The organism is Bacillus sp. H1a (genome assembly GCF_000633475.1).
Taxonomy (GTDB): Bacteria; Bacillota; Bacilli; order Bacillales; family Bacillaceae_G; genus Bacillus_A; species Bacillus_A paramycoides.
In genome coordinates this window covers 1-56,115 of record NZ_AYMH01000040.1, presented here as the reverse complement: position 1 = coordinate 56,115, position 56,115 = coordinate 1, and the positions used below count along the sequence as shown (strand labels likewise).

Genomic DNA, 56,115 nt, shown 5'->3' with positions numbered 1-56,115 from the left:
ATTGCAGATTTAAAGAGTGTCATCCAACAAATCATACAACAAGAAAAAATGGCTAGAGAATTAATTGTACAAAATTCAAGTATTGAGCTTGAAGATAAAGTATATCGTTCTTACGGCATACTAGCTAACAGTCGTTTAATTCAATCTGCGGAAGCAGCCACTTGCTTATCAGATGTACGACTTGGTATTGACCTAGGATATATACAAGGTATATCGAGAAATATTTTGACTGAATTAATGGTTCTTACTCAGCCAGGCATTTTACAACAATATGCAGGAGGACCTTTAGGACCAGAAGAAAGAGATTATCGAAGAGCAACCTTAATCCGTGAGCGATTACGTATTGAACAAAACTAAGCGCAAGTAGGAGGCGATTTCTATGATGTTTGGAAGATTTACAGAACGAGCACAGAAAGTATTAGCTTTATCTCAAGAGGAAGCAATTCGCATTGGGCATAATAATATTGGAACAGAACATATTTTACTTGGGCTTGTACGCGAAGGTGAAGGAATTGCAGCAAAAGCGTTAATTGCTCTTGGATTAAGTCCAGAGAAAGTTCAAAAAGAGGTAGAAGCATTAATTGGACGTGGAACGGAAGCTTCTCAAACAGTACATTACACACCTCGTGCTAAAAAAGTTATTGAGTTGTCTATGGACGAAGCTCGTAAATTGGGCCATTCCTACGTTGGAACAGAACATATTTTACTTGGTTTAATCCGTGAAGGTGAAGGTGTAGCAGCACGTGTTTTAAATAATTTAGGTGTAAGCCTAAATAAAGCAAGACAACAAGTGTTACAACTCCTTGGAAGTAATGAAGCTAGTTCAGGTCATCAAGGTGGTTCATCAACAAATGCGAATACACCTACACTTGACAGTTTAGCACGTGATTTAACAGTTGTTGCACGTGAAAGCAGACTAGATCCTGTTATTGGACGTAGTAAAGAAATTCAGCGCGTAATTGAAGTGTTAAGTCGTAGAACAAAAAACAATCCAGTGTTAATTGGAGAGCCTGGTGTAGGTAAAACGGCAATTGCAGAAGGGTTAGCGCAACAAATTGTAAATAATGAAGTTCCTGAAACGTTAAGAGATAAGCGTGTTATGACATTAGATATGGGTACAGTTGTTGCTGGTACAAAATATCGTGGTGAATTTGAGGATCGTTTAAAGAAAGTGATGGATGAGATTCGCCAAGCTGGTAACATTATTCTATTTATTGATGAGCTTCATACGTTAATTGGTGCAGGAGGGGCGGAAGGTGCAATTGATGCATCGAATATTTTAAAACCATCTTTAGCACGTGGTGAATTACAATGTATTGGTGCAACAACTTTAGATGAGTATCGCAAATATATTGAAAAAGATGCGGCATTAGAAAGACGTTTCCAACCAATTCATGTTGATGAACCAAACTTAGAAGAATCAATTCAAATTTTAAAAGGTTTACGTGACCGTTATGAGGCGCATCACCGCGTATCTATTACAGACGACGCAATAGATGCGGCTGTAAAACTTTCAGATCGTTACATTACAGACCGTTTCTTACCTGATAAAGCAATCGATTTAATTGATGAGGCTGCATCAAAAGTGCGCTTACGTTCTTATACAACACCGCCAAACTTAAAAGAGCTTGAAGTGAAGCTTGAGGAAATTCGAAAAGAAAAAGATGCAGCTGTACAAAGCCAAGAATTTGAAAAAGCTGCTTCCTTACGTGATATGGAACAACGTTTACGTGAAAAGTTAGAAGATACAAAGCGTCAGTGGAAAGAGCAACAAGGAAAAGAAAACTCAGAAGTAACAGTAGAAGATATTGCAAATGTCGTTTCCACATGGACACGTATTCCGGTTTCTAAACTTGCACAAACAGAGACGGATAAATTATTAAACTTAGAATCAATTTTACACGATCGTTTAATTGGGCAGGAAGAAGCAGTCGTAGCTGTGGCAAAAGCTGTTCGTCGTGCGAGAGCGGGATTAAAAGACCCGAAACGCCCAATTGGCTCATTTATTTTCTTAGGGCCGACTGGTGTAGGTAAAACGGAACTAGCAAGGGCATTAGCGGAATCTATGTTCGGTGATGAGGATGCAATGATCCGCATCGATATGTCTGAGTACATGGAGAAGCATTCTACTTCTCGTTTAGTTGGATCTCCTCCAGGATATGTTGGATATGAAGAAGGTGGACAATTAACAGAGAAAGTTCGTCGTAAGCCATATTCAGTTGTCCTATTAGATGAAGTAGAGAAAGCTCACCCTGATGTGTTTAATATTTTACTACAAGTATTAGAAGATGGTCGTTTAACAGATTCTAAAGGGCGTACAGTTGATTTCCGTAATACAATTGTTATTATGACGTCTAATGTTGGTGCAGAGGCGTTAAAACGTAATAAACATCTTGGATTTAACGTACAAGATGAGAGTCGCGATTATTCAGATATGAAAGGTAAAGTAATGGATGAACTGAAAAAGGCGTTTCGTCCAGAATTCTTAAACCGTATTGATGAAATTATCGTGTTCCATATGCTTGAGAAAAAACATATTCAAGAGATTGTAACACTTATGGTGAATCAGTTAGTGAATCGCTTAAAAGAACAAGAAATTGAATTGCACTTAACAGAAGGAGCAATTTCAGCAATTGCTGATAAAGGATTTGATCGTGAGTACGGTGCTCGTCCGCTTCGTAGAGCAATTCAGAAACATGTAGAAGATAGACTATCAGAAGAGCTTTTAAAAGGTGCTATTGAGAAAGGACAAAAAGTTATCTTTGATGTAGAAGGAGAATCATTTGTCATTCATAGTGCGGAAAAGGTAAAATAAGTATAGACAAACAAAGAGGGCTACGCGATAGCCCTCTTTCTTGTACGAGAAGGATAAACGTTTATAGATGAAAGTGAAGTGAACTATAAAAAGATATGGCTAAAAAGAAAACAAAATTTACATGTCAAGAATGTGGTTATCAGTCACCAAAATATATGGGGAAATGTCCTGGATGTGGTCAATGGAATACGCTTGTTGAAGAGATGGAACCAGTTGTATCATCAAGGCGCCTTAATTATGCAAATGCAATTCAATCAGAAGTAACAAAACCAAGACGCCTAACAGAAGTAGAAACAAAGTCTGAGGCGCGTATTGAAACGAAATTTCAGGAGTTTAACCGTGTACTTGGTGGCGGCATTGTAGATGGATCTTTAGTACTCATTGGTGGAGACCCTGGGATTGGGAAATCAACATTGCTATTACAGATTTCATCGCAATTAGCAGATTCTTCATATGATGTACTATATATATCGGGTGAGGAGTCGGCAAAGCAGATAAAACTTCGTGCAGATCGTTTGCATGTAAAGGGTAGTAATTTATTCGTTGTATCAGAGACTGACTTACAGCGAATTGCAGCACATATTGAAGAGATGAATCCAGCTTTTGTTGTTATTGACTCTATTCAAACGATACATTTACCCGAAGTGACGTCAGCTCCTGGAAGTGTGGCACAAGTACGTGAATGTACAGCAGAACTAATGAAACTTGCAAAGACAAAGGGGATCCCTATTTTTATCGTCGGACATGTGACAAAAGAGGGTGCAATTGCAGGACCGCGTATGTTAGAACATATGGTTGATGCAGTTCTTTACTTTGAAGGAGATCGCCACCATACATATCGTATTTTGCGGGCTGTTAAGAACCGTTTTGGTTCCACGAATGAAATGGGTATCTTTGAAATGAAGGAACTCGGTCTTGCGGAAGTCTTAAACCCTTCTGAAATTTTCCTTGAGGAAAGGCCGGTTGGAGTCGCAGGATCCACAGTGGTTGCTTCAATGGAAGGAACAAGACCGGTTTTAGTAGAAATACAAGCATTAATCTCCCCTACTAGTTTTGGAAATCCTCGAAGAATGGCGACGGGAATTGATCATAACCGCGTTTCACTTATTATGGCAGTACTAGAAAAAAGAACAGGTTTATTGTTGCAAAATCAAGATGCGTATTTAAAAGTCGCAGGTGGTTTGAAATTAGATGAACCAGCAATTGATTTAGCTGTCGCATTAAGTATCGCTTCAAGTTTCAGGGATAAATCTACTGCACCAACTGACGCGGTAATAGGAGAAGTAGGACTAACTGGAGAAATAAGAAGAGTATCAAGAATTGAACAACGTGTACAAGAAGCAGCGAAATTAGGATTTCAACGTGCTATTATTCCTAGAAAAAATTTAGGGGGATGGACAATTCCGGATGGGATTGAGGTAGTGGGTGTTTCTAATTTAGGAGAAGCGCTTCGTTTGACATTAGGAGGCTAGGCTATGGAGGAAAACAAGCAACGTGTCAAAAGTATGATTAACATTCTACAGCTCGTTGCCCCAGGAACACCACTGCGCGAAGGGATAGATAACGTACTTCGTGCGCAAACAGGGGGACTAATTGTTCTTGGGTATAATGAGCAGATTAAAAGTATTGTTGATGGAGGGTTTCACATTAATTGTGCATTCTCACCTGCTAGTTTATATGAATTAGCAAAAATGGATGGGGCACTTATTTTAAATGAAACTGGGAGTAAAATTTTAATTGCAAATGCACAATTAGTTCCAGAATCAGCCATTGATTCTATTGAAACAGGTATGCGTCACCGAACGGCAGAGCGTGTAGCCAAGCAGACGGGCAGCCTTGTTGTGGCTATTTCACAAAGACGTAACGTAATTACACTATATCAAGGGAGCTTACGTTATACACTAAAGGATATAGGTGTTATTTTAACGAAGGCAAATCAAGCTATTCAAACGTTAGAAAAATATAAAGCTGTATGGAATGATGGTATTACGAATTTGGGCATTCTAGAATTTGAAGAGGTCGTTACAATGTCTGAGGTCGTTCATGTTTTACATAGTGTTGAAATGGTACTGCGTATTAAAAATGAAATATTGAGCTATATTCATGAGTTAGGAACAGAAGGAAGGTTAATTCGTTTACAGCTTACAGAATTACTAGCCGACTTAGAAGCAGAGGCAGCGTTATTAATTAAAGACTATTATCAAGAAAAAACGCAAGATCACCATCAAATTTTGAAAAAGTTACAAGATCTTGCAAATACACAACTTCTAGAGGATAGCGATTTAGTTAAATTGCTTGGCTATCCAGGACAAACGAGCTTAGAAGCAAGCGTGACACCAAGAGGATACCGAATCACAAGTAAAATTTCTCGTGTTCCACCACTTATCATTGAAAATTTAATTAATCGATTTAAAACGTTACAAGGTGTCTGTCGTGCAACTATTAATGAATTGGACGATGTGGAAGGAATTGGAGAAGTCAGGGCGAAGAAAATACGAGAAGGTTTAAAAAGAATTCAAGAGCATCTCTACATGAGTAGACACAATTAAGAATATTACATTGATTCCATAATATAACGACACTAGAACACTTTTGGTATATGATATGGTATATTGGTAAATAAAACTATTTACAAAAAAACACATCCGCTTTTGCATTCGGCGTTTTGATTAGCGAAACAATGGTTAATAATGAGTAGGAGGTGGTTGGATGTTAAAACGGATCGTACAGCTCTTCTTTTTAGTAATCGGGGGAGCATTAGGGATTTTCTTTATCCCAAAAGTTATTAATGTATTGGACATCGGTGCTGTTCCATGGCTCGAGGGATCGTATGTTCGTGCGATTATTGGTGCAATTATTTTATTTTTAACAACATTTTGGCTTGTAGATTATATTGTCCAACTTATTAAGCATATCGAAGAAGCCCTTGTAAAGGCACCTGTAGCAGATGTTTTATTTGGTACATTAGGATTGATCTCTGGTCTTATTGTTGCATATTTAATTTTAATACCAATTCGTGAATTCACGATTCCAGTCATTAGTACAGTATTACAAGTGTTCTTTACCCTTTTACTTGGTTATTTAGGATTCCAAGTAGGGTTTAAAAAGAGAAATGAATTGTTAGGATTATTTACATTACCCCAACGCGGAGGTAAGAAGAAAAACAATAGTGAGAACGAAGAGGCAGAGGTAGAAAAATCTACAGCTCATTGGAAAATTCTCGATACGAGTGTAATTATTGATGGACGTATTGCTGATATTTGCCAAACGAAGTTTTTAGAAGGAACAATTGTGATTCCACAATTCGTATTAGAAGAGCTACAGCATATTGCCGATTCTTCTGATGCGTTAAAGCGTAATCGTGGCCGAAGAGGATTAGACATTTTAAATCGTATTCAAAAAGAGATGCCAATTCCGGTAGAAATTTATGAAGGCGATTTTGAGGATATCCAAGAAGTGGATAGCAAGCTTGTAAAGTTAGCGAAAGTCACTGGTGGAACTGTTGTAACAAATGATTTCAACTTAAACAAAGTTTCTGAATTACAAGGAGTAACAGTGTTAAACATTAACGATTTAGCAAATGCAATTAAACCAGTTGTACTCCCTGGCGAAGAACTAAGTGTTTATGTTGTGAAAGATGGTAAAGAGCAAAATCAGGGTGTTGCATACTTAGATGATGGCACGATGATTGTAGTAGAAGATGGTAGAGAATATGTTGGTTCGCAACTCAATGTACTTGTTACGAGTGTGTTGCAAACATCCGCTGGTCGTATGATTTTCGCAAAACGTAAATTATTAGAAAAAGCATTATAAGTAGAGGATTATTAATATGTATACATTAATTATTCCAGCAGCGGGTCAAGGAAAACGAATGGGTGCTGGCAAAAATAAGTTGTTCTTACTTATAAATGAAGTACCGATCATTGTACATACATTACGTGCTTTTGAAAAAGATAAAGCGTGTAAAAGTATTATTATGGCAATTAACGAAGAGGAACGTCCATATTTTGAGGAGTTAATGCAGAAGTACCCGGTTGAAAAACAGGTGCAATTTATTCAAGGCGGGGTTGAAAGACAAGATAGCGTATATAATGCGCTTCATCATGTGAGCGGAGTTGGATATGTTCTTGTACACGATGGTGCGCGCCCGTTCGTAACGAATAAAATGGTTCAAGATGTATTAACTTCGGCAGAAAAACATGGTGCTTCCATTTGTGCGGTACCAGTGAAGGATACAGTTAAGAAAGTAGAACAGAATGTTGTTGTTGAAACGATAGAACGTTCTCTGCTTAAAGCTGTTCAAACACCGCAAGGATTCTCTGTTCCTCTTTTATTAGAAGCTCATAGAAGTGCAAAACAGAGTTGTTTCCTTGGTACAGATGATGCAAGTCTCGTAGAACGTATCGGAAAGCAAGTAGGTGTAGTAGATGGGAGTTACTATAATATTAAAGTGACAACCCCAGAGGATTTATTAATTGCTGAAAGTTTCCTTCATGTTCAGAAGAAATAGAAGTGATGGTATCATAGTAAAGAAAAGCTCGGCAACGGCCGGGCTTTTCTTTATAGGGATAGCGATATAATATAGAGGCATAAAGCTCAGTAGTTTAGCTTGAGGAGGATGTAAAGAATGTTTCGAATTGGACAAGGTTTTGATGTACATGAATTTGCGGAAGGTAGACCGTTAATTATCGGTGGAATTACAATTCCTCATGAGAAAGGATTAATTGGTCACTCGGATGCTGACGTATTGTTACATACGATTGCTGACGCATGTTTAGGAGCAATTGCAGCAGGGGATATTGGCAAGCATTTTCCTGATACCGATCCTGCCTTTAAAGATGCAGATTCAGCTGTATTGTTACAAAAGGTTTGGGAATTTGTGCGTGAACAAGGTTACGAGCTAGGGAACCTTGATTGTACAATTATTGCACAAAAGCCAAAAATGGCACCGCATATTGAAAGCATGCGTAAACGTATTAGTGAACTATTAGAAACGTCTATTGATAATATTAATGTAAAGGCAACAACAACAGAAAAATTAGGATTTACAGGTAGAGAAGAAGGAATTGCTTCTCAAGCGGTTGTTTTATTACAGAAAAAATAATGGTTTTTAATTCGTAAGATGGATAATCACATTTTTTTGGTGTACAATTATAGAATGTGTTGACATTAAGATTGGAAGGTGTACCAATTATGGAAAAGCAAGTGAGAGTGCGCTATGCGCCAAGTCCAACAGGACACTTACATATCGGAAATGCGCGTACGGCATTATTTAATTATTTATTTGCTCGTCATCAAGACGGCAAGTTTATTATTCGTATTGAAGATACTGATGTGAAACGTAATGTTGCTGGTGGAGAAGAAAGCCAATTAAAATATTTGAGATGGCTCGGTATGGACTGGGATGAAGGTGTTGATGTTGGTGGTGAATTTGGACCATATCGTCAAACAGAGCGTTTAGATATTTATAAAAAATTATATCTAGATTTATTAGAGCGTGGTTTAGCTTACAAATGTTATATGACAGAAGAAGAGCTAGAGGCAGAGCGTGAAGGTCAAATCGCTCGTGGTGAAACACCACGTTATGCAGGAAACCACCGTGATTTAACTGAGGAGCAAACTAAAGGATTTGAGGCTGAAGGCCGTATTCCAAGTATTCGCTTCCGTGTACCAGCTAATCGCGACTACACGTTTAAAGATATTGTAAAAGACGAAGTGGCATTCCATTCAAATGATTTTGGCGATTTCGTTATCGTGAAAAAAGATGGTATTCCAACTTATAACTTTGCGGTAGCAGTAGATGATCACTTAATGGAAATTACACACGTACTTCGTGGTGATGATCATATTTCAAACACGCCAAAACAAATGATGATTTACGAAGCTTTCGGTTGGGATATCCCACAATTCGGTCATATGACTTTAATTGTAAATGAAAGCCGTAAAAAGTTAAGTAAGCGTGATGAATCTATTATTCAATTTATTGAGCAATATAAAGAGCTTGGATATCTTCCAGAAGCAATCTTTAACTTTATTGCACTACTAGGTTGGTCGCCGGTAGGAGAAGAAGAAATCTTCTCTCAAGATGAGTTTATCAAAATGTTTGATGCAGCTCGTTTATCAAAATCACCTGCATTATTTGATTCTCAAAAACTAAAATGGATGAACAACCAATATATGAAAAAGCAAGAATTAGATACGGTTGTTGAACTAAGCTTACCGCATTTAGTGAAGGCTGGTCGCGTAGGTGAAAACTTAAGCGAACAAGAACAAGCTTGGGTTCGTGATGTAATTGCTTTATATCATGACCAAATGAGCTTTGGAGCTGAAATTGTAGAGCTTTCTGAAATGTTCTTTAAAGATCATGTTGATCATGAAGAAGAAGGACAAGAAGTATTGAAAGGTGAGCAAGTGCCTGAAGTACTTCGTGCATTTGCCGATCAATTAGAAGCTCTAGAAGTGCTGGAGCCAGCAGCAGTTAAAGCTTCTATTAAAGCGGTTCAAAAAGAAACAGGACATAAAGGTAAAAACTTATTTATGCCAATCCGTGTTGCTACTACTGGACAAACGCATGGTCCAGAACTTCCTAATGCGATTGCTCTTCTTGGAAAAGAAAAAGTTTTAAATCGCATCCAAAAAGTAATTGGTTAACATTTTCTAGGTTTAGAAATATAATAAGTATACTTAAAACCTAATAAGGAAAAGCGACGAGAAGGAGAAGTAGAAAATCAGGCTTTTTACAGAGAGAACCACCTTTAGGCTGGAAGTGGTTTATAAGCGGATTTTTGAAATGCCCCTTCGAGTCTTCTGTTGAACAGCGAATTATTTCGCGGGACGTCTTTGGACGCAAAGTAAACAGAAGCGGTGTAAACCGTTATCATGGATGAGTTTGAGGCTTTCTTTAGCCTAAACAGAGTGGAACCGCGCTTATAAGGCGTCTCTGTCGATATGACAGAGGCGTCTTTTTTTATACCAAAATAGGGTATGAGTATAAGTTTTATCTCCTTGTATAAAGATTTAGGGGGAAGTGGGGAGTTAAGGGAGTTAGTTCACTCGAAAAAAGCAGCCCATAAAGGGGAGGGAACATCGATGTTTAAGAGGCTTCGGGAAGATATTGGAGTCGTTTTTGAACAGGATCCAGCGGCACGAAGTTATTTCGAAGTCATTTTAACTTACTCTGGATTACATGCAGTTTGGTCCCATCGAATTGCACATGCTTTTTATAAAAGGAATTTTTTCTTTATTGCACGCTGGATTTCACAAGTTAGTCGTTTTTTTACTGGCATTGAGATCCATCCGGGAGCAACTATTGGTCGTCGTTTTTTCATTGATCATGGAATGGGAGTTGTGATTGGAGAAACGTGTGAAATTGGTGATAATGTAACAATTTATCAAGGTGTTACATTAGGTGGTACCGGTAAAGAAAAAGGAAAGAGGCATCCTACAATTCAGGATAATGTATTAATTGCAACAGGGGCTAAAGTATTAGGTTCGATTACGGTTGGAGAGAACTCTAAAATTGGAGCAGGATCTGTCGTATTAAAAGAAGTCCCTGCGCATTCTACAGTTGTAGGCATACCTGGCCGAGTCGTTATTCAAAATGGAGTAAAGATTGGTCAAGAATTAAATCATTCTGATCTTCCGGACCCAATTTTTGATAAATTAAAGGTTATGGAAGCAGAACTTGATAAATTGAGAAAGCAACTCGAAGTAAAGGTAGAAAGGAAGGATAAAAATGACTATTCACATTTATAATACGTTAACGCGTCAAAAAGAAGAGTTTATTCCACTAGAAGAAAATAAGGTAAAGATGTATGTGTGCGGACCTACAGTTTATAACTACATTCACATTGGGAATGCAAGACCACCTATGGTATTTGATACGGTACGCCGTTACTTAGAATATAAAGGATATGATGTGCAGTATGTATCTAACTTTACTGACGTGGATGATAAATTAATTAAGGCTGCAAATGAATTAGGCGAAGATGTACCAACAATTGCAGATCGTTTTGTTGAAGCTTACTTTGAAGATGTAACGGCACTGGGTTGCAAACATGCGACGGTTCATCCGCGTGTAACGGAAAATATGGATATCATTATTGAATTTATTCAAGAACTTGTGAATAAAGGGTATGCATATGAATCAGAAGGTGATGTGTACTTTAGAACGAAAGAATTCGAGGGTTACGGCAAATTATCGCATCAACCAATCGCAGACTTACGTCACGGTGCACGTATTGAAGTAGGAGAAAAGAAACAAGACCCTCTTGACTTTGCTTTATGGAAGGCTGCGAAAGAAGGAGAAATCTTCTGGGAAAGCCCATGGGGGAAAGGACGCCCAGGATGGCATATTGAATGCTCAGCGATGGCGCGTAAATATTTGGGGGATACAATTGATATTCATGCTGGTGGTCAAGACTTGGCATTTCCTCATCATGAAAATGAAATTGCGCAGTCTGAGGCATTGACTGGAAAAACATTTGCACGTTACTGGATGCATAATGGATATATTAATATTGATAATGAGAAAATGTCTAAGTCACTTGGAAACTTCATTTTAGTTCACGATATCATTAAGCAATATGATCCGCAGTTAATTAGATTCTTTATGTTATCAGTACATTACCGTCATCCGATTAACTTTAGTGAAGAGTTATTACAAAGTACGAATAATGGGCTAGAAAGAATTAAAACAGCTTACGGTAATTTAAAGCATCGTATGGAAAGTAGTACAGATTTAACAGAGCATAATGAGAAATGGTTAGCTGAAATGGAAAAATTCCAGGCTGCATTTGAAGAAGCAATGGATGATGATTTCAATACGGCTAATGCGATTACTGAATTATATAATGTAGCAAATCACGCAAATCAATATTTATTAGAAGAACATACTTCTAAAGTTGTAATTGGAGCATACGTGAAACAACTTGAAACATTATTTGATATTTTAGGATTAGAATTAGCGCAAGAAGAGTTACTTGATGAAGAAATTGAGGCGCTTATCCAAAAGCGTATTGAAGCTCGTAAAAATCGTGATTTCGCATTATCCGATCAAATTCGCGATGATTTAAAAGAACGTAATATTATTTTAGAAGATACCGCTCAAGGTACAAGATGGAAAAGAGGATAAAAATGATTGATGCAAAGCAATTGAACAGCTTAGCGTTAGCATATATGGGTGATGCGGTATATGAACAATATATCCGCTATCACCTCCTTCAAAAAGGAACAGTTCGCCCTAATCAATTACATCGTTTAGGGACGAGCTTTGTTTCGGCAAAAGCACAGGCGAAAGTTGTTTATCATTTATTAGAGACGGCATTTTTGACAGAGGAAGAAGAGGCGGTACTAAGAAGAGGGCGCAATGCGAATTCGGGTACTGTTCCGAAGAATACGGATGTACAAACATACCGATATAGTACAGCTTTGGAAGCTCTAATCGGTTATCATCACTTATTAAATAATCGTGAAAGATTAGACGAAATTGTATATAAGGCAATTGCTGTTTTAGAAGAAAAGGAAGGGGGCACATCATCATGAGTAGTGAATATATTATCGGACGTAACCCTGTAATTGAAGCGTTACGATCAGGAAGAGATATTAATAAAATTTGGATCGCAGAAGGTGCTGCCAAAGGACAAGTACAAATTGTACTAGCACTAGCGAAAGAAAATAAGATTATTTTACAACATGCACCAAAAAAGAAGTTAGATCAATTAGTTGAGGGGAACCATCAAGGTGTAATTGCTCAAGTGGCTGCATATCAATATGCTGAGCTAGAAGATCTATTTAAAGTAGCGGAGAAGCGTAACGAAGAGCCGTTCTTCTTAATTTTAGATGAAATTGAAGATCCGCATAACCTAGGTTCTATTATGCGTACAGCTGATGCGACGGGAGCTCATGGAATTATTATTCCGAAAAGAAGAGCAGTGGGACTTACAGCGTCAGTTGCGAAAGCATCGACTGGGGCAATTGAATATATTCCTGTTGCACGCGTAACAAATTTATCTCGTACAATTGATGAGTTAAAAGAGCGTGGACTTTGGATTGCTGGTACAGATGCTAAAGGGAAAACGGATTACCGTAATTTAGATGGTAAAATGCCAATCGGATTAGTAATCGGTAGTGAAGGGAAAGGTATGAGTCGTATTATTGGTGAAAAGTGTGATTTCCTAATTACTTTACCGATGGTTGGTAAAGTTACATCCTTAAATGCTTCAGTAGCCGCAAGTTTGTTAATGTATGAGGTATATCGTAAACGTCACGAAATTGGTAAATAAAAAATGAACGATATTTTAATCGTTGACGGTTACAACATTATCGGAGCTTGGGGAGACTTGAAAAAACTGCGGGATGTAGATTTACAATCATCAAGAGACGCGCTTATTGATAAGATGGCGGATTATCAAGGTTATACAGGTACAAAAGTAATGATTGTCTTTGATGCCTATACAGTCCATGGTATTGAAAAGAAGATGAAACAATCGCGGGTGGAAGTAATATTCACGAGAAAAAATCAAACTGCAGATGAAAAGATAGAACAACTTGCGATTGAACTTAGAAGTATAAATACACAAATATACGTTGCAACTTCAGATTATACGGAGCAATGGGTTGTATTTGCGCAAGGTGCACTTCGGAAATCTGCGCGTGAATTAGAGTTAGAAGTGCAAGCGATGGAGCAGCAAGTAAGAAGGCGTACAAAAGACACGAAAGACAAGCAACCCGCCATGAGAAAGATATTTAGTAAAGATATTACAGAAAAATTAGAAAAATTAAGAAGAGGAGAGCGTTGAAGCATTGACGCTCTTTATCTTTTTACTGTATAATATTGCTAAATATATAGCGGTCGGAGGGATCAAGGTGGAAGCAGGCTTCGTAAGTGTAGGCGACGTTACATTTCGTGATTTAGAGGATGAGGCAATCGTTGAGTTAGTTCGAAAAGGTAATACTGACGCTCTAGAATATTTAATTCACAAATATAAGAACTTTGTTCGTGCGAAATCAAGATCTTATTTCTTAGTGGGTGCCGATCGAGAAGATATTGTTCAAGAAGGTATGATTGGATTGTTTAAGGCGATTCGTGATTATAAAGAGGACAAGCTGTCTTCGTTCAAAGCATTTGCTGAACTGTGTATCACTCGACAAATTATTACCGCTATTAAAACAGCAACAAGGCAAAAACATATTCCATTAAATTCGTATGTGTCATTAGATAAACCGATTTACGATGAGGAATCTGATCGAACGCTATTAGATGTTATTTCGGAAGCAAAAGTGACTGATCCTGAAGAAATGATTATTAGTCAGGAAGAATATACAGACATAGAATCTAAAATATCTGAATTATTAAGCGATTTAGAAAGAAAAGTACTTTCTTTATACTTAGATGGCCGTTCCTATCAAGAGATTTCAGAACAGTTAAACAGACATGTGAAATCCATTGATAACGCATTACAGCGTGTGAAAAGGAAATTGGAAAGATATATGGAGATGAGAGAGAGTACAACTTTAAATTCGTAGTAAATACCGCAGGTGTAAAATAATTCACCTGTTTTCTTTTTGTAGAGAGAGTGGAAGTCATGACATTGACATTATCTTTTGTTGTATGATACATTTTTAGGGACATAATGTTACAAGGTTGGTGTAACTAATGAGGAAAAAAGTTGTACTCTCATGTGAAGAGTGTAAAAATCGAAACTACTCTACGATGAAAGATACGAGCTCAGTAGAGCGACTTGAGATAAAGAAGTTTTGTAAAACATGCAATAAGCATACAGTTCACAAGGAAACAAAATAAATAATTGAAATAATACACTGGAGGTCCCGCAGATGCGTTTAACGAACTTTTTCGGCGATGTAGGTCGCGAAATGAAAAAAGTAAGTTGGCCTAAAAAAGATGAATTACTCCGCTCAACAGCGACTGTTATCGCTACAGTTGTCTTCTTTGCGATTTTCTTCGCAGTAGTTGATATGGGCATTTCTTCTTTAATTCGGTTAATTCTTGGTTAATTCTTGAATAAGAAGCACTTATCCATGATATAATGTTATTTATAAGAACTGTGTAAAAGCCCGGTGAACGGGTTTTTTCATTTGCGCAAAAAAATGTACGTCAGGGAGGGAAGGACGCTCGTCCTAAATGAATGGAAAAAAGTTGGTATGTTGTCCATACTTATTCTGGATATGAAAATAAAGTAAAAGCAAACCTAGAGAAACGTGTAGAATCAATGGGTATGCAAGATAAAATTTTCCGTGTTGTTGTCCCGGAAGAAGTAGAAGTAGAAATGAAAAACGGTAAAGAAAAATTAATGAAAAGAAAAGTGTTCCCAGGTTACGTATTAGTAGAACTAATCATGACTGATGACTCTTGGTATGTTGTTCGTAATACACCGGGTGTAACAGGTTTTGTCGGTTCTTCGGGTTCTGGATCTAAACCATCTCCTCTATTAGAAGAGGAAGTTGTTACCATCATGAAGCATATGGGAATGGACAACGAAGTGGTTGATTTCGACTTTGAACTTCATGAGACAGTACGTGTAAATGAAGGACCATTCGCAGATTATACAGGTGCTATTGAAGAAATTGATGTGGAGAAGAAGAAAGTTAGTGTGCTTGTAGACATGTTTGGTCGCGAGACTCCAGTTGAACTTGACTTCCATCAAATTGAAAAATTATAAAATGAAACTTGAAATGAATTGTAAAAAGTGATAATATCTTTTAAGTCAGTACGTCTTCGTTATCGGAGACGTTTTTTGAAAGATTTTATCGTTACAGATAAAATATGACGTGGGAGGGCAAATCACTGTCCAATTGACCACATCACGGACTTAAGGAGGTGTGTCTCGTGGCTAAAAAGGTAATTAAAATGGTAAAACTTCAAATTCCTGCAGGTAAAGCTAACCCAGCTCCACCAGTTGGTCCAGCATTAGGACAAGCAGGTGTTAACATCATGGGCTTCTGTAAAGAGTTCAACGCTCGTACAGCAGATCAAGCTGGTCTTATCATCCCTGTTGAAATTACGGTATTTGAGGACCGTTCATTCACTTTCATTACTAAAACTCCTCCTGCTGCTGTTCTTCTTAAGAAAGTAGCTGGTATCGAGTCTGGTTCTGGTGAACCAAACCGTAATAAAGTGGCAACTGTTAAGCGTGATAAAGTACGCGAAATCGCTGAAACTAAAATGCCTGACCTAAACGCTGCTAGTGTAGAAGCTGCAATGCGTATGGTTGAAGGTACTGCACGCAGTATGGGCATCGTTATCGAAGACTAATTCGATTTGTTTTTAAAAAAAGGTTGCGGGTCTGGAATTCCAATTCGCAACCTTTATTATCGTAAATGATTATCGTTTTTTAAATAAAAGGATGGCGCGCATCCTCAGGGTATCCCTGGAAAAAAGGCGTAAACGTGGGAGGTTATTCCGCTAAAACCACATTCGAGGAGGAAATAAAAATGGCTAAAAGAGGTAAAAAGTACGTAGAAGCTGCGAAGCTTGTTGATCGTGCAGCTGCTTACTCTGCAACAGAAGCAGTAGAATTAGTAAAGAAAACAAACACAGCTAAATTTGATGCAACTGTAGAAGCTGCATTCCGTTTAGGTGTTGACCCTAAGAAAGCTGACCAACAAATTCGTGGTGCAGTTGTTCTTCCGCACGGTACTGGTAAAGTACAACGTGTATTAGTATTCGCTAAAGGCGAAAAAGCAAAAGAAGCTGAAGCTGCTGGCGCTGAATTCGTAGGCGATACTGATTACATCGGTAAAATCCAACAAGGTTGGTTCGATTTCGATGTAGTAGTAGCAACTCCTGACATGATGGGTGAAGTTGGTAAACTTGGTCGCGTATTAGGACCTAAAGGTTTAATGCCAAACCCTAAAACTGGAACAGTTACTTTCGATGTAACTAAAGCTGTTAACGAAATCAAAGCTGGTAAAGTTGAATACCGCGTTGATAAAGCTGGTAACATCCACGTTCCAATCGGTAAAGTATCTTTCGAAGATGCTAAACTAGTAGAAAACTTCAAAACAATTGCTGACACGCTACAAAAAGCTAAGCCAGCTGCTGCAAAAGGTACTTACATGAAGAACGCAACTGTTGCTTCTACAATGGGACCTGGCGTACGCGTAGATGTTTCTACACTTGCGTAAAAATTGGAAGTTGACTTCATAAAGAAGTTTTAATATAATCATTTATGTTGTGAATTTAAATAGTGTACCGTAGACAGTAGGTGTCGATTCGACTTAATTTCCTACCTAGGTGTTAATATACGAAGCGGAATCTTTATTCTGTGACTATATGCCTCCATGTCTACAAGTTGGGCATGGAGGTTTTTAGTGCACTTTCGGTACATCTTCTATATAATCTACAGGAGGTGTAATAACATGAGCAAAGTAATCGAAACTAAACAACAAGTTGTAACTGAAATCGCTGAAAAACTTCGCGAAAGTAAATCTACAATCGTTGTTGACTACCGTGGTTTAACAGTTTCTGAAGTAACAGAATTACGTAAAAACTTACGTGAAGCTGGCGTTGAGTTCAAAGTTTACAAAAACTCTTTAACTCGTCGTGCTGCAGAGTCTGCTGAAATGGCTGAGTTAAACGAATTCTTAACAGGACCAAACGCAATCGCGTTCAGTAACGAGGATGTAGTTGCTCCTGCGAAAGTATTAAACGACTTCGCTACAAAACATGAAGCTTTAGAAATTAAAGCTGGTGTAATTGAAGGTAAACTTGTAACACTTGATGAGGTTAAAGCTATTGCTACTCTTCCATCACGTGAAGGCTTACTTTCTATGCTTCTTAGCGTTCTTCAAGCTCCAATCCGTAACCTTGCACTTGCTACTAAAGCAGTTGCAGATCAAAAGGAAGAGCAAGGCGCTTAATTTTTTAAAAGATAATTACTTGTTATCTATAAAACAATACAAACCTATTTAAGGGAGGATATTTACAATGACTAAAGAACAAATCATTGAAGCAGTTAAATCTATGACTGTATTAGAACTTAACGACTTAGTAAAAGCTATCGAGGAAGAATTCGGCGTAACTGCTGCTGCTCCTGTAGCTGTAGCTGGTGGCGCTGGTGAAGCTGCTGCTGAGAAAACTGAGTTTGACGTAGTACTTGCAAGTGCTGGCGCTCAAAAAATCAAAGTTATCAAAGCTGTACGTGAAATCACTGGTCTTGGCTTAAAAGAAGCTAAAGAATTAGTTGACAACACTCCAAAAGCAATCAAAGAAGGCGTTTCTAAAGAGGAAGCTGAAGAAATGAAAGCTAAACTTGAAGAAGTTGGCGCTGCTGTAGAAGTTAAGTAATTAACTTTTGATGCTTAAAAAAAGCTCGCTCTCATGCGAGCTTTTTTTTTAACTGTAAAGAAAAGAGGTGGCCATATGGCAGACCATTATTTTTCTAACGACCCTACGAGTAAAAGTGATCGTAAACGATGGGAATTTACACTTCGTGGATCTCAATTCACTTTTGTATCTGACCATGGGGTGTTCTCGAAAAACGAGGTGGACTTTGGTTCCCGTCTTTTAATTGAAGCGTTTCAAATGCCAGATATTAAAGGTGATATATTAGATGTAGGTTGTGGATACGGTCCGATTGGTTTGTCGTTAGCGAAAGAGTTTCAAGGTTGTGACGTTCACATGGTGGATGTGAACGAAAGAGCACTTGGGCTTGCAAAAGAAAATGCCGCTAATAACAGAATCGAGAATGTACGTATTTTTCAAAGTAGCGTCTATGAAAATGTAGATGGCAAGTATGCTGCTATTCTATCTAATCCTCCAATTCGTGCGGGTAAAGATACCGTGCATGAGATTTTAGAAAAGGCTGTGGAGTATTTAGTTCCAGGTGGAGAGCTGTGGATTGTTATTCAAAAGAAGCAAGGTGCACCATCTGCGCTGAAAAAACTAGAGGAAGTATTTTCTGAAGTTGAAGTTGTAGAAAAGAAAAAAGGATATTATATCATAAAATCAAAAAAACGTTGACGGTTATTTTTGGCTATGTTAACATTATACAATGCCAATATATGATTTTCTGCGTTGAGAAAGATGTATATTTTTGTTTCTCTTGGAAAAGATAGTAAAATCAGCAGATTATGAAACAGAATGATGGTTTTCTTATAGAAGCCATTTTTCTTTTTGAGCAGGTAGAAAGACTCAACGTATCTATCTTTAAGAGAAAAAGACTACGCTATTAGCAGTAGTTGTATTTATTTGTGATTTTGCACAAATTTTTTTGTGCATTTATAATACTCATGATTTGAGGGGTGAAGCAGTTGACAGGTCAACTAGTTCAATACGGACGCCACCGCCAACGAAGAAGTTATGCCCGTATTAGTGAAGTATTAGAGTTACCAAATCTTATCGAAATTCAAACCTCTTCTTATCAGTGGTTTCTTGATGAGGGTTTGCGAGAAATGTTCCAAGACATTTCTCCGATTGAAGACTTTACGGGAAATCTATCGCTTGAATTTATCGACTACAGCTTAGGTGAACCTAAATACTCTGTAGACGAATGCAAAGAGCGTGATGTGACGTATGCAGCACCACTTCGTGTAAAAGTGCGTCTAATCAACAAGGAAACTGGTGAAGTAAAAGAACAAGATGTGTTCATGGGAGATTTCCCACTCATGACAGAGACTGGAACATTCGTAATTAACGGTGCAGAACGTGTTATCGTTTCCCAGTTAGTTCGCTCTCCAAGCGTATACTATAGTGGCAAAGTGGATAAAAACGGAAAACGTGGTTTTACTGCTACTGTAATTCCAAACCGCGGAGCTTGGTTAGAGTATGAAACAGATGCTAAGGATGTTGTATATGTGCGTATTGACCGTACGCGTAAACTTCCTGTAACTGTTTTGTTACGCGCATTAGGGTTTGGCTCTGATCAAGAAATCACCGAGCTTTTAGGTGATAACGAATACTTAAGCAACACATTAGAAAAAGACAATACAGATAGCACAGAAAAAGCATTGCTTGAAATTTATGAGCGTCTACGTCCTGGTGAACCACCAACAGTAGAAAATGCAAAGAGCTTACTTGTGTCTCGTTTCTTCGATCCAAAGCGCTACGATTTAGCAAATGTAGGTCGCTATAAGATCAACAAAAAGTTACACATGAAAAACAGATTGTTTAACCAACGTTTAGCTGAAACATTAGTGGATCCAGAAACTGGTGAAATTTTAGCGGCAGAAGGAACAGTCTTAGATCGTCGTACACTGGATCGCATTTTACCTTACTTAGAGAAAAACATTGGATTCAAAACAGCGAAACCAATGGGTGGAGTGGTAGAAGGCGATGTTGAGCTGCAATCTATTAAGATTTATGCTCCAGAATCAGAAGGTGAACGTACTATTAACGTAATTGGGAATGCAAATATTACTCGTGATGTAAAACATATCACACCAGGTGATATTCTTGCTTCTATTAGTTACTTCTTCAACTTACTATACAAAGTAGGGGATACAGATGATATCGACCATTTAGGAAATCGTCGTCTGCGTTCTGTAGGAGAACTATTACAAAACCAATTCCGTATCGGTCTTTCTCGTATGGAACGTGTTGTTCGTGAGAGAATGTCGATTCAAGATACAAATGCAATTACACCACAGGCATTAATCAATATTCGTCCTGTTATTGCATCTATTAAAGAGTTCTTCGGAAGTTCTCAGTTATCTCAGTTCATGGATCAAACAAACCCATTAGCAGAGTTAACTCACAAACGAAGACTATCTGCATTAGGACCTGGTGGTTTAACGCGTGAGCGCGCAGGCTTTGAAGTGCGTGACGTTCACTACTCTCACTACGGTCGTATGTGTCCAATTGAAACACCAGAGGGACCAAACATCGGTTTGATTAACTCATTATCTTCGTTCGCGAAAGTAAATGAGTTTGGTTTCATTGAAACACCATACCGTCGTGTTGACCCAGAAACTGGTCTTGTAACAGGGCATGTTGATTATTTAACAGCAGATGAAGAAGATAATTATGTTGTAGCCCAAGCGAATATGAAATTATCTGCAGAAGGGGAATTCCTTGATGAAGATATCGTAGCTCGTTTCCGTGGTGAAAACATTGTCACAAATAAAGAACGCATCGACTACATGGATGTATCTCCAAAACAAGTAGTGTCGGCAGCGACAGCTTGTATTCCGTTCTTAGAAAACGATGACTCTAACCGCGCACTTATGGGAGCGAACATGCAACGTCAGGCGGTTCCGTTAATGAATCCGGAATCTCCGATTGTAGGTACTGGTATGGAGTACGTATCAGCAAAAGACTCAGGTGCTGCAGTAATCTGTAAACATCCTGGTGTTGTTGAACGCGTAGAAGCACGTGAAGTTTGGGTACGTCGCTATGTAGAAGTTGACGGTCAAACAGTAAAAGGCGACTTAGATCGCTACAAAATGCAGAAATTCATTCGTTCTAACCAAGGAACTTGCTACAACCAACGTCCAATCGTAAGTGTTGGAAATCAAGTTGTGAAAGGTGAAATCCTTGCGGATGGTCCTTCTATGGAATTAGGTGAACTAGCACTTGGACGTAACGTGCTTGTTGGCTTCATGACATGGGACGGTTATAACTACGAGGATGCGATCATTATGAGTGAGCGCCTTGTAAAAGATGATGTGTACACTTCTATTCATATTGAAGAATATGAATCAGAAGCTCGTGATACGAAGCTTGGACCAGAAGAAATTACACGTGACATTCCAAACGTTGGGGAAGATGCACTACGCAACCTTGACGAGCGCGGTATCATTCGCGTTGGTGCGGAAGTAAAAGATGGAGACTTACTTGTTGGTAAAGTAACACCTAAAGGTGTAACAGAGTTAACAGCTGAAGAACGTCTATTACACGCTATCTTTGGAGAAAAAGCACGTGAAGTACGTGATACATCACTACGTGTACCACACGGTGGTGGCGGTATTATCTTAGACGTAAAAGTGTTCAACCGTGAAGATGGCGATGAATTGCCACCAGGCGTGAATCAACTTGTACGTGCATATATCGTTCAAAAACGTAAAATTTCTGAAGGTGACAAGATGGCCGGACGTCACGGTAACAAAGGTGTTATCTCTCGTATTTTACCAGAAGAAGATATGCCTTACTTACCAGATGGTACGCCAATCGATATCATGTTAAACCCATTAGGGGTACCATCTCGTATGAATATCGGTCAGGTATTAGAGCTTCATCTTGGTATGGCAGCAAGATACCTTGGTATTCATATTGCAACACCAGTATTCGATGGTGCTCGTGAGGAAGATGTATGGGGCACAATTGAAGAAGCTGGTATGGCAAATGACGCGAAAACAATCCTGTATGACGGACGTACTGGTGAACCATTCGATAACCGCGTATCTGTTGGTGTCATGTATATGATCAAACTTGCGCACATGGTTGACGATAAACTTCATGCTCGTTCTACTGGACCATACTCACTTGTAACGCAGCAGCCTCTTGGAGGTAAAGCTCAGTTCGGTGGACAGCGTTTCGGTGAGATGGAGGTTTGGGCACTTGAAGCTTACGGTGCTGCTTATACTCTTCAAGAAATCTTAACAGTGAAGTCTGATGATGTTGTTGGACGTGTTAAGACGTATGAAGCAATTGTTAAAGGCGAAAATGTTCCAGAACCAGGCGTTCCTGAATCATTCAAAGTATTGATTAAAGAACTGCAAAGTTTAGGTATGGACGTTAAAATGATGTCTAGCGACGATACAGAAATTGAAATGCGTGATACGGAAGATGACGATGATCATCAATCAGCAGATAAATTGAATGTCGAAGTTGAGACAACTAAGGAATAATTGGGATAACCTGTAGACTAAAAGGGAGGTAGGCCCCTTGATAGATGTAAATAACTTTGAATATATGAAGATTGGACTTGCTTCACCTGACAAGATTCGTTCTTGGTCATACGGTGAAGTTAAGAAACCAGAAACAATTAACTATCGTACGTTAAAGCCTGAAAAAGATGGCTTGTTCTGTGAGCGTATTTTCGGACCACAAAAGGACTGGGAATGTCATTGCGGAAAATATAAACGTGTACGTTATAAAGGTGTAGTTTGTGATCGATGTGGCGTTGAAGTAACGCGTGCAAAAGTTCGTCGTGAACGTATGGGTCATATCGAATTAGCTGCTCCTGTATCTCATATTTGGTATTTCAAAGGTATCCCGAGCCGCATGGGACTTGTCTTAGACATGTCCCCTCGCGCGCTTGAAGAAGTAATTTATTTCGCTTCTTATGTTGTAACAGAAAGTGGAGATACACCACTTGATAAGAAGCAATTACTTTCTGAAAAAGAATACCGTGCATATCGTGATCGATATGGTAGCACATTCCACGCTGCTATGGGTGCAGAAGCGATTAAAAAGCTACTGCAAGACATCGATTTAGATAAAGAAGTAGACTTCTTAAAAGAAGAATTAAAAACAGCACAAGGACAACGCCGTACTCGTGCTATTAAACGTCTAGAAGTATTAGAAGCATTCCGTAACTCTGGAAATCACCCATCTTGGATGATCTTAGATGTTCTTCCAGTTATCCCGCCAGAACTACGCCCAATGGTACAGTTAGATGGTGGACGTTTTGCTACTTCTGACTTAAACGACTTATATCGTCGTGTAATTAACCGTAACAATCGTTTAAAACGTCTATTGGACTTAGGTGCACCAAGCATCATCGTTCAAAACGAAAAACGTATGCTACAAGAAGCTGTAGACGCATTAATCGATAATGGTCGTCGTGGCCGTCCAGTTACTGGACCAGGTAACCGTCCATTAAAATCACTATCTCACATGCTTAAAGGTAAACAAGGACGTTTCCGTCAAAACTTATTAGGTAAACGTGTTGACTACTCTGGCCGTTCTGTAATCGTTGTAGGACCGAACTTAAAGATGTACCAATGTGGATTACCGAAAGAAATGGCGCTTGAATTGTTTAAGCCTTTCGTTATGAAAGAGTTAGTTGGAAAAGGATTAGCACACAACATTAAGAGTGCTAAACGTAAAATCGAGCGTGTACAACCTGAAGTTTGGGACGTTTTAGAATCTGTGATCAAAGAGCATCCAGTACTTCTAAACCGCGCACCAACACTTCACCGTCTTGGTATCCAGGCGTTTGAACCTACATTAGTAGAAGGTCGCGCAATCCGTCTTCACCCACTTGTATGTACTGCATACAACGCGGACTTTGACGGTGACCAAATGGCGGTTCACGTTCCGTTATCATCAGAGGCACAAGCAGAAGCTCGTATTCTTATGTTAGCGGCACAAAACATCTTGAACCCGAAAGACGGTAAACCAGTTGTTACTCCATCTCAGGATATGGTATTAGGTAACTACTACTTAACGCTTGAGCGTGAAGGTGCAATCGGTGAAGGTATGGTCTTCAAAGATGCAAACGAAGCATTACTTGCATACCAAAATGGATATGTGCATCTGCATACACGTGTGGCAGTAGCTGCAAGTGCAGTAAACAATGCAACATTTACTGAAGAGCAAAAAAGTATGCTTCTATTAACAACAGTTGGTAAATTAATATTTAACGAAATCTTACCAGAGTCGTTCCCTTATATTAATGAACCGACAAACTCAAACCTTGAAAAAGAAACACCAGCGGAATATTTCGTTGAAAAAGGTGCGAACATTAAAGAAATTATTGCTAGTCGCGAAGAAGTGGCGCCATTTAGCAAGAAGATCCTTGGTAACATCATTGCGGAAGTATTCAAGCGTTTCAAGATTACAGAAACGTCTCGCATGCTTGACCGTATGAAAAACTTAGGATTTAAATACTCTACAAAAGCTGGTATTACAGTTGGGGTATCTGACATTCTTGTATTAGGTGAAAAAGATGAAATTCTCCACGAAGCACAAGCAAAAGTAGATAATGTAATTAAACAATTCCGTCGCGGTTTAATCACGGAAGAAGAACGTTACGATCGTGTTATCTCTATTTGGAGTAATGCAAAAGATGTTATCCAAGGAAAACTGATGAAATCCTTGAATAAACGCAACCCAATCTTCATGATGAGTGATTCCGGTGCCCGTGGTAACGCATCGAACTTTACTCAGCTTGCTGGTATGCGTGGTCTGATGGCCAATCCATCTGGTCGTATCATTGAGCTTCCGATCAAATCAAGTTTCCGTGAAGGTTTAACAGTACTTGAGTACTTCATCTCTACGCATGGTGCACGTAAAGGTCTTGCCGATACAGCACTTAAAACTGCCGATTCTGGTTACTTAACACGTCGTCTTGTAGACGTTGCACAAGATGTAATCGTTCGTGAAGATGATTGTGGAACAGATCGCGGTTTACTAATTGGTGCGATTAAAGAGGGTAATGAAGTTATTGAGTCACTATATGATCGTCTTGTTGGACGTTTTGCAAGAAAAACTGTAAAACATCCTGAAACAGGTGAAGTATTAGTTAGTGAAAACCAATTAATTACTGAAGATATCGCTCATATCGTTGAAAATTCGGGTGTTGAAACTGTAAACATTCGTTCAGCATTTACGTGTAATACTCGCCACGGTGTATGTAAGAAGTGTTACGGTCGTAACTTAGCAACTGGTACAGATGTAGAAGTAGGAGAGGCGGTAGGTATTATCGCAGCTCAATCTATCGGTGAGCCAGGTACACAGTTAACGATGCGTACGTTCCATACAGGTGGGGTTGCCGGAGATGATATCACACAAGGTTTACCTCGTATCCAAGAGATCTTCGAAGCTCGTAATCCGAAAGGTCAGGCAGTTATCAGTGAAATCGACGGTGTTATCGCAGCGATCAACGATGTTAAAGATCGCCAAGAAGTAGTTGTACAGGGTGAAGTTGAAGCTCGTACGTATGCTATTCCTTACGGTGCTCGTCTGAAAGTAACTCCAGGACAGCCAATTAGCCATGGTAAAGAGTTAACAGAAGGTTCTATTGATCCGAAAGAATTACTAAAAGTAACGGACATTACAGCAGTACAAGAATACTTATTACGTGAAGTTCAAAAAGTATACCGTATGCAAGGGGTAGAAATTGGTGACAAACACGTAGAAGTAATGGTACGTCAAATGCTACGTAAAGTTCGTGTAAGCGATGCGGGTGAAACAGATGTATTACCAGGAACATTACTAGATATCCATCAGTTTACTGATGCGAATGCGAAGGTGTTACTGAAAGGTAAACAACCAGCAACAGCTAGACCGGTTCTACTTGGTATTACTAAAGCTTCACTTGAAACTGATTCGTTCTTATCTGCAGCATCGTTCCAAGAGACAACTCGTGTTCTAACAGATGCAGCAATTAAGGGTAAACGCGATGAGCTTCTAGGATTGAAAGAGAATGTTATTATCGGTAAGCTTGTTCCTGCTGGAACAGGTATGAATCGTTATCGCAAAGTGGATCTTGTAAAAACAACACAAGATAACATGAATGTAGAAAACGATGAAGTTTATGTGGAACAGTAAAATTTTCCGTCGTAAATTTTGTATAAAAACAGCTAATCCTAGTTGACATTGTATGAGTCAAAATGTTACTATAATCAAGGTTGCTCCTGAACGATGCTTTGGAGGATATTTATATGTCTTATCAAAAAGTGTCAAATGCTGAAAGTGTAGTCGTTGGTCATAAACGTACATTGGAAGCGATCAAAAATGGTATAGTTAAAGAAGTTGTCATTGCGGAAGATGCTGATGTGAGGTTAACTCATGTTATCATTCGTACTGCCTTGCAACATAACATACCCATAACCAAAGTTGAATCAGTTCGTAAACTTGGAAAAGTTTCGGGGATTCAAGTGGGAGCTTCAGCAATAGGAATAATAAGTTAAAACTGTTTTTGTGAGGAGAGAGCATTTGCTCTCCCTTGCAAAAACTTTGTTTTCAACTAATAATGAACCACCTGGATATGTGGTCATACAAACATGCGAAGGGAGGATAATCAAATGCCTACTATTAACCAATTAGTGAGAAATGGTCGTACTGATAAAGTATGGAAATCTAAATCACCTGCGTTAAACAAAGGTTTTAACTCTTTAAAGAAAAAATCAACTGATATCTCTGCACCTCAAAAACGTGGTGTATGTACTCGTGTTGGTACAATGACTCCAAAGAAACCGAACTCAGCGTTACGTAAATACGCTCGTGTACGTTTAACAAATGGTATTGAAGTTACAGCTTACATCCCAGGTATCGGTCATAACCTACAAGAGCATAGCGTAGTATTAATTCGCGGTGGTCGAGTAAAGGATTTACCAGGGGTACGTTACCACATCGTTCGTGGTGCGCTTGATACAGCTGGTGTTGACAAACGTATGCAAGGACGTTCTAAATATGGTACTAAGCGACCAAAACCTGCTAAAAAATAATAAACTTATAATGAAAGGAGGAACTCAATATGCCTCGTAAAGGACCTGTTGCGAAACGTGACGTGTTACCAGATCCAATGTACAATTCTAAACTTGTAACACGCCTAATCAACAAAATGATGGTTGACGGTAAAAAAGGTAAATCTCAAACAATTCTTTATAACGCTTTCGATATCGTTCGTGAACGTTCAGATAAAGAACCTATGGAAGTATTCGAGCAAGCTCTTAAGAACATCATGCCTGTTCTTGAAGTACGCGCTCGTCGTGTTGGTGGTGCTAACTACCAAGTTCCAGTTGAGGTTCGTCCAGAACGCCGTACAACTTTAGGTCTTCGCTGGTTAGTAAACTATGCTCGTCTTCGTGGTGAAAAAACTATGGAAGAGCGTCTAGCTTACGAAATCTTAGATGCAGCTAACAACGCTGGTGCATCTGTTAAGAAACGTGAAGATACTCATAAAATGGCAGAAGCTAACAAAGCATTTGCTCATTACCGTTGGTAGGATTCAACGTAAAATAAATGTAAGCATAAACCGCTTTATTTGTCGCTTATGGAAGTGTGGAGAGGGAGAATGCCTCTCCCTTTCGTTGGGCGCTCGTTTTACATAATGAGGGTACTGGACACTGGCATATGTAACAATATAAAGTGGCTTTTTTGCTACTTAAAATAAAATAATCCAATCCATATATGGAAGGAGCAAGACACCAAATGACAAGAGAGTTCTCTTTAGAAAACACTCGTAATATTGGTATCATGGCTCACATCGATGCTGGTAAAACAACAGCAACTGAGCGTATTCTGTATTACACAGGACGTATTCATAAAATCGGTGAAACTCATGAAGGTGCATCTCAGATGGACTGGATGGAGCAAGAGCAAGAACGTGGTATCACAATTACTTCTGCTGCAACTACAGCACAATGGAAGGGTCACCGTGTAAATATCATTGACACTCCAGGACACGTAGATTTCACAGTAGAAGTAGAACGTTCTTTACGCGTACTTGATGGCGCGGTAGCAGTACTTGATGCACAATCTGGTGTAGAACCACAAACAGAAACTGTTTGGCGTCAGGCTACTACTTATGGCGTACCTCGTATCGTATTCGTTAACAAAATGGATAAGATCGGTGCAGATTTCTTATACTCTGTAGGAACAATCCACGATCGTTTACAAGCAAACGCACATCCAATTCAGTTACCAATCGGTGCTGAAGACGAGTTCAATGGTATCATTGACCTTGTTGAAGAGTGTGCTTACATGTACAGTAACGATTTAGGAACAGACATCGAGCGTGTTGAAATTCCTGAAGAGCACAAAGAACTAGCTGAAGAATACCGTGGAAAACTTATTGAAGCGGTAGCTGAGCTTGATGAAGAAATGATGATGAAGTACCTAGAAGGTGAAGAAATCACTGTAGAAGAGCTTAAAGCTGGTATCCGTAAGGCTACAACTTCTGTTGAATTCTTCCCAGTAATCTGTGGTTCTGCATTCAAAAATAAAGGTGTTCAAATTCTGTTAGACGCAGTTATTGACTACTTACCATCTCCATTAGATGTACCTGCTATTAAAGGTACTCTTCCGGATACAGATGAAGCTGTAGAACGTAAGTCTAGCGATGAAGAACCATTCGCAGCTCTAGCATTCAAAATCATGACTGACCCTTATGTTGGTAAGTTAACGTTCTTCCGTGTGTATTCTGGTGTGTTAAACTCTGGATCATACGTGAAAAACTCAACTAAAGGTAAGCGTGAGCGTGTAGGTCGTATCCTACAAATGCACGCTAACAGCCGTGAAGAGATTTCAACAGTTTACGCTGGTGATATCGCTGCTGCTGTAGGTTTAAAAGATACTACTACTGGTGATACTCTTTGTGACGAGAAGAGCCTTGTTATCCTTGAGTCTATGGAATTCCCAGAACCAGTTATCTCTGTAGCTATCGAACCAAAATCTAAAGCTGACCAAGATAAAATGGGTACAGCATTATCTAAGCTTTCTGAAGAAGATCCAACATTCCGTGCTCACACTGACCAAGAAACTGGCCAAACAATCATCGCTGGTATGGGTGAACTTCACCTTGATATCATCGTTGACCGTATGCGCCGTGAATTCAAAGTGGAAGCAAACGTTGGTGCTCCTCAGGTAGCATACCGTGAGACTTTCCGCGCTGCTGCGAAAGTTGAAGGTAAGTTCGCTCGTCAATCTGGTGGTCGTGGACAATTCGGTCACGTTTGGATTGAGTTTGAACCTAATGAAGAAGGTAAAGGATTCGAATTCCAAAACAAGATCGTCGGTGGTGTAGTTCCACGTGAATACATCCCAGCTGTTGGAGCAGGTCTTGAAGATGCACTTAAAAATGGTGTACTAGCTGGTTATCCACTAGTTGACATTAAAGCTGCATTAGTTGACGGATCTTACCATGATGTTGACTCCTCTGAGATGGCGTTCAAAATCGCTGCATCTATGGCGCTTAAAGCTGCGGTTTCTAAATGTAGCCCAGTAATTCTTGAGCCAATGATGAAAGTTGAAGTTGTAATTCCTGAAGAGTACATGGGTGACATTATGGGTGACGTAACATCTCGTCGTGGACGTGTAGAAGGTATGGAAGCTCGCGGTAACGCACAAGTTGTTCGCGCTATGGTTCCACTTTCTGAAATGTTCGGTTATGCAACGTCATTACGTTCTAACACTCAAGGACGCGGAACATTCTCAATGACATTTGATCATTATGAAGAAGTGCCGAAGTCTGTTTCAGAAGAAATTATTAAAAAAAATAAAGGTGAATAATTGATTTTTATCGATTGTTCAAGTATAACTACTTATGTAAGCTTAGAAAGTGGGACGTGAGTTTCACTTTCTAGTCTAAATATAAAATAACCTATATAAACTAAGGAGGAATTTAGAATGGCTAAAGCTAAATTCGAACGTTCTAAACCCCATGTTAACATCGGTACAATCGGCCACGTTGACCATGGTAAAACTACATTAACTGCTGCGATCACTACAGTTCTTGCAAAAGCTGGTGGTGCTGAAGCACGCGGATACGATCAAATCGACGCTGCTCCAGAAGAAAGAGAGCGCGGAATCACAATCTCAACTGCACACGTTGAGTACGAAACTGAAACTCGTCACTATGCACACGTTGACTGCCCAGGTCACGCTGACTATGTTAAAAACATGATCACTGGTGCTGCTCAAATGGACGGCGGTATCTTAGTAGTATCTGCTGCTGATGGCCCAATGCCTCAAACACGTGAGCACATCCTTCTTTCTCGTCAAGTAGGTGTTCCTTACATCGTTGTATTCTTAAACAAATGCGACATGGTAGACGACGAAGAATTATTAGAATTAGTTGAAATGGAAGTTCGCGACCTATTATCTGAATACGGATTCCCAGGCGACGATATTCCTGTAATTAAAGGTTCTGCTCTTAAAGCTCTTCAAGGAGAAGCTGAGTGGGAAGCAAAAATCATCGAATTAATGACTGAAGTTGATGCTTACATCCCAACTCCAGAACGTGAAACTGACAAACCATTCTTAATGCCTATCGAGGATGTATTCTCTATCACAGGTCGTGGTACAGTTGCAACTGGTCGTGTTGAGCGCGGTATCGTTAAAGTTGGTGACGTAGTAGAAATCATCGGTCTTGCTGAAGAGAATGCTTCTACAACTGTAACTGGTGTAGAAATGTTCCGTAAGCTTCTTGACCAAGCTCAAGCTGGAGACAACATCGGTGCTCTACTTCGTGGAGTTGCTCGTGAAGACATCCAACGTGGACAAGTTCTTGCTAAAACTGGCTCTGTAAAAGCACACGCTAAATTCAAAGCTGAAGTTTTCGTATTATCTAAAGAAGAAGGTGGACGTCACACTCCATTCTTCGCTAACTACCGTCCACAGTTCTACTTCCGTACAACTGACGTAACTGGTATCATCCAATTACCAGAAGGTACTGAAATGGTAATGCCTGGTGACAACATCGAAATGACTATCGAACTTATCGCTCCAATCGCTATCGAAGAGGGAACTAAATTCTCTATTCGTGAAGGTGGACGTACAGTAGGTTACGGTGTAGTTGCAACTATCGTTGAGTAATCTTAACTGATATATAAAACCCAAGGGATCTTCCCTTGGGTTTTTTGTTTGTGTTTATATAATGAATGAGATCATTTTATTTATGTTTTGACGAGTTTCTTCTATAATAATATAAATTCAACAAACTCAAAACCCAAAAACTGTAAAATCAATTCTGTTAGATGAAAACTTGATATTCTTTAAAGTGCCATGTATAATAGCAAAAGTAGAGAAAAGCAGATGCAAACAAAAAGATGCTTGCATCTAGACGAATAACATTGTATAATAGACAATGTTGGTCTTTGACTGCGATGAAGTGGAAGGTTGCTGACACACCCGGCCGCTTTGCCATGGCATGGTGTGGGGAAATTTCCATGGAGAAGGTCTATTTTAGAAATAGGCGAACGAAGGAGGGAAAATAATGGCAAAAGAAAAAATTCGTATCCGTTTAAAAGCTTATGATCACCGTATTCTTGATCAATCAGCTGAGAAAATTGTAGAAACAGCTAAGCGTTCTGGGGCAACAGTTTCTGGTCCGATCCCATTACCAACTGAGAAGACTATTTACACAATTCTTCGTGCTGTTCATAAGTACAAAGATTCTCGTGAGCAATTCGAAATGCGCACACACAAACGTTTAATCGATATCGTGAGTCCTACTCCACAAACAGTAGATTCATTAATGCGTTTAGACTTACCATCTGGTGTAGATATCGAAATCAAACTATAATTTATATAACTTAAAAATGTAGGAGGTGTAACTCATGACCAAAGGAATCTTAGGAAGAAAGATCGGTATGACTCAAGTATTTGCTGAGAACGGTGAGTTAATCCCAGTAACGGTAATCGCTGCTAATCCAAACGTTGTTCTTCAAAAGAAAACAACTGAAACTGATGGCTACAATGCAATCCAGTTAGGATTTGAAGACAAACGTGAAAAGTTAACTAACAAACCTGAACAAGGCCACACTGCTAAAGCATCTACAACTCCTAAGCGCTTCATTCGCGAAATCCGCGATGCAGACGTGGACGGATTAGAGGTTGGTCAAGAGGTAAAAGTTGAAGTTTTCGCTGCAGGTGAAATCGTTGACGTAACAGGAATTTCTAAAGGTAAAGGTTTCCAAGGTGTAATTAAACGCCACGGACAATCTCGCGGACCTATGTCTCATGGTTCTCGCTATCACCGTCGTCCAGGTTCAATGGGCCCAGTTGCTCCGAACCGTGTATTCAAAGGCAAAAAACTTGCTGGACGTATGGGTGGAGACCAAGTTACTATCCAAAACTTAGAAATCGTTCAAGTTGACACTGAGCGCAACTTATTACTAGTAAAAGGTAACGTTCCAGGTGCTAAGAAATCTCTTGTAGTTGTTCAAGGCGCTGTGAAGGTTAGCAAATAATTCACAATAGGAAGGAGGAATTCCAATGCCAAAAGTTACTGTATATAACCAAACTGGTTCACAGGTTGGTGAAATCGAATTAGCTGAAGCTATTTTCGGTATCGAACCAAATGAAGCTGTACTTTTCGAAGCTGTAATGATGCAACGTGCGTCTTTACGTCAAGGTACACACAAAGTAAAAACTCGCTCTGAAGTTCGCGGTGGTGGTCGTAAACCATGGCGTCAAAAAGGAACTGGACGTGCTCGTCAAGGTTCTATCCGCTCTCCTCAATGGCGTGGTGGTGGTACGGTATTCGGACCTACACCAAGAAGCTATGCGTACAAACTTCCTAAGAAAGTTCGTCGTTTAGCAATCAAATCTGCATTAGCTACTAAAGTAGTTGAGAACAACATTGTAGTTCTTGAAGACCTAGTGTTAAATGCACCAAAAACAAAAGACATGGTAGCAGTACTTAAAGGATTAACTGTTGAGAAGAAAGCTCTTATCGTAACTGCTGATGCAAACGAATCTGTAGAGTTATCTGCTCGCAATATCCCTGGAGTAACAGTAATCACTGCTGATGGCGTAAACGTGCTAGATGTGCTTCATCATGATAAGCTAATCATGACAAAAGCGGCAGTGGAAAAAGTAGAGGAGGTGCTTGCATAATGAGAGATCCTCGTGATATCATTAAGCGCCCAGTTATCACTGAACGTTCTATGGAAATGATGGCTGAAAAAAAATACACGTTCGACGTGGACGTTAAATCTAATAAAACAGAAGTTAAAGACGCTGTAGAAGCGATCTTTGGTGTTAATGTAGACAAAGTAAACATCATGAACTACAAGCCGAAAGCAAAACGCGTTGGTCGTCACGCTGGTTTTACTAGCCGTCGTCGTAAAGCAATCGTTAAGCTAACTGCTGACAGCAAAGAAATCGAAATCTTCCAAGGCGTTTAATTCTTACTAAAGAAGGAGGGAAATTGAGATGGGAATTAAAAAGTATAATCCAACTACTAACGGTCGTCGTAACATGACTACGAATGATTTCGCTGAAATCACGACTGACAGACCGGAAAAGTCTTTACTTGCTCCTTTAAGCAAAAAGGCTGGTCGTAATAACCAAGGTAAAATTACTGTACGTCATCAAGGTGGCGGACATAAGCGTCAATACCGTATCATCGACTTTAAGCGTAACAAAGATGGAATTCCAGGACGCGTTGCTACGATCGAATACGATCCAAACCGCTCTGCGAATATCGCATTAATTAACTACGTTGACGGTGAAAAACGTTACATTCTTGCTCCTAAAACTTTAGAAGTAGGTATGGAAGTTATGTCTGGCCCAGAGGCTGACATCAAAGTCGGTAACGCATTACCATTAATCAACATTCCAGTAGGTACTGTTGTTCATAACATCGAGCTTAAGCCTGGTCGTGGCGGACAATTAGTTCGTTCTGCTGGTACATCTGCTCAAGTACTTGGTAAAGAAGGTAAATACGTACTTGTACGTTTAACTTCTGGTGAAGTACGTCTTGTATTATCTGCTTGTCGCGCTTCAATCGGTCAAGTAGGTAACGAACAACACGAGCTTATCAAAATCGGTAAAGCTGGTCGCTCTCGCTGGTTAGGTAAACGCCCAACAGTTCGTGGTTCTGTAATGAACCCGGTTGATCACCCACACGGTGGTGGTGAAGGACGTTCTCCAATCGGACGTAAGTCTCCAATGTCTCCATGGGGTAAACCAACTCTTGGATTCAAGACTCGTAAGAAAAACAAAGCGTCTGATAAATTTATCGTTCGTCGTCGTAAAAAATAATGGGATTGTAGTACGGTTCATTTCTAGAACCGTACGCCAATCACGAAGGGAGGCACCAAAATGGCTCGTAGCTTAAAAAAAGGACCATTTGTCGATGATCACTTAATGAACAAAATGGAAAAATTAGTTGCATCTGAGCAAAAACAAGTTGTTAAAACTTGGTCTCGCCGTTCAACAATCTTCCCTCAGTTCATCGGGCACACAATCGCTGTATATGATGGTCGTAAACACGTACCTGTGTACATCACTGAGGATATGGTTGGCCATAAGTTAGGTGAATTTGCACCAACTCGTACGTATAAAGGTCACCTTGCTGACGATAAGAAAACTAGAAGATAATGAGAGGAGGCACTTCAATGCAAGCTAAAGCAGTAGCGAGAACAGTTCGTATTGCTCCTCGTAAAGTTCGTTTAGTAGTAGACTTAATCCGAGGTAAGCAAGTGGGTGAAGCGATTGCTATCCTTAACCACACACCAAAAACTGCTTCTCCAGTTGTAGAAAAAGTTTTAAAATCTGCAATCGCAAATGCAGAGCACAATTATGAGATGGACATTAACAACCTAGTTGTTGAAAAAGTTTTCGTTGACGAAGGTCCAACGTTGAAACGTTTCCGTCCACGTGCAATGGGTCGTGCAAGCCAAATTAACAAACGCACAAGCCACATCACAGTTGTGGTATCAGAAAAGAAGGAGGGATAATCGATGGGTCAAAAGGTTAATCCAATTGGTCTTCGTGTCGGCGTTATCCGTGACTGGGAATCTCGTTGGTTCGCTGAGAAAGATTACGCTACATTATTACATGAAGACATCAAAATCCGTGAGTACATTACTGTACGCTTAAAAGATTCTGCTGTTGCTAAAGTAGAAATCGAACGTGCAGCAAATCGTGTAAATGTTACAATTCACACTGCAAAACCTGGTATGGTAATTGGTAAAGGTGGTACTGAAGTTGAAGCACTTCGTAAAGCTCTTAACCAATTAACAGGCAAGCGTGTACACATCAACATTTTAGAAGTTAAGAGAGCTGATCTTAACGCTAAATTAGTAGGCGAAAACATCGCTCGTCAATTAGAAAACCGTGTATCATTCCGTCGTGCACAAAAGCAAGTTATTCAACGTGCTATGCGTGCAGGTGCTAAAGGTATTAAAACACAGGTTTCTGGTCGTCTTGGCGGAGCTGATATCGCTCGTGCAGAATCTTACAGTGAAGGAACTGTTCCACTTCATACACTTCGCGCTGATATTGACTATGCAGCAGTTGAAGCTGATACAACATACGGTAAATTAGGCGTAAAAGTATGGATCTACCGTGGAGAAGTCCTTCCTACAAAAAAGAAAGCTTCTGAGGAAGGAGGAAAATAATATGTTAATGCCAAAACGCGTAAAATATCGTAGAGAGCATCGTGGTAAAATGCGTGGTCGTGCAAAAGGTGGAACTGAAATTGCTTTCGGTGAATTCGGTTTACAAGCACAAGCTGCTTCATGGATTACAAACCGTCAAATCGAAGCTGCTCGTCGTGCAATGACTCGTTACATGAAACGTGGCGGTAAAGTATGGATTAAAATTTTCCCTTCTAAGCCTTACACTGCAAAACCTCTAGAAGTACGTATGGGTTCCGGTAAAGGGGCACCAGAAGGCTGGGTAGCAGTAGTAAAACCTGGGAAAATTATGTTCGAAATCGCGGGTGTATCTGAAGAGGTAGCACGCGAAGCATTACGTCTTGCAGCTCACAAGTTACCTGTGAAATGTAAATTCGTAAAACGTGAAGAAAATGGTGGTGAATCTAATGAAAACTAATGATATTCGTGAATTAACCACTGCCGAAATCGAAACAAAAGTTAAAGCTTTAAAGGAAGAATTGTTCAATCTTCGCTTCCAACTTGCTACAGGACAATTAGAGAATCCAACTCGCATCCGTGAAGTGCGTAAAGCGATTGCTCGCATGAAAACTGTAGTTCGTGAAAGAGAGATCGGAATTAATCGATAAATTGAGGGGAGGTTTGCATAGTGAGCGAACGTAACCAACGCAAAGTTTATACTGGTCGTGTTGTGTCTGATAAAATGGACAAAACGATTACAGTTTTAGTTGAAACTTACAAAACTCATTCCTTGTACGGAAAACGTGTTAAGTATTCTAAGAAGTACAAAGCCCATGATGAGCAAAACCAAGCGAAACTTGGCGATATCGTTAAAATCATGGAAACTCGCCCGCTTTCTGCTACTAAGCGTTTCCGTTTAGTTGAAATCGTTGAAGAAGCGGTTATTATCTAAATAGACGAATCGGAATTTTTAGTCCGAAGGGAGGTTTCATAACATGATCCAACAAGAATCTCGTTTGAAAGTTGCTGACAACTCTGGTGCACGTGAACTTTTAACAATTAAAGTATTAGGCGGCTCTGGTCGTAAATATGCTAACATTGGTGATATTATCGTTGCTACGGTAAAACAAGCAACACCAGGTGGCGTTGTTAAAAAAGGTGACGTTGTTAAGGCAGTAGTGGTACGTACGAAGAGCGGAGCTCGTCGTCCGGACGGTTCTTATATCAAATTTGATGAAAACGCAGCGGTTATCATTAAAGACGATAAGAGCCCACGTGGTACTCGTATCTTCGGACCAGTAGCTCGTGAATTACGTGATAGCAACTTCATGAAGATCGTTTCTTTAGCTCCAGAAGTTCTATAATTTAAGGTATTGCCTTGCTAAGGAGGTGCAGAATTAAGATGCATGTAAAAAAAGGTGATAAAGTACAGGTAATCACTGGTAAAGACAAAGGAAAACAAGGTGTTATCCTTGTGGCTTTCCCAAAGCAAAACCGTGTTATCGTTGAGGGTGTTAACATCGTTAAAAAACACTCTAAGCCATCTCAATTAAATCCACAAGGTGGAATTATTACGAAAGAAGCACCTATTCACGTTTCTAATGTTATGATATTAGATCCGAAAACAGGCGAACCTACTCGCGTAGGCTTCAAAGTAGAAGATGGTAAAAAAGTTCGTATTGCAAAAAAATCTGGTGAATTATTAGATAAATAATTTTCTTAAGAAAGGAGGTCACTTCATTGAATCGCCTTAAAGAGAAGTTCCAAAAGGAAATTACTCCTGCTCTAATGAGCAAGTTTAACTATAAATCTGTGATGGAAGTACCGAAAATCGAAAAGATCGTAATCAACACTGGTGTTGGTGACGCGGTATCTAACTCAAAAGCTTTAGACAATGCAGTAGAAGAATTAACTCAAATCGCAGGTCAAAAACCTGTTGTAACTCGCGCTAAAAAATCAATCGCTGGTTTCCGTCTTCGTGAAGGTATGCCAATCGGTGCGAAAGTAACTTTACGCGGACAACAAATGTATGAGTTCTTCGACAAATTAGTATCAGTTTCTTTACCACGTGTACGTGATTTCCGTGGTGTTTCTAAGAAATCATTCGATGGTCGTGGGAACTACACATTAGGTGTTAAAGAGCAACTTATTTTCCCTGAGATCGATTATGATAAAGTAAGCAAAGTCCGCGGTATGGACATCGTAATCGTTACTACAGCGAAAACTGATGAAGAAGCTCGTGAACTTTTAACACAATTCGGTATGCCATTCCAAAAATAATGGAAGCCAACGCTAAGTAGAGGAGGCGAAAACGTGGCTAAAAAATCTATGATAGCGAAACAAAAGCGTACTCCTAAGTTTAAAGTACAAGAGTATACACGTTGCGAACGCTGCGGTCGTCCGCATTCTGTATACCGCAAATTTAAACTTTGCCGTATTTGTTTCCGTGAACTTGCATATAAAGGTCAAATTCCTGGTGTTAAAAAAGCTAGTTGGTAAAACCCACAAATGGGAAGGAGGTAAAACACATGGTGATGACAGATCCAATTGCAGACATGCTTACTCGCATCCGTAATGCGAACATGGTACGTCATGAGAAATTAGAGGTTCCTGCTTCTAAAATCAAAAAAGAGATCGCTGAACTTTTAAAACGTGAAGGTTTCATTCGTGATGTAGAATACATCGAGGATAACAAACAAGGTATCCTTCGTATTTTCCTGAAATATGGTGCAAACAATGAACGTGTAATCACTGGATTAAAACGTATCAGTAAACCTGGCTTACGCGTTTACGCTAAAGCTGATGAAGTACCACGTGTACTTAACGGATTAGGTATCGCTCTTGTTTCTACATCTAAGGGAGTAATGACAGACAAAGACGCTCGTCAATTACAAACTGGTGGAGAAGTAGTAGCATACGTTTGGTAATATATATTTAAAACGAACGGAGGTGTGACCACATGTCTCGTATTGGTAAAAAGATTCTTGAAATCCCTGCAGGTGTTACTATTACAATTGCAGAAGACAATACTGTAACAGTAAAAGGCCCTAAAGGTGAATTAACTCGTACATTCAATGCTGATATGTCTATCAAAATTGAAGAAAATACACTAACAGTTGAGCGTCCATCTGAACAGAAGGAACACCGTGCATTACACGGTACAACTCGTGCTTTAATCGGAAACATGGTTGAAGGTGTAACTGCAGGTTTCGCACGCGGACTTGAATTAGTCGGTGTTGGTTACCGTGCTCAAAAACAAGGAGATAAACTTGTATTAAGCGTAGGTTATTCTCATCCAGTAGAAATGACTCCGGAAGCAGGTCTTGAAGTTGAAGTACCTGCACCAACTAAAATCGTAATTAAAGGTATCGACAAGCAACGTGTTGGCGAATTTGCTGCTAACATCCGTGCTGTACGTGCTCCTGAGCCATATAAAGGTAAAGGTATTCGTTACGAAGGCGAAGTTGTTCGTCGTAAAGAAGGTAAAACTGCTAAGTAAACCCGTTAGGTGAGAGAAAGGAGTGACAAGAATGATCACTAAAGCTGATAAAAATGCGACTCGTAAGAAAAGACATGCGCGTGTACGTGCTAAACTTACTGGTACTGCAGAACGTCCACGTTTAAACGTGTTCCGTTCTAACCAACATATTTACGCTCAAGTTATTGATGATGTAAATGGTGTAACGTTAGTAAGTGCATCTACTCTTGATAAAGACCTTGCTCTTAACGGTACTAGCAATACTGAAGCTGCTACGAAAGTTGGAGAATCAGTTGCTAAGCGTGCTGTAGAGAAAGGCGTTAAAGAAGTAGTATTTGATCGCGGTGGTTACTTATACCATGGCCGTGTTAAAGCTCTAGCTGAAGCTGCTCGTGAGGCTGGATTACAATTTTAATGGTCAAAGGAGGGAAAATTGATGCATCGCATTGACCCAAGTAAATTAGAACTTGAAGAACGTGTAGTTACGATAAATCGTGTCGCGAAAGTTGTTAAGGGTGGTCGTCGTTTCCGCTTTGCTGCACTAGTTGTAGTTGGCGATAAAAACGGTCATGTTGGATTCGGTACTGGTAAAGCACAAGAGGTACCAGACGCAATTCGCAAAGCTATCGAAGACGCTAAGAAAAACTTAATCGCTGTACCATTAGTTGGTACAACAATTCCACACACAATCAACGGTCATTTTGGAGCTGGTGAAGTATTCTTAAAACCTGCTGCTGAAGGTACTGGTGTTATTGCTGGTGGACCTGTTCGTGCGGTACTTGAATTAGCTGGTGTACAAGATATTCTTTCGAAATCTCTTGGTTCTAACACACCAATCAACATGATTCGCGCTACTGTGAACGGATTAAGCGAACTTAAGCGCGCTGAAGATGTTGCAAAATTACGCGGTAAATCTGTAGAAGAGCTACTAGGTTAAGGAGGGAAAACAAATGGCGAAAAAGTTAGAAATTACCCTCACTCGTAGTGTAATTGGTCGTCCACAAGATCAACGTGCGACGGTAGAAGCTTTAGGTCTTAAAAAGTTGAATTCAACTGTAGTTAAGGAAGAAACTCCTGCTATTCTTGGTATGATCAACAAAGTTTCTCACCTTATAACTGTAAAAGAAGCTTAAGGATAACTCATTAATATAAGGAGGTGCCTGGGAATGAAACTTCATGAATTAAAACCTGCAGAAGGTTCTCGTAAAGTACGTAACCGTGTCGGTCGTGGTATCGGTTCTGGTAACGGTAAAACTGCTGGTAAAGGTCATAAAGGACAAAACGCACGTTCTGGCGGCGGTGTTCGTCTTGGCTTCGAAGGTGGTCAAACTCCATTATTCCGTCGTTTACCAAAACGCGGCTTCACAAACATTAACCGTAAAGAGTTTACTATTGTAAACTTATCAACGTTAAATCGTTTTGAAGATGGTACAGAAGTAACACCTGAATTATTGCTGGAAACTGGCGTTATCAGCAAATTAAACGACGGTGTTAAAATTCTTGCAAGCGGAGCAGTAGAGAAAAAATTAACTGTTAAAGCGCACAAGTTCTCTTCAAGTGCTAAAGAAGCAATTGAAGCAGCTGGCGGATCAGTTGAGGTGATCTAATGTTTCGTACAATCTCCAACTTTATGCGCGTTGCTGAGATAAGACGTAAAATATTATTCACTTTAGCGATGTTAATCGTATTCAGGATTGGCACGTTTATCCCAGTGCCATTTACAAATGGAGACGTACTGAAAGCACAAGACCAATTAAATGCTTTAGGTATCCTAAATACATTTGGCGGTGGCGCCTTGAAAAACTTCTCCATCTTCGCGATGGGAATCATGCCGTATATTACAGCATCCATCATCGTGCAATTATTGCAGATGGATGTTGTTCCTAAATTTTCGGAATGGTCGAAGCAAGGTGAAATGGGCCGTCGTAAACTAACGCAATTCACGCGTTACTTTACAATTGTTCTTGCGTTTATTCAGGGGTTTGGTATGTCAATCGGTTTTAACGGTATGGTAGGTGGACAATTAATTTTGAATCCAGGTTGGAGCACTTATTTATACATTGCTACGGTACTGACTGCTGGTACTGCATTTTTAATGTGGTTAGGTGAACAGATTACAGCTAAAGGTGTAGGTAATGGTATTTCCATCCTTATCTTTGGTGGTATTGCCGCAGCGATCCCAAGTGTTATATCTCAAGTGTATCAACAACAGTTTCAAAATATCGGAGATCAATTGTTCATGAGTATCGTTAAAGTTGCATTGATTTTACTAGCTGTGCTAGCGGTTATTGTTGGTGTTATTTTCATTCAACAGGCTGTTAGAAAGATCCCAATTCAATATGCGAAGCGTGTAACAGGAGGGAATGGGAATCATGCTGGAGCACAAAACACACATTTACCGCTTAAGGTAAATAGTGCGGGTGTTATTCCAGTCATTTTTGCTGTTTCATTCTTAATTACGCCTCCAACTATTGCACAGTTCTTCCCGAAACATGATGTATCGCAGTGGATTATTGCAAACTTTAACTATTCTCACCCAGTGGGAATGATCATATATGTTGCGCTCATTGTAGCCTTCACATATTTCTATGCATTTGTTCAGGTTAATCCAGAGCAAATGTCAGAGAATCTAAATAAGCAAGGTGGATATGTTCCAGGTATTCGTCCGGGTAAGAATACGGAACAATATCTAACAAAAATCTTGTATCGTTTGACCTTTGTAGGATCAATTTTCCTAGCAGCGATTGCAATTCTACCAGTTATCTTTACGAAATTGGGAAATCTTCCTCCATCTGCACAGATTGGCGGAACGAGTATGTTAATCGTTGTCGGCGTTGCTTTAGAAACAATGAAGCAGCTAGAAAGCCAATTAGTAAAACGCCATTACAAAGGGTTTATCAAGCAGTGAGTAAGTGGGAAGAATTATCTTCCCTACATGCTCATGTACTGAGGGGGAACAAGGATGAACTTAATTTTAATGGGGCTTCCTGGTGCTGGTAAAGGTACACAAGCCGAACAGATTGTTGCCAAGTATAACATCCCTCACATCTCAACAGGAGATATGTTCCGTGCAGCTATGAAGGCTGAAACTGAACTTGGTTTACAAGCGAAATCTTTTATTGATAAAGGTGCGCTTGTTCCAGATGAAGTTACAATCGGAATTGTTCGTGAACGTTTAAGTCAAGAAGACTGTATTAAAGGATTCTTACTAGATGGTTTCCCACGAACTGTTGCACAAGCATCAGCTCTTGAAGAGATTATGAAAGATCTTGGCAAAAAAATCGACTATGTTTTAAACATTAATGTGGATTCAGGGTTGTTATTAAAGCGCCTTACAGGCCGTCGCATTTGTAAAGAGTGCGGTGCGACTTACCACTTAGAATTCAATCCGCCAGCAAAAGCTGACGTGTGCGATAAATGTGGTGGCGAATTATATCAACGCTCTGATGACAATGAAGAAACTGTAGCAAATCGTCTAGATGTAAATATTAAGCAAACAAAACCTTTGCTTGATTTCTACGAGGAGCTTGGTTACTTACAAAGCATTAATGGTGAGCAAGATATCAATAAAGTATTTGCTGATATCGATGTTCTCATCGGAGGCTTAGCGTAATGATCATCTGCAAAACTCCTCGCGAGATAGAAATCATGCGAGAAGCTGGCAGGATCGTTGCTTTAACTCATCAAGAGTTGAAACAGCATATTACTCCAGGAATTACAACGAAAGAGCTCGATCAAATAGCGGAAAAGACGATTCGAAAATATGGTGCTACGCCATCTTTTAAAGGATACAACGGATTTCCGGGGAGCATATGTGCTTCTGTAAATGAAGAGCTTGTACACGGGATTCCAGGGAAGCGTAAGCTCGAAGAGGGCGATATCATCAGTATCGATATTGGTGCAAAATACAATGGGTACCATGGAGATTCTGCATGGACGTATCCAGTTGGAAACATTTCTGAATCTGTTCAAAAGCTACTTGATGTCACAGAAAAATCGTTGTATCTTGGTCTAGAACAAGTAAAACCAGGCGAAAGATTATCAAATATCTCACATGCGGTTCAAACCCATGCTGAAGAGAATGGATTCTCGATCGTTAGGGAGTATGTTGGTCACGGAATCGGGCAAGACTTACATGAGGACCCTCAAATCCCGCACTATGGTCCACCAAATAGAGGCCCTAGATTAAAGCCGGGAATGGTCATCTGTGTCGAGCCGATGGTGAATCAAGGAAGACGATATGTAAAAACACTATCTGATGACTGGACAGTGGTAACGGTAGATGGTAAATGGTGTGCCCACTTTGAGCACACGATTGCTCTTACAGAAGCAGGATACGAAATCCTTACCACTTTATAAGTAGCTGGCTCTCCGGTATTTCAGAGCAGTGTAAAATGTTACTGATTTGAAGAAGGGAGAACTATTGAATGGCTAAAGATGATGTAATTGAAGTCGAAGGTACCGTTCTTGAAACGTTGCCAAATGCTATGTTCAAAGTAGAATTAGAGAATGGGCATGTCGTATTGGCTCACGTTTCTGGTAAAATCCGTATGAACTTCATTCGTATTTTACCAGGAGACAAAGTTACGGTAGAATTATCTCCGTACGATTTAAATCGTGGTCGTATTACGTACCGTTTTAAATAATATAGCACTCCGTAATCTTTAAGGAGGTTCGAGACATGAAAGTAAGACCGTCAGTTAAACCAATCTGCGAAAAATGTAAAGTTATTCGTAGACGTGGAAAAGTAATGGTTATTTGTGAAAACCCTAAACATAAACAAAAACAAGGTTAATCAGAAGGAGGTGCATTCGGAATGGCACGTATCGCAGGTGTAGATATTCCTCGTGACAAGCGCGTTGTTATTTCTTTAACTTACGTATTCGGCATTGGTCGCACAACTGCTGAAAAAATTCTTACTGAAGCTGGTATTTCTTCAGAAACACGAGTTCGTGATTTAACGGAAGACGAATTAGGACGTATCCGTGATATCATCGATCGTATTAAAGTTGAGGGAGACCTTCGTCGTGAAGTATCTCTTAACATTAAACGTCTAATGGAGATCGGTTCTTACCGTGGTCTTCGTCACCGTCGTGGCTTACCAGTTCGTGGTCAAAACTCTAAAAACAATGCTCGTACACGTAAAGGTCCACGTCGTACAGTAGCAAATAAAAAGAAATAATAAGTAAAGGAGGTTGAACTAACAATGGCACGTAAAACAAACACTCGTAAAAAACGTGTGAAAAAGAATATTGAAGCTGGTATAGCTCATATTCGTTCTACTTTCAACAACACAATCGTAACACTTACAGATACTCACGGTAACGCACTTTCTTGGTCTAGTGCTGGTGCACTTGGTTTCCGTGGATCTCGTAAATCTACTCCATTCGCTGCGCAAATGGCTGCTGAAGCTGCTGCTAAAGTTGCAATGGAGCACGGTTTAAAAACTTTAGAGGTTACTGTTAAAGGTCCTGGTGCTGGTCGTGAAGCTGCAATTCGTGCTCTTCAAGCTGCAGGTCTAGAAGTAACAGCAATTAGAGATGTTACTCCAGTTCCTCATAATGGATGTCGTCCACCAAAACGTCGTCGTGTGTAATTTTTCTGTATAGAATTTTCCCTTTTGTCTATAATGGATATGATGCATTATCGAGAAATTTCGTACAGAAACATCGCTTGTTGTGCACAATCGGGAACTGCCTAAGGGGGACTTTCGGTTAAACAGGGGTTTGTCCTTTGTTTAACCGGGGTTTCGACGTTTTGAAGGAGGGTTTAGTTAATGATTGAAATCGAAAAACCGAAAATCGAAACGGTTGAACTTAACGAAGATGCTAAGTATGGCAAATTCGTGATTGAACCGCTTGAGCGTGGATATGGTACTACTTTGGGTAACTCCTTACGTCGTATTCTTTTATCCTCACTCCCTGGTGCCGCTGTAACTGCCATCCAAATCGATGGCGTTTTACACGAATTTTCAACAGTTGAGGGCGTAGTAGAGGACGTTACGACGATCATCTTAAACTTGAAAAAGTTAGCTCTTAAAATCTACTCTGAAGAAGAGAAGACGTTGGAAATCGATGTACAGGGCGAAGGTATTGTCACAGCTGCTGATATTACTCACGATAGTGATGTAGAAATCTTAAATCCAGATTTACACATTGCGACGTTAGCAAAAAATGCGCATTTCCGCATGCGTTTAACTGCAAAGCGTGGCCGTGGGTATACGCCAGCTGATGCAAATAAAAGCGAAGATCAACCAATAGGAGTAATTCCTATTGATTCTATTTATACTCCAGTATCACGTGTAACTTACCAAGTGGAAAAGACACGTGTCGGACAAGTGGCTAATTATGATAAGCTTACGCTTGATGTATGGACGGATGGAAGCATCGGGCCAAAAGAAGCTATCTCTTTAGGTGCCAAAATCTTAACTGAGCATTTAAATATCTTTGTTGGTTTAACTGATGAAGCACAAAATGCTGAGATTATGGTCGAGAAGGAAGAAGATCAAAAAGAGAAAGTTCTTGAGATGACTATCGAAGAACTAGATCTTTCTGTTCGTTCTTATAATTGCCTAAAACGTGCAGGAATTAATACTGTACAAGAGCTTGCGAACAAAACAGAAGAAGATATGATGAAAGTTCGTAACTTAGGACGTAAATCCTTAGAAGAAGTTAAACATAAACTTGAGGAATTAGGTTTAGGTTTACGTAAAGACGACTGAGGATTTAAACCCATCAACAAAGGAGGGAACTACGAATGGCATACAGAAAATTAGGCCGTACAAGTGCGCAACGTAAAGCTATGTTACGTGACTTAGCTACTGATTTAATTATCAACGAGCGCATCCAAACGACAGAAACTCGTGCAAAAGAACTTCGTTCTGTAGTGGAAAAAATGATCACTTTAGGTAAACGCGGAGATCTTCATGCTCGTCGTCAAGCAGCAGCTTTCATCCGTAATGAAGTTGCTAACGCTGAGACTGGTCAAGATGCACTTCAAAAATTATTCGCTGATGTAGCTCCACGCTATGCTGAGCGCCAAGGCGGATACACTCGTATTGCAAAAATTGGTCCACGTCGCGGAGACGCAGCACCAATGGTAATTATCGAGTTAGTATAATGATGATTAAAAGGGCAGGACAGTTCTTTTCAAGTAACTGGTCATGGCCCTTTTTTTTTAAATAAAAAAATAGGCTAACTTGGCGAAGGAAAGGGTGCCTTGTATTGAAAAAAGAGAAACTTCGGACAGAAAATATATCATTTCAATATCCTGGGGCAGCCTCTTATGCATTAAAAGATGTTTCATTTTCCTTATATGAAGGAGAATGGGTATCTGTTATTGGACAAAACGGTTCAGGGAAGTCTACACTTGCAAAATTATTGAATGGTTTGTTTTTGCCGGAATCAGGGACAATTACTGTAAATGATACAATGGTTTTATCGGAGGAAACGGTATGGGATGTTCGAAAACAAATTGGGATGGTATTTCAAAATCCTGATAATCAATTTGTTGGAACGACAGTACAAGATGATGTTGTATTTGGCTTAGAGAATATTGGAATGCCAAGAGAGCAGATGGTAGAAAGATTAGAACAGGCTCTGCAACTTGTCCGTATGGAAGATTTTCTTAATGATGAACCCCATTCGTTATCTGGTGGACAAAAGCAACGAGTCGCAATAGCAGGCGTTTTAGCACTTCAGCCATCTATTTTAATATTAGATGAAGCAACGTCAATGCTAGACCCTCAAGGGAGACGTGAAGTAGTAGAAACGGTTAGACAACTTGTTAATCAAAAAGGTATTACTGTGTTATCAATTACACACGATTTAGAAGAAGCGGCACAGTCAGACCGTGTCATTATTTTAAACAAGGGAGAAATATTAGAGGAAGGAACTCCAGAACAAATTTTCAGGTCCTCTCATATGCTCCAAGAAATAGGGTTAGATGTACCGTTTTCAGTAAAAATAGCAGAATTATTAAAAAGAAATGAAATTCTCTTGCAAAATACGCATCTTACAATGGAAAGCTTGGTGAACGAACTTTGGAGATTACATTCCAAAAAGTAGAACATCGTTATCAGTATAAAACTCCATTTGAAAGACGTGCACTTTATGATGTAGACGTGTCGTTTCCAAGTGGGGGCTATTATGCCATTATCGGTCATACTGGTTCAGGTAAGTCGACGATGATTCAACATTTAAATGGTTTATTGCAGCCGACAAATGGTACGGTTCAAATTGGTGAACATTTAATTTCAGCAGGGAAGAAAGAGAAGAAGCTTAAGCCGCTACGAAAAAAAGTAGGGGTTGTCTTTCAGTTCCCAGAACATCAGCTATTTGAAGAGACGGTTGAGAAGGATATTTGTTTTGGGCCTACTAATTTTGGTGTATCTGAAGAAGTGGCAAAGCAAAAGGCGAAAGATGCAATCCAACTTGTTGGATTGGACATAGAGTTATTAGCACGTTCTCCGTTTGAATTAAGCGGTGGGCAAATGAGACGTGTCGCAATAGCGGGCGTACTTGCGATGGAACCCGAAGTGCTTGTATTGGATGAACCTACAGCAGGGCTTGACCCGAAAGGACAGCACGAGCTTATGGAGATGTTTTATAATTTGCATAAGGAACAGGGGCTTACAGTCATTCTTGTTACCCATAATATGGAGGATGCCGCTAAGTATGCAGATCAAATTGTGGTCATGCATAAAGGAACGGTCTTTTTGCAAGGAAGAGCGGAGGAAGTATTTTCACATGCTGATGAATTAGAACAAATTGGTGTGGATCTTCCGATGTCTTTAAAGTATAAACGTGCAATTGAAGAGAAGTTTGGTATTTCAATTTCGAAGGCTACCTTATCTTTAGAGGATCTTACTCATGAAGTTGTACAGGTGTTACGAAAAGGTGGTCATGAATCATGCAGCAGTTGATTATTGGGAGATACATTCCAGGTCAGTCACTCATTCATCAACTTGATCCTCGTACGAAGCTGTTGATTGTCTTTTTATATGTATTTGTTGTTTTCTTAGCAAATAATGCGATTTCATATGGATTTTTATTTTTATATGCACTCATTGCTTTATTTTTTGCAAAAGTGCCGATTCGTTATGTACTTTCGGGCTTAAAACCAATTTTATGGATTTTTCTTTTTACATTTTTCCTGCATATTTTTACAAATAAAGAAGGGGATGTACTATTCCAGCTTGGTTGGTTTTCAATACATGAAAAAGGATTAGAGCAAGGGATATACATTTCTATACGATTCTTCGTTATTATTTTAATGACGACATTATTAACGTTAACAACGACACCAATTGAGATTACAGATGGTTTGGAGACGTTATTAAAACCATTGAAGCGTATAAAGGTTCCTGTTCATGAAATCGCATTAATGATGTCTATTTCTCTTCGTTTTATCCCGACATTAATGGATGAAACGAGTAAAATTATGAAAGCACAAGCGTCACGTGGTATTGATTTTGCCGGAGGTCCGATAAAAGATAGGATGAAAGCAATTATCTCATTACTCGTTCCACTTTTTATTAGTGCTTTTAAGCGTGCTGAGGACTTAGCGATTGCGATGGAAGCTCGTGGATATCAAAATGGCGAAGGACGCACTAAATTTAGGCAACTACGCTGGAAAACAAGCGATACAGTAACGATTATAAGCTTACTTTGTTTAGCTTGTATTTTGGCATGGGTGCGATCGTAATGGAGAATAGAGAAATGGAAAGAATAAAATGTACAGTTGCATATGATGGCATTCATTTTTGTGGTTACCAAATTCAGCCACAGCATCGTACTGTTCAACAAGAAATAGAGAAGGCATTGCAGAAGTTGCATAAAGGAGAGCTTGTTCGTGTTCAGGCATCAGGCAGAACGGATTCTACCGTTCACGCGAAAGGACAAGTTATACACTTTGATACACCTTTGTCTCTTGAAGAGTGGCAATGGAGTAATGCTTTAAATACAATGTTGCCAGATGATATTGTTATCAGGCAGGTAGAGAAGAAAACAGAAGAATTTCATGCACGTTACGGTGTCGAGAAAAAAGAATATCGCTATCGTGTATTATTATCAAAGACTGCGGATGTATTCCGTAGAAATTACGTATATCAATATCCATATTCACTTGAAATAGAATCGATAAGAAAAGCAATTCCTTATTTTATCGGGACTCATGATTTTACTTCTTTTTGTTCGGCAAAAACTGACAAAATAGATAAAGTGCGAACAATTTATGAAATCGAGTTAATTGAGCAAGACGATGAATTAATTTTTCGTTTTGTAGGTAATGGATTTTTATATAATATGGTCAGAATTATTGTTGGTACGTTACTTAGTGTAGGACAAGGAAAGCTTGATCCTGATAGAATTCCAGAGATTTTAGCGAAACAAAATCGCCAGTTCGCTGGAAAGATGGCTCCAGGTCATGGACTTTACTTATGGCAGGTAAACTATAACAACTAATCCTGGTGTAACATTTGCTTGACATTAGAAACTCAAAAGTATATCATAACATATGGTATTGTTTCTAAAACCACGATTAGCCCCGGAAGGAAATCGTGTTTAAGATAAACAATAGATTTTTTCTATGGAAAAGATAACGAGGAGGGAAACACATGCGTACGACTTTTATGGCAAAAGCTAACGAAGTTGAGCGTAAATGGTATGTGGTTGACGCTGAAGGTCAAACTTTAGGTCGCCTAGCTAGTGAAGTAGCATCCATTTTACGTGGTAAAAACAAACCTACATTTACACCACACGTTGACACGGGTGATCATGTAATTATTATTAACGCTGAGAAAATTCATTTAACAGGTAATAAATTAAACGATAAAATTTACTACCGTCACACTAACCACCCAGGTGGACTTAAGCAAAGAACAGCTCTAGAAATGCGTACAAACTACCCTGTACAAATGTTAGAGCTTGCAATTAAAGGCATGCTTCCAAAAGGACGTTTAGGACGTCAAGTTTCTAAGAAACTAAACGTGTATGCTGGAGCAGAGCATCCACACCAAGCACAAAAACCAGAAGTTTACGAACTTCGCGGATAATTAATTAAAGGAGGGCTTACTTTGGCACAGGTTCAATACTATGGCACTGGACGTCGTAAGAGTTCAGTAGCGCGCGTACGCCTAGTTCCAGGCGAAGGACGCGTTATCATTAACGGTCGTGATTTTGAAAACTATATCCCATTTGCTGCATTACGTGAAGTAGTGAAACAACCTCTAGTTGCAACAGAAACTTTAGGTAACTACGATGTACTTGTAAACGTAAATGGTGGTGGATACACTGGTCAAGCTGGTGCTATTCGTCACGGTATTTCTCGCGCTTTATTAAAAGCTGATCCAGAATACCGTCTAACACTAAAACGTGCAGGTCTATTAACTCGTGACGCACGTATGAAAGAGCGTAAAAAATACGGTCTTAAAGGCGCACGTCGTGCACCTCAGTTCTCAAAACGTTAATTTTTGCGAACTTCAAACCCCAACCATTTTGGTTGGGGTTTTTTTATGTTTAATTCCTCTTTTGTATTTTTTGTAGTTTGGAATATTTTAGTGCTATCGTCCTACGTATGCTTCTTCTTTAGAGGTTTAGACTAATACGTATTAGGGAGGTTTATAAGTACTATGAATGTCATTGTCAACTTACAAGAAAAACAAAAAGAAAAGCAGTTAAAATACGAGCGGAAGATGCTGCGAGAATTATCATTAAAAACATTACGTTCAAATATTCGTGATGCTTTTCATATGCAAGAGCTTCATCGTCAGTATGAAGATTATTGTATTGAATTAGGGATAGAATCTTATTTGTTAGGAGCGAGATACAGTAAATTTGGTTATTATGGTGAATCATTCTTTGATGTGAAATATAGAGCATTAGAGGAAGAACAACAATTAACTGAAACACTATTTCAATTTTTAACAAGTATGACTATACGAGAAATTAAATTAAATGATGAGGAATTACTTTATGAATCTTGCCAGCAGTTTATCGGCTTGTGGTGGCAGGAAGGATATGAAAAAGGTGAAAGAAGATATCGATTAAAGCTACACTAAGACAAGCATAAACTTTCCTCTTGTCCCATATAAGTAATTAGAGGGACTAGCTGGAGGAGGAAAGGTATGAAGAGAATTCGAATTATCTCTTTTGCGCTCGCTGCGGTTGTTTTGTTTTTTTTAGTCAAACAAGAATTTCAAATTACAAAATCGTGGCGAGCTTGGAATTTACCCTTATCAGGGAAAGTAATTGTATTGGATGCTGGGCATGGTGGACCAGACGGAGGGGCTGTTGGTGGAAAGGATATTGTAGAAAAAGATATTACACTTGAGATTACAAAAAAGGTACAAGATTATTTACAAGAACAAGGTGCTTTAGTTATTTTAACACGTGAGGGAGATTATGATTTAGCTAACAAAGATACAAAGTCATATAGTAGACGTAAAGCAGAGGATTTAAAAAGGCGTGTAGAGATCATTAATAAGCCTGATGTAGACTTTTTTGCAAGTATCCATTTAAATGCTCTAACTAGTGGTGGATCCAAAGGCGCACAAACGTTCTATTACCGTTCTTTAATTGAAAATGAACGGGCTGCGAAATTTATACAAGCTGAATTGAGAACAAGCTTAGAAAATACGAATCGTTCTGCTAAAACAATTCCTCACGTGTACTTATTGAAGTATGCGAAAACACCGGGTGCTTTAATTGAGGCTGGCTTTTTATCGAATGTGAATGAAAGATATATGTTAAATTCGGAGAAATATCAGCAAAAAGTAGCAGCTGCAATATATCGTGGTATATTACGTTATTTTACGGAAAAGGGAAATCCTCCAGAATAAGGAGGATTTTTTCGAGTTTCTCTCGTTAACGAAGTTTTCCGAAAATATGTTATACTGGGAATGTAAACGCATTTATTTCAAAAATAAAGAGAGATAAATTCAATTAACATTACGTTATTTTTCATACAGGGGGCTGGGCTAATTATGGTAACAAAAGAGCAAGTAGTGGAAGCGTTGGAAGGGATTGTAGATCCGTTTTTACATAAAACGTTAAAAGAAACAAATGCAATTAAAGAGGTAACAGTCAAGCCTGAGAAGGAACATGTAAGTGTTAAAATTGCAATTGTAAAAACAGGTACAGCGGAACAAATGCAGTTGCAGTCTGGAATTGTAAAGTTAGTAAAAGAACTTGGAGCAGCAACAGTTGGACTTCGTTTCGCAGAATTTACAGAAGAGGAATTAGCTCAGTTTGCACCACCGCAAGAAGAAGAGAAAAGTGAATCTTTATTATCACCAAACTCAAAAACAACATTTTTAGCAGTGGCAAGTGGAAAAGGTGGGGTAGGAAAATCGACTGTTTCCGTTAACCTTGCAATTGCTTTAGCTCGTTTAGGGAAAAAAGTCGGTATCATTGATGCAGATATTTACGGTTTTAGTGTACCGGATATGATGGGTATAGAAAAACGTCCAATCGTAAGAGGCGATAAGATAATTCCAGTGGAGCGTCTAGGTGTGAAAGTAATCTCAATGGGATTCTTTGTAGAAGATAATGCGCCTGTTATTTGGAGAGGACCTATGCTTGGAAAAATGTTAAATCACTTCTTCACAGAAGTAGAATGGGGTGATTTAGATTACTTAGTATTAGATTTACCACCAGGTACAGGTGATGTTGCGTTAGATGTGCATTCGATGTTGCCGTCTTGTAAAGAGATTATTGTAACAACGCCGCATCCAACAGCAGCGTTTGTAGCAGCGCGCGCTGGAGCGATGGCTTTACGTACAGAACATAGCATTCTTGGTGTCGTTGAAAATATGGCATACTTTGAAAGTAAAGCAACTGGTGAGAAAGAGTATGTGTTTGGAAGAGGCGGAGGAGACAAACTAGCTACAGAATTGCAAACGGATGTACTTGGCCGAATTCCACTCCAACAACCTGATTGGAATAAAGAAGACTTTGCGCCGTCAGTATATGAAGATACACATACAACGGGTCTCATTTATCGTGCGATAGCTGAGACAGTTATTGATAAAACGGCCGTTACACAAAAGTAAAGTAATAATGAGTGGGCAATACATACATTGTCCACTCATTATTATAATTATTATTTTTACTGTTGCTATTTGTTTCCACCTTGAGAACCACCTTCACCGCCTTTTTTAGCAGATCCGCCTTTTTCGGCTTTTTGCACACCTTTACTAATGATATCAATCATTTTAGTTTGGAAGAGTGGACTTTCAGCGGTTTCGGTTAGTACTTGTTGTAAATATTGACGATATTCTTTACTCTTCATTGTTTGTAACATGATTTTTTCTACTTCAGGATTCTTCATAATCTCTATAACACCTGATTGGTATTCAGGATCTTTAAGTAAAGTTTTCATCAAGTTTGTTTGTTCTTTTCCCATACTTTTAGCAAATTTCGATGAGAACTCAGGGTCTTTAAAGAGTTTTTCCCAGAATTGTTGCCCTTTGTCGGATACCATCGCATCTTCTATCGTTTTCTTTACTACCGTTTCATCTAGTATGAGTGCTTGTTTCATTTTTTCATCCGTTAATACATCTTGGATTGCTTTTTTTCCTTGATCGGTTTTTAAAATATCAACAATCATTTTCTTTGTTTGATCGTAATCTAGTTCAGATTTCGTTTCTTTTCCTTGTGCACATGCTACTAGTGCGAAAAGTAAAAGAGAAGAAATCAAAACGAGCAGCATCCGTTTCATAAGTTGGAGCTCCTTTCAGCACAGTTCTCTTTTTTTAATATAAATATCTTTAAGGAATTTATACATGAACATGGCTAGCTTTTTGAAATTGTCATTGATACAATTTAATTAGAAATATAAGAATAATGGGGGATGTGTTGTGAATAGCCGCAAGTGGGTACGACTATTTTTAACGACGTTGTTTCTTGGTGGGATTAGCACAGTCTTTATTGGATTTGTTTTGGAGTGGGACAAGTACGCTAAATTTTTTCAAAATTTCGACGTTAAAGAGATTTTAGCGATTTCTTTTTGGTTGATGGGCGTAGGATTTATTTTTAGTGTTATAAGTCAAATGGGATTCTTTGCATATTTAACAATCCATCGTTTTGGACTAGGGATGTTCCGGTCATCTTCTTTATGGAATGCAGTACAGCTTTTCTTTATTGCGTTCGTATTGTTTGATTTTGTTTATTTAAGGTCAGTACTTATTGCAAATGGGGAAGTTTCATTGGGGAATAACATACTTGTTGCTGGCATCTTATTTGTATTTGGAGCGATTGTCGCTTACGTAAAGAGTAAAGAAACGAACAAAAAAGCTTTTGTGCCCGCTCTGTTTTTTATGGTTGTTGTAACAATTCTTGAGTGGGTACCAGCGCTTCGGATTAATGATACAGATTGGTTATATTTAATGGTTATACCACTTCTATTATGTAATGCATATCAGTTGCTTGTATTACATCGTTTAATAGGACAGACGAGTAAAACCGCTTAATTTAAAGAGCGGACGAAGAGTTTTAATTGGCTGAATAAAAAAGCTCTACTATCTTAACGTAAGATAGTAGAGTTTTTTATGCGTGAAGAACTGTTTGGAATTGAACTACTTTATATCTTCACTTTTCGTACTAGTGTTGGATATAAGTTGTGATACAGATGTTTGTTCATAACCGTCACTCTTTAATTTTTGTAAGAGTAGTGGTAAAGCTTTATTTGTTTGAAGGGCAGAATCGGAAGCGTGTAATAAGATGATATCTCCGCCCTTCAAATTGCTAGAGACGGTGGAAACGATGCTATTTACGCCGGGATTTTTCCAGTCATTTGAATCGTTACTCCAATGGACGATAGTGTATCCGAGTGATTCTGCTATTTTAAGGGTTGTTTTGTTAAAGTCTCCACTGGGTGGACGTAATAGCTTGACTTGTTTTACACCAAGCTTCGTAAAAACATCTTGTGCTCGCAAAAGATCTCTTCGTATTTCATTTGCTTCTAGTGAAGTGTAGGACGTGTAATTATAGCCCATACTACCAATCTCATGTCCGTCTTTCATGATGCGTTCGACAATATCAGGGTGTCGTTCGGCCCATGCAGCAGAGAGAAAGAAGGTTGCATTCTTAATTTCTCTTTCTTTGAGTGTATCAAGGATTGGAATAGCTTTTCTGTCTCCCCAACTAATGTCGAACGTGAATGCAACTTGTTTTTTAGCGGTGTCCCCTTTGTAAATTACTTTAGGACCAGTAGCAGTTGAAAAAGCAAATTCATGTGAATATGTTTTTAAAAAGAGTAGCCATGCTGTAAATAAGGAAAGTACGACTATTAAGCTAATGTGTTTAAATGTTCTTTTACTCGTAATAAAAAAGAAAAACATAATATTACGCCCCTTTGTCCAATCCTTTTCAGTTACATATATGCTTTAAATAAAAAAAAGAGAACAAGGGATTAATATCGTAAGTGATGGATATAATGAATGATAGTATTTTGGTTTTTCAGTGATGTGTTATTGATAAGTGAAAACGAGCGGGACTTTTATTATTACGTAAGGAACTATTGGGGTGATGATTTGCTTGGGCTTATGTTGACGAAGGAAGAGAAAAAAGAAATGGAATACATATTGAAGAGAGAGCTAGAGGAACTTTTATTTGATTTTGAAGATGAGCATATACATAGCGTTGTAAAAAAGGCGATGGAAGAAAGATATAAAATCATTTTTTGTTTATTTCGGAGAGTTGCTAATACAGAAGAATGTATTCGTTATGTAAGAAAAAGAATTTTTTATTAAAAAGTGTTGACGTTAAGGATAAGTATATGATAAATTAATAAACGTCGCTGATGCGGAAACGCAGAAAACGACAAAAAAGAAATTGAAAAACTTAGTTGACATCGGAAAACGAAGATGTTAACATAAGGAAGTCGC

General features: G+C 39.1%; 72 protein-coding genes and 2 other annotated features (1 of these 74 only partly in view). Of the genes, 70 read left to right on the top strand and 2 right to left on the bottom strand.

Features of this window, described 5'->3' with window-relative positions:
- The 68 genes from U860_RS0118210 to U860_RS0117880 form a co-directional block, all read left to right on the top strand.
- Window positions 1-357 carry the final stretch of a protein arginine kinase gene (locus U860_RS0118210; RefSeq protein WP_025149638.1) on the top strand. The gene continues 708 nt to the left of window position 1, outside the view, so the window shows 357 of its 1,065 coding nt (coding positions 709-1,065); its start codon lies beyond the left edge, outside the window; it ends in the stop codon at window positions 355-357.
- A 22-nt stretch (window positions 358-379) separates the two neighbouring features.
- Complete coding sequence (gene clpC / locus U860_RS0118205) at window positions 380-2,815, top strand: ATP-dependent protease ATP-binding subunit ClpC (protein WP_025149637.1); 2,436 nt, start codon at window positions 380-382, stop codon at window positions 2,813-2,815.
- A 95-nt stretch (window positions 2,816-2,910) separates the two neighbouring features.
- Entirely contained in the window at window positions 2,911-4,287 is a 1,377-nt protein-coding gene (gene radA, locus U860_RS0118200; protein ID WP_025149636.1) for a DNA repair protein RadA, read from the top strand.
- 3 nt (window positions 4,288-4,290) lie between these two features.
- Entirely contained in the window at window positions 4,291-5,364 is a 1,074-nt protein-coding gene (disA, locus tag U860_RS0118195) for a DNA integrity scanning diadenylate cyclase DisA (RefSeq protein ID WP_025149635.1), read from the top strand.
- Between the two features lie 160 nt (window positions 5,365-5,524).
- On the top strand, window positions 5,525-6,628 hold the full coding sequence (locus U860_RS0118190; protein WP_002175443.1) for a PIN/TRAM domain-containing protein: 1,104 nt from the start codon (window positions 5,525-5,527) through the stop codon (window positions 6,626-6,628).
- A gap of 16 nt (window positions 6,629-6,644) precedes the next feature.
- Window positions 6,645-7,325: a 2-C-methyl-D-erythritol 4-phosphate cytidylyltransferase gene (gene ispD / locus U860_RS0118185; protein ID WP_025149634.1), complete on the top strand. Its 681-nt coding sequence runs from the start codon at window positions 6,645-6,647 to the stop codon at window positions 7,323-7,325.
- A 117-nt stretch (window positions 7,326-7,442) separates the two neighbouring features.
- Window positions 7,443-7,919 carry a 2-C-methyl-D-erythritol 2,4-cyclodiphosphate synthase gene (ispF, locus tag U860_RS0118180; protein ID WP_000488386.1) on the top strand — a complete coding sequence of 159 codons (477 nt, stop codon included), beginning with the start codon at window positions 7,443-7,445 and terminating at the stop codon, window positions 7,917-7,919.
- A gap of 89 nt (window positions 7,920-8,008) precedes the next feature.
- Entirely contained in the window at window positions 8,009-9,466 is a 1,458-nt protein-coding gene (gene gltX, locus U860_RS0118175) for a glutamate--tRNA ligase (RefSeq protein ID WP_025149633.1), read from the top strand.
- 47 nt (window positions 9,467-9,513) lie between these two features.
- Window positions 9,514-9,760, top strand: a binding site (T-box leader).
- A gap of 144 nt (window positions 9,761-9,904) precedes the next feature.
- Window positions 9,905-10,570: a serine O-acetyltransferase gene (cysE, locus tag U860_RS0118170; RefSeq protein ID WP_000476504.1), complete on the top strand. Its 666-nt coding sequence runs from the start codon at window positions 9,905-9,907 to the stop codon at window positions 10,568-10,570.
- Window positions 10,551-11,948, top strand: a complete 1,398-nt coding sequence (gene cysS / locus U860_RS0118165; RefSeq protein WP_025149632.1) for a cysteine--tRNA ligase — start codon at window positions 10,551-10,553, stop codon at window positions 11,946-11,948. Before cysE ends, cysS begins: the two co-directional genes overlap by 20 nt.
- A gap of 2 nt (window positions 11,949-11,950) precedes the next feature.
- On the top strand, window positions 11,951-12,358 hold the full coding sequence (locus tag U860_RS0118160; protein WP_025149631.1) for a Mini-ribonuclease 3: 408 nt from the start codon (window positions 11,951-11,953) through the stop codon (window positions 12,356-12,358).
- Window positions 12,355-13,098, top strand: coding sequence for a 23S rRNA (guanosine(2251)-2'-O)-methyltransferase RlmB (gene rlmB / locus U860_RS0118155; protein ID WP_025149630.1), 744 nt, complete (start codon window positions 12,355-12,357; stop codon window positions 13,096-13,098). Before U860_RS0118160 ends, rlmB begins: the two co-directional genes overlap by 4 nt.
- Window positions 13,099-13,101: 3 nt before the next feature.
- Entirely contained in the window at window positions 13,102-13,614 is a 513-nt protein-coding gene (locus U860_RS0118150; RefSeq protein WP_002175437.1) for an NYN domain-containing protein, read from the top strand.
- A 67-nt stretch (window positions 13,615-13,681) separates the two neighbouring features.
- Window positions 13,682-14,341, top strand: a complete 660-nt coding sequence (locus tag U860_RS0118145) for an RNA polymerase sporulation sigma factor SigH (protein ID WP_000387198.1) — start codon at window positions 13,682-13,684, stop codon at window positions 14,339-14,341.
- Between the two features lie 130 nt (window positions 14,342-14,471).
- A complete protein-coding gene (gene rpmG / locus U860_RS33650; RefSeq protein ID WP_012260172.1) occupies window positions 14,472-14,618 on the top strand; it encodes a 50S ribosomal protein L33 in 147 nt (48 codons plus the stop codon).
- A 32-nt stretch (window positions 14,619-14,650) separates the two neighbouring features.
- Window positions 14,651-14,830 carry a preprotein translocase subunit SecE gene (gene secE, locus U860_RS0118140; protein ID WP_001241321.1) on the top strand — a complete coding sequence of 60 codons (180 nt, stop codon included), beginning with the start codon at window positions 14,651-14,653 and terminating at the stop codon, window positions 14,828-14,830.
- A gap of 131 nt (window positions 14,831-14,961) precedes the next feature.
- A complete protein-coding gene (gene nusG / locus U860_RS0118135; protein WP_000415794.1) occupies window positions 14,962-15,495 on the top strand; it encodes a transcription termination/antitermination protein NusG in 534 nt (177 codons plus the stop codon).
- Between the two features lie 167 nt (window positions 15,496-15,662).
- Window positions 15,663-16,088 (top strand): 50S ribosomal protein L11, encoded by a 426-nt coding sequence (gene rplK / locus U860_RS0118130; RefSeq protein ID WP_001085872.1) that lies wholly within the window; start codon window positions 15,663-15,665, stop codon window positions 16,086-16,088.
- Window positions 16,089-16,267: 179 nt separating this feature from the next.
- A complete protein-coding gene (rplA, locus tag U860_RS0118125) occupies window positions 16,268-16,960 on the top strand; it encodes a 50S ribosomal protein L1 (RefSeq protein WP_002175435.1) in 693 nt (230 codons plus the stop codon).
- A gap of 49 nt (window positions 16,961-17,009) precedes the next feature.
- Window positions 17,010-17,155, top strand: a sequence feature (ribosomal protein L10 leader region).
- Window positions 17,156-17,194: 39 nt separating this feature from the next.
- A complete protein-coding gene (gene rplJ / locus U860_RS0118120; RefSeq protein ID WP_000048723.1) occupies window positions 17,195-17,695 on the top strand; it encodes a 50S ribosomal protein L10 in 501 nt (166 codons plus the stop codon).
- 67 nt (window positions 17,696-17,762) lie between these two features.
- Window positions 17,763-18,122 (top strand): 50S ribosomal protein L7/L12, encoded by a 360-nt coding sequence (gene rplL, locus U860_RS0118115; RefSeq protein WP_000159737.1) that lies wholly within the window; start codon window positions 17,763-17,765, stop codon window positions 18,120-18,122.
- Window positions 18,123-18,197: 75 nt separating this feature from the next.
- Window positions 18,198-18,797: a class I SAM-dependent methyltransferase gene (locus U860_RS0118110; protein WP_025149629.1), complete on the top strand. Its 600-nt coding sequence runs from the start codon at window positions 18,198-18,200 to the stop codon at window positions 18,795-18,797.
- Window positions 18,798-19,087: 290 nt separating this feature from the next.
- Entirely contained in the window at window positions 19,088-22,621 is a 3,534-nt protein-coding gene (rpoB, locus tag U860_RS0118105; RefSeq protein WP_025149628.1) for a DNA-directed RNA polymerase subunit beta, read from the top strand.
- Window positions 22,622-22,658: 37 nt separating this feature from the next.
- Window positions 22,659-26,270 (top strand): DNA-directed RNA polymerase subunit beta', encoded by a 3,612-nt coding sequence (gene rpoC / locus U860_RS0118100; RefSeq protein WP_025149627.1) that lies wholly within the window; start codon window positions 22,659-22,661, stop codon window positions 26,268-26,270.
- A 113-nt stretch (window positions 26,271-26,383) separates the two neighbouring features.
- Complete coding sequence (locus tag U860_RS0118095; protein WP_025149626.1) at window positions 26,384-26,632, top strand: ribosomal L7Ae/L30e/S12e/Gadd45 family protein; 249 nt, start codon at window positions 26,384-26,386, stop codon at window positions 26,630-26,632.
- Between the two features lie 114 nt (window positions 26,633-26,746).
- Window positions 26,747-27,169, top strand: a complete 423-nt coding sequence (gene rpsL / locus U860_RS0118090) for a 30S ribosomal protein S12 (RefSeq protein WP_001142341.1) — start codon at window positions 26,747-26,749, stop codon at window positions 27,167-27,169.
- Window positions 27,170-27,198: 29 nt separating this feature from the next.
- Complete coding sequence (gene rpsG, locus U860_RS0118085; RefSeq protein ID WP_001137492.1) at window positions 27,199-27,669, top strand: 30S ribosomal protein S7; 471 nt, start codon at window positions 27,199-27,201, stop codon at window positions 27,667-27,669.
- A 206-nt stretch (window positions 27,670-27,875) separates the two neighbouring features.
- Window positions 27,876-29,954, top strand: coding sequence for an elongation factor G (fusA, locus tag U860_RS0118080; RefSeq protein ID WP_025149625.1), 2,079 nt, complete (start codon window positions 27,876-27,878; stop codon window positions 29,952-29,954).
- 117 nt (window positions 29,955-30,071) lie between these two features.
- Window positions 30,072-31,259, top strand: coding sequence for an elongation factor Tu (gene tuf / locus U860_RS0118075; RefSeq protein WP_025149624.1), 1,188 nt, complete (start codon window positions 30,072-30,074; stop codon window positions 31,257-31,259).
- A gap of 400 nt (window positions 31,260-31,659) precedes the next feature.
- A complete protein-coding gene (rpsJ, locus tag U860_RS0118070) occupies window positions 31,660-31,968 on the top strand; it encodes a 30S ribosomal protein S10 (protein WP_001040595.1) in 309 nt (102 codons plus the stop codon).
- 34 nt (window positions 31,969-32,002) lie between these two features.
- On the top strand, window positions 32,003-32,635 hold the full coding sequence (gene rplC / locus U860_RS0118065) for a 50S ribosomal protein L3 (RefSeq protein ID WP_000160209.1): 633 nt from the start codon (window positions 32,003-32,005) through the stop codon (window positions 32,633-32,635).
- Window positions 32,636-32,660: 25 nt separating this feature from the next.
- Complete coding sequence (gene rplD, locus U860_RS0118060) at window positions 32,661-33,284, top strand: 50S ribosomal protein L4 (RefSeq protein ID WP_001127261.1); 624 nt, start codon at window positions 32,661-32,663, stop codon at window positions 33,282-33,284.
- Entirely contained in the window at window positions 33,284-33,574 is a 291-nt protein-coding gene (gene rplW / locus U860_RS0118055; protein WP_001205559.1) for a 50S ribosomal protein L23, read from the top strand. Before rplD ends, rplW begins: the two co-directional genes overlap by 1 nt.
- 28 nt (window positions 33,575-33,602) lie before the next feature.
- Window positions 33,603-34,433: a 50S ribosomal protein L2 gene (gene rplB, locus U860_RS0118050; protein WP_000511585.1), complete on the top strand. Its 831-nt coding sequence runs from the start codon at window positions 33,603-33,605 to the stop codon at window positions 34,431-34,433.
- 60 nt (window positions 34,434-34,493) lie between these two features.
- Window positions 34,494-34,772 carry a 30S ribosomal protein S19 gene (gene rpsS, locus U860_RS0118045; protein ID WP_000124452.1) on the top strand — a complete coding sequence of 93 codons (279 nt, stop codon included), beginning with the start codon at window positions 34,494-34,496 and terminating at the stop codon, window positions 34,770-34,772.
- 17 nt (window positions 34,773-34,789) lie between these two features.
- Window positions 34,790-35,131, top strand: a complete 342-nt coding sequence (rplV, locus tag U860_RS0118040; protein ID WP_001148024.1) for a 50S ribosomal protein L22 — start codon at window positions 34,790-34,792, stop codon at window positions 35,129-35,131.
- Between the two features lie 3 nt (window positions 35,132-35,134).
- Entirely contained in the window at window positions 35,135-35,794 is a 660-nt protein-coding gene (gene rpsC, locus U860_RS0118035) for a 30S ribosomal protein S3 (RefSeq protein WP_000529958.1), read from the top strand.
- 1 nt (window position 35,795) lies between these two features.
- On the top strand, window positions 35,796-36,230 hold the full coding sequence (gene rplP / locus U860_RS0118030; RefSeq protein WP_000928969.1) for a 50S ribosomal protein L16: 435 nt from the start codon (window positions 35,796-35,798) through the stop codon (window positions 36,228-36,230).
- The gene (gene rpmC / locus U860_RS0118025) at window positions 36,220-36,420 is read left to right on the top strand and encodes a 50S ribosomal protein L29 (protein WP_000855718.1); all 201 of its coding nucleotides are present in this window, start codon (window positions 36,220-36,222) and stop codon (window positions 36,418-36,420) included. The genes rplP and rpmC overlap by 11 nt, the downstream gene beginning before the upstream one ends.
- Before the next feature lie 20 nt (window positions 36,421-36,440).
- A complete protein-coding gene (gene rpsQ / locus U860_RS0118020) occupies window positions 36,441-36,704 on the top strand; it encodes a 30S ribosomal protein S17 (RefSeq protein WP_000004106.1) in 264 nt (87 codons plus the stop codon).
- Window positions 36,705-36,747: 43 nt separating this feature from the next.
- Window positions 36,748-37,116, top strand: coding sequence for a 50S ribosomal protein L14 (gene rplN, locus U860_RS0118015; protein ID WP_000615912.1), 369 nt, complete (start codon window positions 36,748-36,750; stop codon window positions 37,114-37,116).
- 38 nt (window positions 37,117-37,154) lie between these two features.
- Window positions 37,155-37,466, top strand: a complete 312-nt coding sequence (gene rplX / locus U860_RS0118010; RefSeq protein ID WP_000558200.1) for a 50S ribosomal protein L24 — start codon at window positions 37,155-37,157, stop codon at window positions 37,464-37,466.
- A gap of 26 nt (window positions 37,467-37,492) precedes the next feature.
- On the top strand, window positions 37,493-38,032 hold the full coding sequence (gene rplE, locus U860_RS0118005; protein ID WP_002091528.1) for a 50S ribosomal protein L5: 540 nt from the start codon (window positions 37,493-37,495) through the stop codon (window positions 38,030-38,032).
- Window positions 38,033-38,065: 33 nt separating this feature from the next.
- Window positions 38,066-38,251 (top strand): 30S ribosomal protein S14, encoded by a 186-nt coding sequence (rpsN, locus tag U860_RS0118000; RefSeq protein ID WP_001085700.1) that lies wholly within the window; start codon window positions 38,066-38,068, stop codon window positions 38,249-38,251.
- Between the two features lie 29 nt (window positions 38,252-38,280).
- A complete protein-coding gene (gene rpsH, locus U860_RS0117995; protein ID WP_000245511.1) occupies window positions 38,281-38,679 on the top strand; it encodes a 30S ribosomal protein S8 in 399 nt (132 codons plus the stop codon).
- A gap of 32 nt (window positions 38,680-38,711) precedes the next feature.
- Window positions 38,712-39,251 carry a 50S ribosomal protein L6 gene (gene rplF, locus U860_RS0117990; RefSeq protein WP_002115328.1) on the top strand — a complete coding sequence of 180 codons (540 nt, stop codon included), beginning with the start codon at window positions 38,712-38,714 and terminating at the stop codon, window positions 39,249-39,251.
- A 31-nt stretch (window positions 39,252-39,282) separates the two neighbouring features.
- Window positions 39,283-39,645, top strand: a complete 363-nt coding sequence (rplR, locus tag U860_RS0117985; RefSeq protein WP_000628818.1) for a 50S ribosomal protein L18 — start codon at window positions 39,283-39,285, stop codon at window positions 39,643-39,645.
- A 21-nt stretch (window positions 39,646-39,666) separates the two neighbouring features.
- The gene (gene rpsE, locus U860_RS0117980; RefSeq protein WP_000554646.1) at window positions 39,667-40,167 is read left to right on the top strand and encodes a 30S ribosomal protein S5; all 501 of its coding nucleotides are present in this window, start codon (window positions 39,667-39,669) and stop codon (window positions 40,165-40,167) included.
- 13 nt (window positions 40,168-40,180) lie between these two features.
- Window positions 40,181-40,363: a 50S ribosomal protein L30 gene (gene rpmD, locus U860_RS0117975; RefSeq protein WP_001085231.1), complete on the top strand. Its 183-nt coding sequence runs from the start codon at window positions 40,181-40,183 to the stop codon at window positions 40,361-40,363.
- Between the two features lie 33 nt (window positions 40,364-40,396).
- A complete protein-coding gene (gene rplO, locus U860_RS0117970) occupies window positions 40,397-40,837 on the top strand; it encodes a 50S ribosomal protein L15 (protein ID WP_000766083.1) in 441 nt (146 codons plus the stop codon).
- Window positions 40,837-42,138, top strand: coding sequence for a preprotein translocase subunit SecY (gene secY / locus U860_RS0117965; RefSeq protein WP_000490118.1), 1,302 nt, complete (start codon window positions 40,837-40,839; stop codon window positions 42,136-42,138). Before rplO ends, secY begins: the two co-directional genes overlap by 1 nt.
- A 54-nt stretch (window positions 42,139-42,192) precedes the next feature.
- Complete coding sequence (locus U860_RS0117960) at window positions 42,193-42,843, top strand: adenylate kinase (RefSeq protein ID WP_025149623.1); 651 nt, start codon at window positions 42,193-42,195, stop codon at window positions 42,841-42,843.
- Window positions 42,843-43,589, top strand: a complete 747-nt coding sequence (gene map / locus U860_RS0117955; protein WP_000582542.1) for a type I methionyl aminopeptidase — start codon at window positions 42,843-42,845, stop codon at window positions 43,587-43,589. The genes U860_RS0117960 and map overlap by 1 nt, the downstream gene beginning before the upstream one ends.
- Before the next feature lie 68 nt (window positions 43,590-43,657).
- Window positions 43,658-43,876, top strand: a complete 219-nt coding sequence (infA, locus tag U860_RS0117950) for a translation initiation factor IF-1 (RefSeq protein WP_001029884.1) — start codon at window positions 43,658-43,660, stop codon at window positions 43,874-43,876.
- A 35-nt stretch (window positions 43,877-43,911) separates the two neighbouring features.
- A complete protein-coding gene (gene rpmJ, locus U860_RS0117945) occupies window positions 43,912-44,025 on the top strand; it encodes a 50S ribosomal protein L36 (protein ID WP_000868344.1) in 114 nt (37 codons plus the stop codon).
- Window positions 44,026-44,046: 21 nt separating this feature from the next.
- Entirely contained in the window at window positions 44,047-44,412 is a 366-nt protein-coding gene (rpsM, locus tag U860_RS0117940) for a 30S ribosomal protein S13 (RefSeq protein WP_000090790.1), read from the top strand.
- Window positions 44,413-44,436: 24 nt separating this feature from the next.
- Window positions 44,437-44,826 (top strand): 30S ribosomal protein S11, encoded by a 390-nt coding sequence (gene rpsK, locus U860_RS0117935; RefSeq protein ID WP_000101797.1) that lies wholly within the window; start codon window positions 44,437-44,439, stop codon window positions 44,824-44,826.
- Window positions 44,827-45,006: 180 nt separating this feature from the next.
- Window positions 45,007-45,951 carry a DNA-directed RNA polymerase subunit alpha gene (locus tag U860_RS0117930; RefSeq protein ID WP_000569644.1) on the top strand — a complete coding sequence of 315 codons (945 nt, stop codon included), beginning with the start codon at window positions 45,007-45,009 and terminating at the stop codon, window positions 45,949-45,951.
- Between the two features lie 35 nt (window positions 45,952-45,986).
- A complete protein-coding gene (gene rplQ, locus U860_RS0117925) occupies window positions 45,987-46,349 on the top strand; it encodes a 50S ribosomal protein L17 (RefSeq protein WP_000331490.1) in 363 nt (120 codons plus the stop codon).
- A gap of 104 nt (window positions 46,350-46,453) precedes the next feature.
- Window positions 46,454-47,296, top strand: a complete 843-nt coding sequence (locus U860_RS0117920; protein WP_025149622.1) for an energy-coupling factor ABC transporter ATP-binding protein — start codon at window positions 46,454-46,456, stop codon at window positions 47,294-47,296.
- Entirely contained in the window at window positions 47,272-48,153 is an 882-nt protein-coding gene (locus U860_RS0117915; protein WP_025149621.1) for an energy-coupling factor ABC transporter ATP-binding protein, read from the top strand. Before U860_RS0117920 ends, U860_RS0117915 begins: the two co-directional genes overlap by 25 nt.
- Window positions 48,141-48,935: an energy-coupling factor transporter transmembrane protein EcfT gene (locus U860_RS0117910; protein ID WP_002175427.1), complete on the top strand. Its 795-nt coding sequence runs from the start codon at window positions 48,141-48,143 to the stop codon at window positions 48,933-48,935. Before U860_RS0117915 ends, U860_RS0117910 begins: the two co-directional genes overlap by 13 nt.
- A gap of 14 nt (window positions 48,936-48,949) precedes the next feature.
- The gene (truA, locus tag U860_RS0117905; RefSeq protein ID WP_025149620.1) at window positions 48,950-49,693 is read left to right on the top strand and encodes a tRNA pseudouridine(38-40) synthase TruA; all 744 of its coding nucleotides are present in this window, start codon (window positions 48,950-48,952) and stop codon (window positions 49,691-49,693) included.
- Between the two features lie 152 nt (window positions 49,694-49,845).
- Window positions 49,846-50,283, top strand: coding sequence for a 50S ribosomal protein L13 (gene rplM / locus U860_RS0117900; RefSeq protein ID WP_001260793.1), 438 nt, complete (start codon window positions 49,846-49,848; stop codon window positions 50,281-50,283).
- A 21-nt stretch (window positions 50,284-50,304) separates the two neighbouring features.
- Window positions 50,305-50,697, top strand: coding sequence for a 30S ribosomal protein S9 (rpsI, locus tag U860_RS0117895; RefSeq protein WP_000079986.1), 393 nt, complete (start codon window positions 50,305-50,307; stop codon window positions 50,695-50,697).
- Between the two features lie 162 nt (window positions 50,698-50,859).
- Complete coding sequence (locus tag U860_RS0117890) at window positions 50,860-51,288, top strand: DUF2521 family protein (protein ID WP_002175425.1); 429 nt, start codon at window positions 50,860-50,862, stop codon at window positions 51,286-51,288.
- Between the two features lie 66 nt (window positions 51,289-51,354).
- Window positions 51,355-52,068 carry an N-acetylmuramoyl-L-alanine amidase CwlD gene (gene cwlD, locus U860_RS0117885; RefSeq protein ID WP_002175424.1) on the top strand — a complete coding sequence of 238 codons (714 nt, stop codon included), beginning with the start codon at window positions 51,355-51,357 and terminating at the stop codon, window positions 52,066-52,068.
- A gap of 144 nt (window positions 52,069-52,212) precedes the next feature.
- Window positions 52,213-53,280, top strand: a complete 1,068-nt coding sequence (locus tag U860_RS0117880) for an Mrp/NBP35 family ATP-binding protein (RefSeq protein WP_002175423.1) — start codon at window positions 52,213-52,215, stop codon at window positions 53,278-53,280.
- A 65-nt stretch (window positions 53,281-53,345) separates the two neighbouring features.
- Here the strand turns inward: U860_RS0117880 and gerD are convergent, their stop codons facing one another.
- A complete protein-coding gene (gene gerD / locus U860_RS0117875; protein WP_029953023.1) occupies window positions 53,346-53,948 on the bottom strand; it encodes a spore germination lipoprotein GerD in 603 nt (200 codons plus the stop codon).
- A 139-nt stretch (window positions 53,949-54,087) separates the two neighbouring features.
- On the opposite strand from gerD, the gene kbaA reads away from it, so the two are divergent.
- Window positions 54,088-54,699 carry a KinB signaling pathway activation protein KbaA gene (kbaA, locus tag U860_RS0117870; RefSeq protein ID WP_025149619.1) on the top strand — a complete coding sequence of 204 codons (612 nt, stop codon included), beginning with the start codon at window positions 54,088-54,090 and terminating at the stop codon, window positions 54,697-54,699.
- A gap of 105 nt (window positions 54,700-54,804) precedes the next feature.
- Here kbaA and pdaB read toward each other — a convergent pair whose 3' ends face one another.
- Window positions 54,805-55,569 carry a polysaccharide deacetylase family sporulation protein PdaB gene (gene pdaB, locus U860_RS0117865; RefSeq protein ID WP_025149618.1) on the bottom strand — a complete coding sequence of 255 codons (765 nt, stop codon included), beginning with the start codon at window positions 55,567-55,569 and terminating at the stop codon, window positions 54,805-54,807.
- Between the two features lie 192 nt (window positions 55,570-55,761).
- Between pdaB and U860_RS0117860 the strand changes: the two genes are divergently transcribed.
- Entirely contained in the window at window positions 55,762-55,980 is a 219-nt protein-coding gene (locus U860_RS0117860) for a hypothetical protein (RefSeq protein WP_025149617.1), read from the top strand.
- Window positions 55,981-56,115: the final 135 nt, after the last annotated feature.

What these genes read in the sequence shown, in the direction of transcription:
- clpC (WP_025149637.1), top strand. Translation starts at nt 380, where the DNA reads ATGATGTTTGGAAGATTTACAGAACGAGCACAGAAAGTATTAGCTTTA.
- radA (WP_025149636.1), top strand. Translation starts at nt 2,911, where the DNA reads ATGGCTAAAAAGAAAACAAAATTTACATGTCAAGAATGTGGTTATCAG.
- disA (WP_025149635.1), top strand. Translation starts at nt 4,291, where the DNA reads ATGGAGGAAAACAAGCAACGTGTCAAAAGTATGATTAACATTCTACAG.
- U860_RS0118190 (WP_002175443.1), top strand. Translation starts at nt 5,525, where the DNA reads ATGTTAAAACGGATCGTACAGCTCTTCTTTTTAGTAATCGGGGGAGCA.
- ispD (WP_025149634.1), top strand. Translation starts at nt 6,645, where the DNA reads ATGTATACATTAATTATTCCAGCAGCGGGTCAAGGAAAACGAATGGGT.
- ispF (WP_000488386.1), top strand. Translation starts at nt 7,443, where the DNA reads ATGTTTCGAATTGGACAAGGTTTTGATGTACATGAATTTGCGGAAGGT.
- gltX (WP_025149633.1), top strand. Translation starts at nt 8,009, where the DNA reads ATGGAAAAGCAAGTGAGAGTGCGCTATGCGCCAAGTCCAACAGGACAC.
- cysE (WP_000476504.1), top strand. Translation starts at nt 9,905, where the DNA reads ATGTTTAAGAGGCTTCGGGAAGATATTGGAGTCGTTTTTGAACAGGAT.
- cysS (WP_025149632.1), top strand. Translation starts at nt 10,551, where the DNA reads ATGACTATTCACATTTATAATACGTTAACGCGTCAAAAAGAAGAGTTT.
- U860_RS0118160 (WP_025149631.1), top strand. Translation starts at nt 11,951, where the DNA reads ATGATTGATGCAAAGCAATTGAACAGCTTAGCGTTAGCATATATGGGT.
- rlmB (WP_025149630.1), top strand. Translation starts at nt 12,355, where the DNA reads ATGAGTAGTGAATATATTATCGGACGTAACCCTGTAATTGAAGCGTTA.
- U860_RS0118150 (WP_002175437.1), top strand. Translation starts at nt 13,102, where the DNA reads ATGAACGATATTTTAATCGTTGACGGTTACAACATTATCGGAGCTTGG.
- rpmG (WP_012260172.1), top strand. Translation starts at nt 14,472, where the DNA reads ATGAGGAAAAAAGTTGTACTCTCATGTGAAGAGTGTAAAAATCGAAAC.
- secE (WP_001241321.1), top strand. Translation starts at nt 14,651, where the DNA reads ATGCGTTTAACGAACTTTTTCGGCGATGTAGGTCGCGAAATGAAAAAA.
- nusG (WP_000415794.1), top strand. Translation starts at nt 14,962, where the DNA reads ATGGAAAAAAGTTGGTATGTTGTCCATACTTATTCTGGATATGAAAAT.
- rplA (WP_002175435.1), top strand. Translation starts at nt 16,268, where the DNA reads ATGGCTAAAAGAGGTAAAAAGTACGTAGAAGCTGCGAAGCTTGTTGAT.
- rplJ (WP_000048723.1), top strand. Translation starts at nt 17,195, where the DNA reads ATGAGCAAAGTAATCGAAACTAAACAACAAGTTGTAACTGAAATCGCT.
- rplL (WP_000159737.1), top strand. Translation starts at nt 17,763, where the DNA reads ATGACTAAAGAACAAATCATTGAAGCAGTTAAATCTATGACTGTATTA.
- U860_RS0118110 (WP_025149629.1), top strand. Translation starts at nt 18,198, where the DNA reads ATGGCAGACCATTATTTTTCTAACGACCCTACGAGTAAAAGTGATCGT.
- U860_RS0118095 (WP_025149626.1), top strand. Translation starts at nt 26,384, where the DNA reads ATGTCTTATCAAAAAGTGTCAAATGCTGAAAGTGTAGTCGTTGGTCAT.
- rpsL (WP_001142341.1), top strand. Translation starts at nt 26,747, where the DNA reads ATGCCTACTATTAACCAATTAGTGAGAAATGGTCGTACTGATAAAGTA.
- rpsG (WP_001137492.1), top strand. Translation starts at nt 27,199, where the DNA reads ATGCCTCGTAAAGGACCTGTTGCGAAACGTGACGTGTTACCAGATCCA.
- fusA (WP_025149625.1), top strand. Translation starts at nt 27,876, where the DNA reads ATGACAAGAGAGTTCTCTTTAGAAAACACTCGTAATATTGGTATCATG.
- tuf (WP_025149624.1), top strand. Translation starts at nt 30,072, where the DNA reads ATGGCTAAAGCTAAATTCGAACGTTCTAAACCCCATGTTAACATCGGT.
- rpsJ (WP_001040595.1), top strand. Translation starts at nt 31,660, where the DNA reads ATGGCAAAAGAAAAAATTCGTATCCGTTTAAAAGCTTATGATCACCGT.
- rplC (WP_000160209.1), top strand. Translation starts at nt 32,003, where the DNA reads ATGACCAAAGGAATCTTAGGAAGAAAGATCGGTATGACTCAAGTATTT.
- rplD (WP_001127261.1), top strand. Translation starts at nt 32,661, where the DNA reads ATGCCAAAAGTTACTGTATATAACCAAACTGGTTCACAGGTTGGTGAA.
- rplW (WP_001205559.1), top strand. Translation starts at nt 33,284, where the DNA reads ATGAGAGATCCTCGTGATATCATTAAGCGCCCAGTTATCACTGAACGT.
- rplB (WP_000511585.1), top strand. Translation starts at nt 33,603, where the DNA reads ATGGGAATTAAAAAGTATAATCCAACTACTAACGGTCGTCGTAACATG.
- rpsS (WP_000124452.1), top strand. Translation starts at nt 34,494, where the DNA reads ATGGCTCGTAGCTTAAAAAAAGGACCATTTGTCGATGATCACTTAATG.
- rplV (WP_001148024.1), top strand. Translation starts at nt 34,790, where the DNA reads ATGCAAGCTAAAGCAGTAGCGAGAACAGTTCGTATTGCTCCTCGTAAA.
- rpsC (WP_000529958.1), top strand. Translation starts at nt 35,135, where the DNA reads ATGGGTCAAAAGGTTAATCCAATTGGTCTTCGTGTCGGCGTTATCCGT.
- rplP (WP_000928969.1), top strand. Translation starts at nt 35,796, where the DNA reads ATGTTAATGCCAAAACGCGTAAAATATCGTAGAGAGCATCGTGGTAAA.
- rpmC (WP_000855718.1), top strand. Translation starts at nt 36,220, where the DNA reads ATGAAAACTAATGATATTCGTGAATTAACCACTGCCGAAATCGAAACA.
- rplN (WP_000615912.1), top strand. Translation starts at nt 36,748, where the DNA reads ATGATCCAACAAGAATCTCGTTTGAAAGTTGCTGACAACTCTGGTGCA.
- rplX (WP_000558200.1), top strand. Translation starts at nt 37,155, where the DNA reads ATGCATGTAAAAAAAGGTGATAAAGTACAGGTAATCACTGGTAAAGAC.
- rpsH (WP_000245511.1), top strand. Translation starts at nt 38,281, where the DNA reads ATGGTGATGACAGATCCAATTGCAGACATGCTTACTCGCATCCGTAAT.
- rplF (WP_002115328.1), top strand. Translation starts at nt 38,712, where the DNA reads ATGTCTCGTATTGGTAAAAAGATTCTTGAAATCCCTGCAGGTGTTACT.
- rplR (WP_000628818.1), top strand. Translation starts at nt 39,283, where the DNA reads ATGATCACTAAAGCTGATAAAAATGCGACTCGTAAGAAAAGACATGCG.
- rpsE (WP_000554646.1), top strand. Translation starts at nt 39,667, where the DNA reads ATGCATCGCATTGACCCAAGTAAATTAGAACTTGAAGAACGTGTAGTT.
- rpmD (WP_001085231.1), top strand. Translation starts at nt 40,181, where the DNA reads ATGGCGAAAAAGTTAGAAATTACCCTCACTCGTAGTGTAATTGGTCGT.
- rplO (WP_000766083.1), top strand. Translation starts at nt 40,397, where the DNA reads ATGAAACTTCATGAATTAAAACCTGCAGAAGGTTCTCGTAAAGTACGT.
- secY (WP_000490118.1), top strand. Translation starts at nt 40,837, where the DNA reads ATGTTTCGTACAATCTCCAACTTTATGCGCGTTGCTGAGATAAGACGT.
- U860_RS0117960 (WP_025149623.1), top strand. Translation starts at nt 42,193, where the DNA reads ATGAACTTAATTTTAATGGGGCTTCCTGGTGCTGGTAAAGGTACACAA.
- map (WP_000582542.1), top strand. Translation starts at nt 42,843, where the DNA reads ATGATCATCTGCAAAACTCCTCGCGAGATAGAAATCATGCGAGAAGCT.
- infA (WP_001029884.1), top strand. Translation starts at nt 43,658, where the DNA reads ATGGCTAAAGATGATGTAATTGAAGTCGAAGGTACCGTTCTTGAAACG.
- rpmJ (WP_000868344.1), top strand. Translation starts at nt 43,912, where the DNA reads ATGAAAGTAAGACCGTCAGTTAAACCAATCTGCGAAAAATGTAAAGTT.
- rpsM (WP_000090790.1), top strand. Translation starts at nt 44,047, where the DNA reads ATGGCACGTATCGCAGGTGTAGATATTCCTCGTGACAAGCGCGTTGTT.
- rpsK (WP_000101797.1), top strand. Translation starts at nt 44,437, where the DNA reads ATGGCACGTAAAACAAACACTCGTAAAAAACGTGTGAAAAAGAATATT.
- U860_RS0117930 (WP_000569644.1), top strand. Translation starts at nt 45,007, where the DNA reads ATGATTGAAATCGAAAAACCGAAAATCGAAACGGTTGAACTTAACGAA.
- rplQ (WP_000331490.1), top strand. Translation starts at nt 45,987, where the DNA reads ATGGCATACAGAAAATTAGGCCGTACAAGTGCGCAACGTAAAGCTATG.
- U860_RS0117910 (WP_002175427.1), top strand. Translation starts at nt 48,141, where the DNA reads ATGCAGCAGTTGATTATTGGGAGATACATTCCAGGTCAGTCACTCATT.
- truA (WP_025149620.1), top strand. Translation starts at nt 48,950, where the DNA reads ATGGAAAGAATAAAATGTACAGTTGCATATGATGGCATTCATTTTTGT.
- rplM (WP_001260793.1), top strand. Translation starts at nt 49,846, where the DNA reads ATGCGTACGACTTTTATGGCAAAAGCTAACGAAGTTGAGCGTAAATGG.
- U860_RS0117890 (WP_002175425.1), top strand. Translation starts at nt 50,860, where the DNA reads ATGAATGTCATTGTCAACTTACAAGAAAAACAAAAAGAAAAGCAGTTA.
- cwlD (WP_002175424.1), top strand. Translation starts at nt 51,355, where the DNA reads ATGAAGAGAATTCGAATTATCTCTTTTGCGCTCGCTGCGGTTGTTTTG.
- U860_RS0117880 (WP_002175423.1), top strand. Translation starts at nt 52,213, where the DNA reads ATGGTAACAAAAGAGCAAGTAGTGGAAGCGTTGGAAGGGATTGTAGAT.
- gerD (WP_029953023.1), bottom strand. Translation starts at nt 53,948, where the DNA reads ATGAAACGGATGCTGCTCGTTTTGATTTCTTCTCTTTTACTTTTCGCA.
- pdaB (WP_025149618.1), bottom strand. Translation starts at nt 55,569, where the DNA reads ATGTTTTTCTTTTTTATTACGAGTAAAAGAACATTTAAACACATTAGC.